The organism is Aliiroseovarius sp. B-4, assembly GCF_056857795.1.
Map to the genome: position 1 here is coordinate 456,021 of NZ_JBSXNV010000039.1, position 57,054 is coordinate 513,074.

Annotated in this window: 55 protein-coding genes, 1 tRNA gene and 1 riboswitch (2 of these 57 running past the window's edge); of the genes, 30 read left to right on the top strand and 26 right to left on the bottom strand. The window is 58.9% G+C overall.

What is annotated here, in order from left to right:
- The 4 genes from gltB to queG all read left to right on the top strand — a co-directional run.
- On the top strand, positions 1–430 hold the 3' portion of the coding sequence (gene gltB / locus AC13C8_RS13205; protein WP_482847729.1) for a glutamate synthase large subunit. 4,109 nt of this gene lie to the left of the window's left edge; only the last 430 of its 4,539 coding nucleotides appear in the window; its start codon lies off the left edge, out of view; its stop codon occupies positions 428–430.
- A 117-nt stretch (positions 431–547) separates the two neighbouring features.
- Positions 548–1,288 carry a monofunctional biosynthetic peptidoglycan transglycosylase gene (mtgA, locus tag AC13C8_RS13210; RefSeq protein WP_091427872.1) on the top strand — a complete coding sequence of 247 codons (741 nt, stop codon included), beginning with the start codon at positions 548–550 and terminating at the stop codon, positions 1,286–1,288.
- Positions 1,289–1,342: 54 nt separating this feature from the next.
- Positions 1,343–2,008 (top strand): FtsZ-binding protein FzlA, encoded by a 666-nt coding sequence (fzlA, locus tag AC13C8_RS13215; protein WP_091427874.1) that lies wholly within the window; start codon positions 1,343–1,345, stop codon positions 2,006–2,008.
- The gene (gene queG / locus AC13C8_RS13220; RefSeq protein WP_482847730.1) at positions 2,005–3,042 is read left to right on the top strand and encodes a tRNA epoxyqueuosine(34) reductase QueG; all 1,038 of its coding nucleotides are present in this window, start codon (positions 2,005–2,007) and stop codon (positions 3,040–3,042) included. Before fzlA ends, queG begins: the two co-directional genes overlap by 4 nt.
- Here the strand turns inward: queG and AC13C8_RS13225 are convergent.
- Positions 3,039–3,479 (bottom strand): hypothetical protein, encoded by a 441-nt coding sequence (locus AC13C8_RS13225; protein ID WP_091427878.1) that lies wholly within the window; start codon positions 3,477–3,479, stop codon positions 3,039–3,041. The genes queG and AC13C8_RS13225 overlap by 4 nt on opposite strands.
- 65 nt (positions 3,480–3,544) lie before the next feature.
- Positions 3,545–4,411, bottom strand: coding sequence for a branched-chain amino acid aminotransferase (locus AC13C8_RS13230; RefSeq protein ID WP_482847732.1), 867 nt, complete (start codon positions 4,409–4,411; stop codon positions 3,545–3,547).
- Between the two features lie 177 nt (positions 4,412–4,588).
- Between AC13C8_RS13230 and AC13C8_RS13235 the strand changes: the two genes are divergently transcribed.
- Genes AC13C8_RS13235 through dxs form a run of 6 tightly spaced genes read left to right on the top strand, consistent with a single transcriptional unit; the run spans position 4,589 to position 9,820 of the window.
- A complete protein-coding gene (locus AC13C8_RS13235) occupies positions 4,589–5,095 on the top strand; it encodes a MarR family winged helix-turn-helix transcriptional regulator (RefSeq protein ID WP_482847733.1) in 507 nt (168 codons plus the stop codon).
- Positions 5,088–5,789: a response regulator gene (locus AC13C8_RS13240; RefSeq protein WP_091427884.1), complete on the top strand. Its 702-nt coding sequence runs from the start codon at positions 5,088–5,090 to the stop codon at positions 5,787–5,789. The genes AC13C8_RS13235 and AC13C8_RS13240 overlap by 8 nt, the downstream gene beginning before the upstream one ends.
- 58 nt (positions 5,790–5,847) lie before the next feature.
- Entirely contained in the window at positions 5,848–6,783 is a 936-nt protein-coding gene (locus tag AC13C8_RS13245; RefSeq protein ID WP_482847734.1) for a histone deacetylase family protein, read from the top strand.
- Positions 6,780–7,022 (top strand): exodeoxyribonuclease VII small subunit, encoded by a 243-nt coding sequence (locus AC13C8_RS13250; RefSeq protein ID WP_482847735.1) that lies wholly within the window; start codon positions 6,780–6,782, stop codon positions 7,020–7,022. The genes AC13C8_RS13245 and AC13C8_RS13250 overlap by 4 nt, the downstream gene beginning before the upstream one ends.
- Positions 7,023–7,877: a polyprenyl synthetase family protein gene (locus AC13C8_RS13255; RefSeq protein ID WP_482847736.1), complete on the top strand. Its 855-nt coding sequence runs from the start codon at positions 7,023–7,025 to the stop codon at positions 7,875–7,877.
- Between the two features lie 14 nt (positions 7,878–7,891).
- The gene (gene dxs, locus AC13C8_RS13260) at positions 7,892–9,820 is read left to right on the top strand and encodes a 1-deoxy-D-xylulose-5-phosphate synthase (protein ID WP_482847738.1); all 1,929 of its coding nucleotides are present in this window, start codon (positions 7,892–7,894) and stop codon (positions 9,818–9,820) included.
- Here the strand turns inward: dxs and AC13C8_RS13265 are convergent.
- Positions 9,817–10,650 (bottom strand): SDR family oxidoreductase, encoded by an 834-nt coding sequence (locus AC13C8_RS13265; protein ID WP_482847740.1) that lies wholly within the window; start codon positions 10,648–10,650, stop codon positions 9,817–9,819. The two genes, dxs and AC13C8_RS13265, sit on opposite strands and share 4 nt — an antisense overlap.
- Before the next feature lie 95 nt (positions 10,651–10,745).
- Here AC13C8_RS13265 and ade point away from each other — a divergent pair, with 95 nt between their 5' ends.
- The 4 genes from ade to AC13C8_RS13285 all read left to right on the top strand — a co-directional run bounded on the left by ade (position 10,746) and on the right by AC13C8_RS13285 (position 15,423).
- Positions 10,746–12,551, top strand: coding sequence for an adenine deaminase (gene ade / locus AC13C8_RS13270; protein WP_482847742.1), 1,806 nt, complete (start codon positions 10,746–10,748; stop codon positions 12,549–12,551).
- Positions 12,551–14,035 carry an AMP nucleosidase gene (locus AC13C8_RS13275; RefSeq protein WP_482847744.1) on the top strand — a complete coding sequence of 495 codons (1,485 nt, stop codon included), beginning with the start codon at positions 12,551–12,553 and terminating at the stop codon, positions 14,033–14,035. The genes ade and AC13C8_RS13275 overlap by 1 nt, the downstream gene beginning before the upstream one ends.
- A gap of 139 nt (positions 14,036–14,174) precedes the next feature.
- Positions 14,175–14,462, top strand: coding sequence for an HU family DNA-binding protein (locus tag AC13C8_RS13280; RefSeq protein WP_091427903.1), 288 nt, complete (start codon positions 14,175–14,177; stop codon positions 14,460–14,462).
- 85 nt (positions 14,463–14,547) lie between these two features.
- Positions 14,548–15,423 carry a DMT family transporter gene (locus tag AC13C8_RS13285; protein ID WP_482847746.1) on the top strand — a complete coding sequence of 292 codons (876 nt, stop codon included), beginning with the start codon at positions 14,548–14,550 and terminating at the stop codon, positions 15,421–15,423.
- A 568-nt stretch (positions 15,424–15,991) separates the two neighbouring features.
- Here AC13C8_RS13285 and aroC read toward each other — a convergent pair.
- Positions 15,992–17,098 carry a chorismate synthase gene (gene aroC, locus AC13C8_RS13290; RefSeq protein ID WP_482847747.1) on the bottom strand — a complete coding sequence of 369 codons (1,107 nt, stop codon included), beginning with the start codon at positions 17,096–17,098 and terminating at the stop codon, positions 15,992–15,994.
- 63 nt (positions 17,099–17,161) lie between these two features.
- Entirely contained in the window at positions 17,162–18,118 is a 957-nt protein-coding gene (locus AC13C8_RS13295; RefSeq protein WP_091427912.1) for a DMT family transporter, read from the bottom strand.
- Positions 18,119–18,214: 96 nt separating this feature from the next.
- A riboswitch (TPP riboswitch) is annotated at positions 18,215–18,320 on the top strand.
- A gap of 36 nt (positions 18,321–18,356) precedes the next feature.
- On the opposite strand from AC13C8_RS13295, the gene AC13C8_RS13300 reads away from it, so the two are divergent.
- From AC13C8_RS13300 to AC13C8_RS13310, 3 genes are read left to right on the top strand one after another with little or no spacing between them, the layout of a single operon-like run.
- The gene (locus tag AC13C8_RS13300; RefSeq protein WP_482847748.1) at positions 18,357–19,352 is read left to right on the top strand and encodes a thiamine ABC transporter substrate-binding protein; all 996 of its coding nucleotides are present in this window, start codon (positions 18,357–18,359) and stop codon (positions 19,350–19,352) included.
- The gene (locus AC13C8_RS13305) at positions 19,353–20,921 is read left to right on the top strand and encodes a thiamine/thiamine pyrophosphate ABC transporter permease ThiP (protein WP_482847749.1); all 1,569 of its coding nucleotides are present in this window, start codon (positions 19,353–19,355) and stop codon (positions 20,919–20,921) included.
- Complete coding sequence (locus AC13C8_RS13310; RefSeq protein ID WP_482847751.1) at positions 20,908–21,600, top strand: thiamine ABC transporter ATP-binding protein; 693 nt, start codon at positions 20,908–20,910, stop codon at positions 21,598–21,600. Before AC13C8_RS13305 ends, AC13C8_RS13310 begins: the two co-directional genes overlap by 14 nt.
- Before the next feature lie 69 nt (positions 21,601–21,669).
- Here the strand turns inward: AC13C8_RS13310 and AC13C8_RS13315 are convergent, their stop codons facing one another.
- The 7 genes from AC13C8_RS13315 to dapF all read right to left on the bottom strand — a co-directional run bounded on the left by AC13C8_RS13315 (position 21,670) and on the right by dapF (position 27,658).
- Positions 21,670–22,467, bottom strand: coding sequence for a cytochrome c1 (locus AC13C8_RS13315; protein ID WP_482847753.1), 798 nt, complete (start codon positions 22,465–22,467; stop codon positions 21,670–21,672).
- 14 nt (positions 22,468–22,481) lie between these two features.
- Complete coding sequence (petB, locus tag AC13C8_RS13320; RefSeq protein WP_482847755.1) at positions 22,482–23,795, bottom strand: cytochrome b; 1,314 nt, start codon at positions 23,793–23,795, stop codon at positions 22,482–22,484.
- An 11-nt stretch (positions 23,796–23,806) separates the two neighbouring features.
- Positions 23,807–24,370 carry a ubiquinol-cytochrome c reductase iron-sulfur subunit gene (gene petA, locus AC13C8_RS13325; RefSeq protein ID WP_482847757.1) on the bottom strand — a complete coding sequence of 188 codons (564 nt, stop codon included), beginning with the start codon at positions 24,368–24,370 and terminating at the stop codon, positions 23,807–23,809.
- A 218-nt stretch (positions 24,371–24,588) separates the two neighbouring features.
- Positions 24,589–25,191 carry a glutathione S-transferase gene (locus AC13C8_RS13330; protein ID WP_091427925.1) on the bottom strand — a complete coding sequence of 201 codons (603 nt, stop codon included), beginning with the start codon at positions 25,189–25,191 and terminating at the stop codon, positions 24,589–24,591.
- A gap of 3 nt (positions 25,192–25,194) precedes the next feature.
- Entirely contained in the window at positions 25,195–25,473 is a 279-nt protein-coding gene (locus AC13C8_RS13335) for a hypothetical protein (RefSeq protein ID WP_091427927.1), read from the bottom strand.
- Between the two features lie 84 nt (positions 25,474–25,557).
- On the bottom strand, positions 25,558–26,820 hold the full coding sequence (gene mtaB / locus AC13C8_RS13340) for a tRNA (N(6)-L-threonylcarbamoyladenosine(37)-C(2))-methylthiotransferase MtaB (protein ID WP_482847759.1): 1,263 nt from the start codon (positions 26,818–26,820) through the stop codon (positions 25,558–25,560).
- 1 nt (position 26,821) lies between these two features.
- On the bottom strand, positions 26,822–27,658 hold the full coding sequence (dapF, locus tag AC13C8_RS13345) for a diaminopimelate epimerase (protein ID WP_482847760.1): 837 nt from the start codon (positions 27,656–27,658) through the stop codon (positions 26,822–26,824).
- Between the two features lie 110 nt (positions 27,659–27,768).
- Here dapF and AC13C8_RS13350 point away from each other — a divergent pair.
- Positions 27,769–27,844 (top strand) — tRNA-Lys (locus AC13C8_RS13350).
- A gap of 81 nt (positions 27,845–27,925) precedes the next feature.
- Here the strand turns inward: AC13C8_RS13350 and AC13C8_RS13355 are convergent.
- The 4 genes from AC13C8_RS13355 to AC13C8_RS13370 are packed head-to-tail and all read right to left on the bottom strand — an operon-like array spanning position 27,926 to position 33,385.
- Complete coding sequence (locus tag AC13C8_RS13355; RefSeq protein WP_482847762.1) at positions 27,926–31,015, bottom strand: efflux RND transporter permease subunit; 3,090 nt, start codon at positions 31,013–31,015, stop codon at positions 27,926–27,928.
- Positions 31,012–32,370: an efflux RND transporter periplasmic adaptor subunit gene (locus AC13C8_RS13360; RefSeq protein WP_482847763.1), complete on the bottom strand. Its 1,359-nt coding sequence runs from the start codon at positions 32,368–32,370 to the stop codon at positions 31,012–31,014. Before AC13C8_RS13360 ends, AC13C8_RS13355 begins: the two co-directional genes overlap by 4 nt.
- Entirely contained in the window at positions 32,367–32,975 is a 609-nt protein-coding gene (locus AC13C8_RS13365; protein WP_482847765.1) for a TetR/AcrR family transcriptional regulator, read from the bottom strand. The genes AC13C8_RS13360 and AC13C8_RS13365 overlap by 4 nt, the downstream gene beginning before the upstream one ends.
- Positions 32,972–33,385 carry a hypothetical protein gene (locus AC13C8_RS13370; RefSeq protein ID WP_091427938.1) on the bottom strand — a complete coding sequence of 138 codons (414 nt, stop codon included), beginning with the start codon at positions 33,383–33,385 and terminating at the stop codon, positions 32,972–32,974. Before AC13C8_RS13370 ends, AC13C8_RS13365 begins: the two co-directional genes overlap by 4 nt.
- Before the next feature lie 221 nt (positions 33,386–33,606).
- Here AC13C8_RS13370 and AC13C8_RS13375 point away from each other — a divergent pair, with 221 nt between their 5' ends.
- The 11 genes from AC13C8_RS13375 to AC13C8_RS13425 all read left to right on the top strand — a co-directional run bounded on the left by AC13C8_RS13375 (position 33,607) and on the right by AC13C8_RS13425 (position 44,639).
- Positions 33,607–35,163 (top strand): ABC transporter substrate-binding protein, encoded by a 1,557-nt coding sequence (locus tag AC13C8_RS13375; RefSeq protein ID WP_091427940.1) that lies wholly within the window; start codon positions 33,607–33,609, stop codon positions 35,161–35,163.
- 133 nt (positions 35,164–35,296) lie between these two features.
- Positions 35,297–36,277: an ABC transporter permease gene (locus AC13C8_RS13380; RefSeq protein ID WP_482847767.1), complete on the top strand. Its 981-nt coding sequence runs from the start codon at positions 35,297–35,299 to the stop codon at positions 36,275–36,277.
- Positions 36,274–37,224, top strand: coding sequence for an ABC transporter permease (locus tag AC13C8_RS13385; RefSeq protein WP_482847768.1), 951 nt, complete (start codon positions 36,274–36,276; stop codon positions 37,222–37,224). Before AC13C8_RS13380 ends, AC13C8_RS13385 begins: the two co-directional genes overlap by 4 nt.
- A 4-nt stretch (positions 37,225–37,228) precedes the next feature.
- Positions 37,229–38,224: an ABC transporter ATP-binding protein gene (locus AC13C8_RS13390; RefSeq protein WP_482847770.1), complete on the top strand. Its 996-nt coding sequence runs from the start codon at positions 37,229–37,231 to the stop codon at positions 38,222–38,224.
- The gene (locus tag AC13C8_RS13395) at positions 38,221–39,267 is read left to right on the top strand and encodes an ABC transporter ATP-binding protein (RefSeq protein ID WP_091427946.1); all 1,047 of its coding nucleotides are present in this window, start codon (positions 38,221–38,223) and stop codon (positions 39,265–39,267) included. The genes AC13C8_RS13390 and AC13C8_RS13395 overlap by 4 nt, the downstream gene beginning before the upstream one ends.
- A gap of 15 nt (positions 39,268–39,282) precedes the next feature.
- Positions 39,283–40,233 carry a LysR family transcriptional regulator gene (locus AC13C8_RS13400; RefSeq protein ID WP_091427948.1) on the top strand — a complete coding sequence of 317 codons (951 nt, stop codon included), beginning with the start codon at positions 39,283–39,285 and terminating at the stop codon, positions 40,231–40,233.
- 146 nt (positions 40,234–40,379) lie between these two features.
- Positions 40,380–40,646 carry a spike base protein, RCAP_Rcc01079 family gene (locus AC13C8_RS13405; protein ID WP_091431934.1) on the top strand — a complete coding sequence of 89 codons (267 nt, stop codon included), beginning with the start codon at positions 40,380–40,382 and terminating at the stop codon, positions 40,644–40,646.
- Positions 40,647–40,795: 149 nt separating this feature from the next.
- Positions 40,796–41,458, top strand: coding sequence for a hypothetical protein (locus AC13C8_RS13410; protein WP_143064269.1), 663 nt, complete (start codon positions 40,796–40,798; stop codon positions 41,456–41,458).
- Positions 41,455–41,847, top strand: coding sequence for a hypothetical protein (locus tag AC13C8_RS13415; protein WP_091427951.1), 393 nt, complete (start codon positions 41,455–41,457; stop codon positions 41,845–41,847). The genes AC13C8_RS13410 and AC13C8_RS13415 overlap by 4 nt, the downstream gene beginning before the upstream one ends.
- Positions 41,848–42,002: 155 nt before the next feature.
- Positions 42,003–42,647, top strand: coding sequence for a sugar transferase (locus AC13C8_RS13420; protein WP_482847772.1), 645 nt, complete (start codon positions 42,003–42,005; stop codon positions 42,645–42,647).
- A gap of 33 nt (positions 42,648–42,680) precedes the next feature.
- A complete protein-coding gene (locus AC13C8_RS13425) occupies positions 42,681–44,639 on the top strand; it encodes a Wzz/FepE/Etk N-terminal domain-containing protein (RefSeq protein ID WP_482847773.1) in 1,959 nt (652 codons plus the stop codon).
- Here AC13C8_RS13425 and AC13C8_RS13430 read toward each other — a convergent pair.
- The 10 genes from AC13C8_RS13430 to AC13C8_RS13475 form a co-directional block, all read right to left on the bottom strand.
- A complete protein-coding gene (locus tag AC13C8_RS13430; RefSeq protein ID WP_482847775.1) occupies positions 44,636–46,003 on the bottom strand; it encodes a polysaccharide biosynthesis/export family protein in 1,368 nt (455 codons plus the stop codon). The genes AC13C8_RS13425 and AC13C8_RS13430 overlap by 4 nt on opposite strands.
- 105 nt (positions 46,004–46,108) lie before the next feature.
- A complete protein-coding gene (locus tag AC13C8_RS13435; RefSeq protein ID WP_482847777.1) occupies positions 46,109–47,317 on the bottom strand; it encodes a glycosyltransferase family 4 protein in 1,209 nt (402 codons plus the stop codon).
- Positions 47,314–48,396 (bottom strand): EpsG family protein, encoded by a 1,083-nt coding sequence (locus AC13C8_RS13440; RefSeq protein WP_482847778.1) that lies wholly within the window; start codon positions 48,394–48,396, stop codon positions 47,314–47,316. The genes AC13C8_RS13435 and AC13C8_RS13440 overlap by 4 nt, the downstream gene beginning before the upstream one ends.
- Entirely contained in the window at positions 48,393–49,211 is an 819-nt protein-coding gene (locus AC13C8_RS13445; protein WP_091427959.1) for a hypothetical protein, read from the bottom strand. Before AC13C8_RS13445 ends, AC13C8_RS13440 begins: the two co-directional genes overlap by 4 nt.
- On the bottom strand, positions 49,189–49,857 hold the full coding sequence (locus AC13C8_RS13450) for an HAD family hydrolase (protein WP_091427961.1): 669 nt from the start codon (positions 49,855–49,857) through the stop codon (positions 49,189–49,191). Before AC13C8_RS13450 ends, AC13C8_RS13445 begins: the two co-directional genes overlap by 23 nt.
- Positions 49,854–51,095: a glycosyltransferase gene (locus tag AC13C8_RS13455; protein ID WP_482847780.1), complete on the bottom strand. Its 1,242-nt coding sequence runs from the start codon at positions 51,093–51,095 to the stop codon at positions 49,854–49,856. Before AC13C8_RS13455 ends, AC13C8_RS13450 begins: the two co-directional genes overlap by 4 nt.
- A complete protein-coding gene (locus AC13C8_RS13460) occupies positions 51,092–52,225 on the bottom strand; it encodes a glycosyltransferase (RefSeq protein ID WP_482847781.1) in 1,134 nt (377 codons plus the stop codon). The genes AC13C8_RS13455 and AC13C8_RS13460 overlap by 4 nt, the downstream gene beginning before the upstream one ends.
- The gene (locus AC13C8_RS13465; RefSeq protein WP_482847782.1) at positions 52,222–54,024 is read right to left on the bottom strand and encodes an ABC transporter ATP-binding protein; all 1,803 of its coding nucleotides are present in this window, start codon (positions 54,022–54,024) and stop codon (positions 52,222–52,224) included. The genes AC13C8_RS13460 and AC13C8_RS13465 overlap by 4 nt, the downstream gene beginning before the upstream one ends.
- Complete coding sequence (gene tviB, locus AC13C8_RS13470) at positions 54,021–55,301, bottom strand: Vi polysaccharide biosynthesis UDP-N-acetylglucosamine C-6 dehydrogenase TviB (RefSeq protein WP_482847783.1); 1,281 nt, start codon at positions 55,299–55,301, stop codon at positions 54,021–54,023. The genes AC13C8_RS13465 and tviB overlap by 4 nt, the downstream gene beginning before the upstream one ends.
- A 144-nt stretch (positions 55,302–55,445) precedes the next feature.
- Entirely contained in the window at positions 55,446–56,465 is a 1,020-nt protein-coding gene (locus tag AC13C8_RS13475; protein WP_091427971.1) for an NAD-dependent epimerase/dehydratase family protein, read from the bottom strand.
- Positions 56,466–56,619: 154 nt separating this feature from the next.
- On the opposite strand from AC13C8_RS13475, the gene ilvD reads away from it, so the two are divergent.
- Positions 56,620–57,054, top strand: partial view of a dihydroxy-acid dehydratase gene (ilvD, locus tag AC13C8_RS13480; protein ID WP_091427972.1) — the beginning only. It continues 1,401 nt past the right edge of the window; only the first 435 of its 1,836 coding nucleotides appear in the window; the start codon lies at positions 56,620–56,622; its stop codon lies beyond the right edge, outside the window.

Here is a 57,054-nt window from a genome sequence, read left to right on the forward strand (position 1 = left end):
CGCCGGGCGGGCAGGTGAGCGGTTCGCAGTACGCAACTCGGGCGCCCATGTGGTGATCGAAGGCTGCGGCTCGAACGGGTGTGAATACATGACCGGCGGGGTTGCCGTCATCCTTGGCTCTATCGGGTCCAACTTTGGCGCGGGCATGACGGGTGGCATGGCCTATCTTTATGACCCGGATGGCGTTGCGCAGAAATACATGAACATGGAAAGCCTTGTGACCAACCTGGTCACGGTCGACCATTGGGAAGCGCAACTGAAATCGCTGGTCGAACGCCATGCGGAAGAAACCCGCAGCCAGTTGGCAACGGAAATCTTGCGCCACTGGGATCTTGAGATCGGGAACTTCGTTCAGGTCTGCCCAATTGAGATGCTGGAACGGCTTCCGGCGCCGCTGAGCATCGAAGCGAATGCTATTCCCGCCCAATAGCGCCGAAGTGACGACAGTGGAAACGTAAACGTCCGCCTCTCTGGCGGACGTTTTCATGTGTCACCACCACCCATCGCGTATCTTGACCGGGTCGTCGCATCATGGTCTGAAAGATACGTGGCACGAGCAGCAAGAAAAAAGCCGACAGGCAAAAAAAAGGCGCCAAAGAAAAAGCGCATAAAGCTTCATCCAATCGAATGGATCAGGCTTTGGATCAAACGTGTTTTTCTAGCCTTCATTTGTTTCTTCGCCGCTGGCATCGTGGGCTATGCCTTTATCAACCCGCCGACCACGCCACACATTGTAAGCGAAAAAATGCGCTTGGGTTGGGCGGATCGCCAATGGGTCGATCTGGACGAGGTCGCGCCTGTCATGGCGCGGTCCGTCGTGGCCGCCGAAGATGCGAATTTTTGCGGACATTGGGGGTTCGACATGCGCGCCATTCGGGCCGCGATTGACGATGGTGGATCACGCGGGGCATCGACCCTGACACAGCAGGTCGTGAAGAATGTCTATCTGTGGCACGGTCGCTCGTGGCCGCGCAAAGCGCTTGAGGCGGCCATTACACCCTTCGTCGAACTGGTCTGGACCAAGCGGCGGATTATCGAGGTCTATTTGAACGTCGCCGAGTTTGACGAAGGCGTCTTTGGCGTGGAAGCTGCCGCGCGTCATTACTTTGGCGTCGGGCCGGAAAAACTGACCGCCGTGCAGGCGGCGCGACTGGCTGCCCTTCTGCCCAATCCCAAGGAGCGGTCAGCCTCGCGTCCATCGGCATTTGTACGCAAACGGGCGCAATCCATTGTCGATGGGGCGGCTACGATCCGCGCGGATGGGCGGTCCTCGTGTTTCGAGGATTGATCCCGTGACGCAAACGCGGCAATACGGACAAAAGAAAGATCGCTGGCACACACCATGAACCGACTATTCCACGTCCCCCTGTCCCCGTTCTGCCGCAAGGTGCGCCTGTCGCTTGCCGAGAAAAAGATCGAGGTTGAACTGGTTGAGGAAAAGTATTGGGAGCGGGGCAAAGACTTTCTGCTTCGCAACCCGGCAGGCAAGGTGCCGATCCTGAAGATGGACGGCAAGCTGCTCAGTGAAAGCGGCCCGATCTGCGAGTATATCGAAGAACGCCACCCCGACCCGGCACTTCTGCCGTCCGATCCCGAAGGTCGCTATGAAGTGCGCCGGTTGGTCAGTTGGTTTGATGACAAGTTCCACAACGAAGTGACGTCGAACCTTCTGTATGAACGGGTCAACAAGAAGGTGATGGGCGCGGGCTATCCCGAAAGCCGCAACATCAAGGCGGGTGCCAAGGCGATAAAGTTTCACCTCGATTACATGGGTTGGCTGTTGGAACAACGCCGTTGGCTGGCGGGCAATACGATGACGCTGGCCGATTTTGCAGCGGCAGCGCATCTTTCATCGCTGGATTACATCAGCGATGTGGACTGGAACCGTAACGAGAATGTGCGTGAATGGTATGCCAAGATCAAATCGCGCCCGGCTTTCCGGTCGATCCTGGCCGACCAGATACCGGGCTTTCCGCAGCCACCACACTATTCGGACCTTGATTTTTGACCGCCGAGATACGGCAGGCCATTATCGACAAAGCCCTTGAAGAAGGTTTCGCACAAGCAGGGTTCTGCCGCCCTGACAGCGTGCCCCAGATTGCCGATCGGTTGGATACCTTCGTCGCCGAGGGGCGGCATGGCGATATGCTATGGATGGGCGAACGGATGCATTGGCGCGGCAATCCCGCCGCCCTTTGGCCCGAGGCACGCACCGTCATTATGTTGGCCGAACCCTACACGCCGTCTCACGATCCGATGGATGTGATCGGACAGTCTGACCGCGCGGCGATCAGCGTTTATGCGCAAAACAAGGACTACCACGACATCGTCAAGAAGCGGCTGAAGCGGGTAGGTCGCTGGATGATCGACAGCTTTGGAGGTGAGATCAAAGTGTTCGTGGATACCGCCCCGGTGATGGAGAAACCGCTGGCCGCTGCGGCGGGGCTGGGGTGGCAGGGTAAACACACCAATCTTTTGTCGCGCGAACTGGGCAACTGGTTCTTTCTGGGTGCGATCTTCACCACGCTGGACCTGCCAACGGACGAACCGGCGCGAGAGAAATGCGGGTCTTGCACTGCCTGTCTTGATGTTTGCCCGACTGATGCCTTTCCCGCACCGTTTCAACTGGATGCCCGCCGCTGCATTTCCTATCTGACGATCGAGCACAAAGGGCCGGTGGACGAACCGCTGCGGTCGCAGCTGGGTAATCGTATCTATGGCTGCGACGATTGCCTTGCCGCCTGCCCGTGGAACAAGTTCGCGGTCGAGGCGTCCGAGATGCGCTATGCCGCGCGCGAGGATCTGGTGGTGCCAAAACTGGCGGATCTGGTTGGGTTCGACGACGCGGGCTTCCGGGCGCATTTCTCCGGCAGTCCGATCAAGCGGATCGGTTTGTCTCGGTTCTTGCGGAATGTGCTGTATGCGATTGGCAACTCGGGGAAGTCGTCCTTGCTGCCCCACGCACAGGCCCATGCGGACAGCGACGATCCGGTTGTCGCGGATGCTGCACGCTGGGCGGTTGGCAAACTGTCAGGGGCCTAATCCTCGGGCGTGGCCGGTGCTGCGTTATTTGTCAGCATGTGATATGCGGCGATAGCGGCATTCACCCCTTTGACGGCCTTGTCTTTTGGATAGGGGCCGATGCGTGATGCACCGACTTCGTATATGATTGTCGTCGCATCTTCCGTGCTGTCGGTCACGATCACGCGCAAGTCGACCTGCTTTACGTCAAAGGCGCGCACCAGAGATTGCGCGAATGCCTTGCCGGAGTCGCGGTTGTCGGTCATGCCCCATTTGACCCGGGCGATCACCTCGGACGGTTGTCCGGGGTCGTTGTCGATCAACGCCGCCTTGGTGATGCCAAGCGGGCGCAATGTCGGATCTTTGGTGTAAGAATACCACCCCAATGCCACCACGCTGGGCAAGGCGATCACGCCGATGATCCCCGCCAGCAATCTGACCCCGCGTCGCGCAAACATGCCCGGCTCCTACCCCGCTTTGCGGGCAGGATAGGACGGGCAGGTTCATGAAGTGTTAAAGGGTCTTAGCTGCGCACCAATTTTTCATAGCTTTCCGCAATATCGCGGGTCAGGGCGCCAACTTCGAACTTATGGTCGCCGATCTGACCCACCGGAGTTACTTCGGCTGCTGAACCGGTCAGCCAACATTGTTCGAAGCCTTCCATCTCTTCCGGCATGATATGGCGTTCGTGAACGGTGATGCCACGGCTTTTCAGCATGCCGATCACAGTCTGACGTGTCAGCCCGTTCAGGATCGCATCGGGCAGCGGCGTGTGCACCTCGCCATCCTTCACGAAAAACACGTTGGCACCGGTCGCTTCAGCCACATAGCCGCGATAATCCATAAACAACGCGTCCGAGCAACCTTTGGCTTCGGCAGCGTGCTTGGACATGGTGCATATCATGTAAAGACCGGCGGCCTTGGCAGCGGTCGGAATGGTTTCGGGCGATGGGCGTTTCCACTTCGCGATGTCCAGCTTCGCGCCCTGCATCTTGGCGTCGCCGTAATAATCGCCCCAGGCCCAGGCTGCCACCGCCATCCGCACCGGGTTGCGCGCGGATGAGACACCCATGTCTTCACCTGCGCCACGCCATGCCACCACACGCACATAGGCATTGGTCAGGTTGTTCGCCGCAACCACGGCCTGTTTCGCGGCTTCGATCTCGTCGACAGAATAGGGGATGGGCATGTCCATCATCTCGCCCGATTTCAGCAGCCGTTCCGAGTGTTTGCGCGACAGGAAAATCTTGCCGTCATACAGGCGCTCACCCTCGAACACAGAGGACGCATAGTGCAGCGCGTGGGTCAGAATATGAACATTCGCGTCACGCCATTCGACCAACTGGTCGTCCATCCAGATCTTACCGTCACGGTCATCATATCCGCTCATGTTCCAGTCCTTTCCAGTCTGTCGCCCTTGGGCATATTTGCAAAAGTTGCGCAGATTAGGTCCATATTGGATATTAAATTACGCAAAATCAGCATTTCGCTAACAATTGATTCTTGGAAAGTCAACAACACTGACATAAAACTAGGACCTGTAACATGAATTGTGATGAGGCCGACAATGGCGGATATGCAGACACCGGGTGGGCAGACGCTTCTGTTCTTGACGGATGAGCAATTGCGCAAAGGCATCGAGGCGATGTTCTTCGCCTATCGCGGGTTCACCGCAGACCCGGACCGCATTCTTGATGAATATCGACTGGGGCGAGCCCACCACCGGGCGCTTCACTTCATCAGCCGGGCGCCGGGCACCACCGTGAACAACCTGTTGTCCATTCTGGGTGTGACCAAGCAATCGCTTAATCGAGTGCTGCGCACCTTGATTGATGACGGGCTGGTCGAAAGCCGTGTGGGCACGCGCGACAAACGCGAACGCCATCTGTTCCTGACCGAAAGCGGCGCTGCGCTAGAGCAGGATTTGTCCACCGCGCAACGCGAACGAATGCGGCAGGCCTATCGCGAGGCCGGGCCAGAGGCGGTTCAGGGCTTTCGCACGGTGCTGGAGGCAATGATGGACCCAGAATTACGGCATCACTTTAACCGGGCCAGGGATAGCGTCGATGAGTGACATGACCGAAGCGCATCTGTTGATCGTTGACGACGACGAACGCATTCGCAGGCTGTTGCAGAAATATCTGATCCGACAGGGGTTCTGGGTAAGCGCCGCAAGGGATGCAACCCACGCACGCCGGTTGCTGGAAGGTCTGGATTTCGATCTGATCGTAATGGATGTGATGATGCCAGGCGAAGATGGGATTGGCCTGACCCGGTCGCTGCGCGAGACGTTGACGACGCCCATCCTGCTTCTGACAGCCAAAGGCGATACCGAGGATCGGATCAAGGGGTTGGAGGCCGGTGCGGATGACTATCTGGCGAAACCCTTTGAGCCGAAAGAACTGCTGCTGCGCATCAACGCGATCCTGCGCCGAATGCCGGTCGTTGCAGATGAGGTCATGCCAAAGGTGCTTAACCTCGGTGACAAGCATTATGACACCGAGCGCGGTGAGCTTTGGTTCGGCGAAGAGCTGGTGCGGCTGACAGCAACCGAAGCGCAATTGATGCGGATTTTTTCAGCGACGCCCGGTGATGCAGTCAGTCGGACATCACTGGTCGAACAGTTGGGCCGTGATCAGGGGCAAGCGCAGGAACGTGCCGTAGACGTGCAGATCACGCGGTTGCGGCGCAAGCTGGAAACCGATCCCAAACAGCCACGCTATCTGCAAACAGTGCGCGGCGCGGGCTATATGCTTGCGCCTGATTGATCGTTGCAACGGTGCGCATCGTCTTGTTGATCGGTTCGGATTGTCCTAGCGTCGCGCCATGACAACTCTGCTTTACACGCACCCGGTTTGCCACGAACACGTAACACCGCCGGGACATCCCGAACAGGTCGCGCGGCTTGAGGCCATCGAAGCTGCGCTGTCCGCGCCCGATTTCGCCGCGCTTGACCGTCGCAATGCCCCGATGGGCACCTTGGATCACGTGCGCCTTGGGCATTCGCGCCGGTATTTCGAGAAACTCGATGACGCCGCACCGGTCGAAGGCTGGGCGCAACTGGATGGCGACACCTTCATGGCGCCCGGATCGTTGGAGGCCGCGTTTCGGGCGGTTGGCGCGAATGTGGCGGCAATAGACACTGTTTTGGCAGGCGAGGCACAGAATGCCTTTGTCGCCTGTCGACCGCCCGGCCACCATGCCGAAAAGGCGACCCCGATGGGGTTTTGCCTGTTCTCGACCGTGGCCATTGCGGCGCGCTATGCGGCGGAACATCATGGGCTTGACCGGATCGCCGTGTTGGATTTCGACGTGCACCACGGAAACGGCACGCAGGACGTGTTGTGGCATGAAAGCCGGGTACGCTTTGTGTCGTCGCACCAGATGCCACTTTACCCGGGATCGGGCGGGCTGCACCAAAAGGGCGCGTTCGGGCAGATTGTCAACATCCCCCTGAAAGAGGCGACCGGCGGCGAGGTGATGCAAGAGGCGTGGGAAGGTGTGTTTTCCGATGTGTTAGAGCCTTACAAGCCGCAACTGGTGTTGGTCTCGGCAGGGTTCGACGCCCATCGCCGCGACCCGTTGGCCGGGCTTCAGTGGGAAACCGAGGACTTCGTATGGATGGCGCATAGGATCTGTGATCTGGCAGATAAATGCTGCGATGGTCGGGTGGTATCGTCGCTTGAGGGCGGCTATGATCTTCAAGCCCTTGGCGACAGTGTCGGGGCTTACGTAAACGTTATGATGGAGCGAGGCGCATGAGCGACAAACCCGTAGGCGAGATGAGTTTTGAGGAAGCGATGCGCGCGCTGGAAGCCGTGGTGGGTCAATTGGAGCGTGGCGACGTGGCGCTTGAGGATTCGATCAAGCTCTATGAGCGCGGCGCCGAGTTAAAGGCGCGGTGCGAGAAGAAGCTCAAGGAAGCCGAAGAAAAGGTCGCCGCCATCACGCTTGACCCAAACGGGTCCCCAACAGGCACAACCCCGGTCGAAGGGCTGTAGATGTTCCAGGCACGGCTGACGGAAACAAGCGGGCTGGCGCGGGCTTGTCTGCATGGCGCGATTCGTGATGACGGCGCGCTGGCGGATGCGATGCGGTATGCAACAGCAGGCGGCAAGGGGATGCGCGGATTTCTGGTGATGGAAAGCGCGCGGCTGCACGGAGTGAACGATACAAGGTCCGTCTGGCCCGCCGCCGCGATCGAGGCCGTTCATGCCTATTCGCTCGTCCATGACGATTTGCCCTGCATGGATGACGACGATTTGCGACGCGGTCTGCCCACTGTTCACAAGAAATGGGACGAGGCGACGGCGGTTCTGGTGGGTGACGCGTTGCAAACCCTGGCTTTCGAGTTGCTGACCCATGACGCCGTTGGCGCGGCGCGTGTTTCATTGATTTCGACCCTTGCGCAAGCGGCGGGGCAGTCAGGCATGGTGCGCGGGCAGGCGCTGGACATTGCGGCGGAAACGGCACCCATGCCGTTGGGTTTGGACGAGATTATCACGTTGCAAGCCGGAAAGACCGGCGCGCTGATCCAGTGGTCTGCCGAAGCCGGGGCAATCCTGGCAAGCGCCGATCCCAAGCCTATGCGCGACTATGCCACCGCGTTGGGCCTGGCGTTCCAGATTGCAGATGACATTCTGGATGTTGAAGGAGATGCGCGGACAGTGGGTAAGGCGGTTGGCAAGGATGCAGGCGCGGGCAAGGCGACATTCGTATCTCTGCTTGGCCTTCAGGCGGCAAAAACCCGCGCAGCCGAGCTTGTGGATCAGGCCTGTGATGCCCTTGCCCCGTTCGGCGCGGATGCCGAAACCTTGCGGGACGCCGCCCGTTTCGTTATCCAGCGCGACAGATAGGCAGCGGGGCGCAGATGGCCGATATACCCAAGACACCCATTCTTGATCGCGTAACGGTTCCGGCCGATATGAAATCCTTGTCTGATCCAGAACTGTATGCGTTGGCGAAAGAGGTGCGGGCCGAGACGATTTCTGCCGTATCGGAAACCGGCGGTCATCTGGGTGCGGGGCTGGGTGTGGTTGAGCTGACCGTGGCGCTGCACGCTGTCTTTGACACACCACGCGACCGGATTATCTGGGACGTGGGCCACCAATGTTATCCGCACAAGATTTTGACGGGTCGCCGCGACCGCATTCGCACCTTGCGTTGCGAAGGTGGGTTGTCGGGCTTCACCAAACGCTCGGAAAGCCCGTTCGACCCGTTCGGGGCCGGGCACAGCTCCACGTCGATCTCGGCGGCGCTGGGCTTTGCCGTCGCGCGCGATCTGGGTGGTGCGCCGGAGCATGGCATCGGGGATGCGGTTGCCGTGATTGGTGACGGGGCCATGTCTGCGGGGATGGCTTTTGAAGCCATGAACAACGCCGGCCATCTGGATCGCCGCCTGTTCGTGATCCTGAACGACAACGAAATGTCGATTGCGCCCCCCGTAGGCGCGATGTCCAGCTATCTGAGCCGCCTTTATGCGGGCGAACCGTTTCAAGAACTGAAAGCCGCTGCCAAGGGTGCGGTCAGCCTGTTGCCTGAACCGTTTCAGGAAGGCGCGCGCCGGGCAAAAGAGATGGTCAAATCCATGACCGTCGGCGGCACATTGTTCGAGGAACTGGGTTTTTCCTATGTCGGGCCGATCGACGGGCATGACATGGAAAGCCTTTTGTCGATCCTGCGCACCGTGCATGATCGCGCCACTGGACCGATGTTGATCCATGTGATCACCAAAAAGGGAAAGGGCTATGCACCCGCTGAGGCGGCGCGCGATCGCGGTCACGCCACCGCTAAGTTTGACGTTGCTAGTGGAAAACAACACAAGGCCCCGTCAAACGCACCCAGTTACACTTCGGTGTTTGGTAAGACGCTGGTCGATCTGGCAGGCAAGGACGACAAGGTCTGTGCGGTGACAGCGGCGATGCCGGATGGCACCGGGTTGAACCTGATGGCAGAACGCTATCCGTCGCGGTGCTTTGACGTCGGCATTGCCGAACAGCATGGCGTGACCTTCTCGGCGGCGCTGGCCGCTGGCGGGATGAAACCTTTCTGCGCGATGTATTCGACCTTCCTGCAGCGCGGATATGATCAGGTTGTGCATGACGTGGCGGTGCAACGCCTGCCTGTGCGCTTTGCCATAGACCGCGCTGGTTTGGTTGGGGCCGATGGCGCGACTCATGCAGGCGCATTCGATATCGGATACATGTCTAACCTGCCCGGAATGGTCGTCATGGCCGCTGCGGATGAAGCTGAGTTGATGCATATGGTCACCACTGCCCATTCCATCAATGACGGCCCCTGCGCCTTTCGTTACCCGCGCGGCGAAGGGGTCGGGGTTGAACTGCCGGAGCAGGGCGAGGTGTTGGAAATCGGTAAGGGCCGGATGATCCGCGAAGGCTCGCGCGTGGCAATTCTGTCTTTCGGCACACGCCTGTCCGAGGTCGAAAAAGCCGCCGAAGCCCTGACTGCCCGGGGCATCAGTCCGACAATCGCGGATGCCCGTTTTGCCAAACCACTGGATCGCGAATTGATCCTGAAGCTCGCCGCCGACCACGAGGCGCTGATCACCATTGAAGAGGGTGCAATCGGCGGCTTTGGCAGCCATGTCGCGCAACTGCTGGCCGAGGAAGGCGTGTTCGACACGGGTTTGAAGTTCCGGTCGATGGTTCTGCCCGACACGTTCATCGACCACGCGTCACCTGCGCGGATGTATGAAGAGGCGAAGCTGTCCGCCAAGGACATCGAGGCCAAGGTGCTGGATGTGTTGGGCATCGCACAGATCGGTGAAAAGCGGGCCTAACCTTCGGCTTTCAGCAGCGCCGCCAGCCCGTCCCGATAGGTCGGATAGAGCAGTTTCACGCTCAGTTCACCCTTGATCCGATCGTTTCGCACCCGCTTGCTTTCGGCATAGAAGCTGCGCGCCATTGGTGTCATATCGGCAGTTTCAAAATCCTCGGCAGGCGGGTGGGGCACGCCCAGCAAGTCGGCGGCGTGGGCCAGAACGTCCTCTGGCGGCGCGGCAAGGTCATCGCAGACGTTGTATATGCGCCCCGGATTAGGGGCGGCGATGGATGCCGCCAGAACCTGCGCGATGTCATCGACATGGATGCGCGAGAACACCTGATTTTTCTTGATGATCCGCCGCGCTGTGCCGCGCCGCACCTTGACAAAGGGCCCGCGACCGGGGCCATAGATGCCAGCCAGCCGGAAGATATGCAGGGGCAAACCGGTCTCGACGGCGATCTCTTGCCACGCCGCTTCGGCCTCGACCCGCTGCTGGCCGCGTTTGGTGGATGGTGCAAGGGGCGTTTCTTCGTCCACCCATCCCCCCTGATGGTCGCCATAAACGCCGGTGGTCGACAGATACCCGACCCATTGAAGCTGCGGAGCAATTTGGGCGATTTCGTCTCTAACCTGCCGCAAAACGGGATCTCCATCGGTATCTGGTCCGGCTGAAATCAGCAGATGCGTGGCGCGCGACAGGGGGACAGATATATCGGTGCCCGGCCATTGGATCACTCCGTCGCCTGCCTCGCGTGAGGTGCCAATGATGATAAACTCGTCCCGCAACAGGCGTGCCAGCGCGCGGGCCGAGTATCCGAACCCGAAGATAAACAGTGTCTTTTCCATGCGCGCAGTATCGTCGTGGCGACGGGATTGAAAAGTGCAAAAGTCAAAGCGTTTTTGGGGGTTGCGCTAACATCGGAATTTAGAACAATGGGTCAATGGAAAATCCAAGTCTCAAACCATGGTCTGACTGCGCCCGCCACCTCGTTGCCGTGGCAGCGGGGCGTGAATCCGCCGATCTGGTGATCCGGGGTGGGCGGGTCGTGAATGTTCACACGCGTGAGGTTCTGGACGGTTGGCAGGTCGCCATTGCGGATGGGCGCTTTGCCTATGTTGGCCCGGATGCGGGGCATTGCATCGGCGAGCAGACCGAAGTGATCGACGCCGATGGTCAATATCTGATCCCCGGCCTGTGTGATGCGCATATGCATATCGAAAGCGGCATGTTGACGCCCGCCGAATTTGCGCGTGCCGTGATCCCGCATGGGACGACCACCATGTTCACCGATCCGCATGAAATCGCGAATGTGATGGGGCTTGAGGGCGTCAAGTTGATGCATGACGAAGCGCTGATGCAGCCCATCAACATTTTCACCCAGATGCCCTCATGCGCGCCATCTGCGCCTGGATTAGAGACAACTGGTTACGAGATCACTCCCGACGATGTGGCCGAGGCGATGGAATGGCCCGGCATCATCGGGCTGGGAGAGATGATGAATTTCCCCGGCGTGGTGAATGGCGACGCAAAGATGCTGGCAGAGATTGCAGCGACGCAGAACGCAGGCAAGACCGTGGGCGGGCATTACGCCAGCCCCGATCTTGGCCCGGCCTTCCATGCGTATGCCGCCGGCGGGCCGGCTGATGATCACGAAGGCACCTGCGAGGCCGACGCGATTGCGCGTGTGCGGCAGGGGATGCGGTCAATGATGCGGCTGGGGTCGGCGTGGTATGACGTTGAAACCCAGATCACGGCGATCACGGAAAAGGGCTTGGACTCGCGCAACTTCATCCTCTGCACCGATGATTGCCACTCGGGCACTTTGGTCAATGATGGCCATATGAACCGCGTTGTGCGACACGCGATTTCCTGTGGCTGTGATCCGCTGATCGCGTTGCAGATGGCGACGATCAACACGGCCACCCATTTCGGGTTAGAGCGTGAACTAGGCTCTATTGCACCCGGACGACGGGCTGATGTGATCCTGACCGATGATCTGACCACCCTGCCGATCAACCGGGTGATCGCGCGCGGCGTGATGGTGGCCGAGAGCGGAGAAGTCACGGTTGATTGCCCCCATCTGGACTGGCCGCAATACGCCCGCAAGACCGTGCATCTGGGCCGCGTGCTTGAAGCTGTGGATTTCGAGATTGCCGCCCCGGAGGGCGCGAATTCTGTCCGTGCCAAGGTGATTGGAGTTGTCGAGAATCAGGCGCCGACCAAGGCGTTGACCCGCGATCTTGGTGTGGTCGACGGTTTGGTGGAAACAGACGAAGCGCAGGATGTATGCCAGATCGCGCTGGTCGAACGACACCGTGCAACAGGTGAGGTTGTGAACGGGCTGGTGTCGGGTTTTGGCTACACGGGGCGGATGGCGATCGCCTCGACCGTGGCGCATGACAGCCACCACATGATTGTGGTCGGAACCAGTCGCGAGGATATGGCGCTGGCCGCGAACCGTCTGGGCGAGGTGGGTGGCGGCATCACCGTCTTCAAGGATGGCGAGGAACTGGCGTTGGTAGAGCTTCCCGTGGCAGGTCTGATGTCGGACGCCCCTGCGCGCGACGTTGCGGCGAAAGCCGATGCGATGGTCGCGGCGATGGCCGCTTGCGGTTGCTCGCTGAACAATGCCTATATGCAGCATTCGTTGCTGGCGCTTGTTGTCATACCTGAGTTACGTATTTCCGATCTGGGTCTGGTGGACGTAACCCGGTTTGAATTGACCAATTTGATTGAGGATCATTGATGCTTTCGAATGGAACCTCCATCCCCGTGATTACGCCCCCAGACGGGGCGCTTGAGACTTTCATGGATGCCAAAGCTGCTGTTCAGCGTTTGAAAGAGCTATATGCAGAAGCCTGCGCCTTCCTGTGTGAGACCTTTGAGCAATCGGTATCGGGCGATCAGCCTGACACGCGCTATCGCGCCTTCTATCCTCAGATCAGCTTGACGACGACCAGCCATGCGCAGATCGATACACGGCTGAGCTTTGGGCATGTCCCGGCACCGGGCACTTACAGCACGTCGATCACCCGGCCCGACCTGTTTGAAAGTTACCTGACCCAGCAGGTGTCGCTGCTTTTGGAGCATCACGGCGTGCCGGTTCAGGTGGGGTGGTCCAACACGCCCATTCCAGTGCATTTCGCCGTGGCAAATGATCCCAACATCTCGGTGCCGCAGGAAGGTGCGATGCGGTTTCCGCTGCGCGATGTGTTCGATGTGCCGGACCTGTCCAGCACCAATGATGACATCGTGAACGGCGTCGCCCAAATGAGTGAAGACGGTGCGTCGCCACTGGCACCCTTTACCGCCCAACGTGTGGATTATTCGCTGGCCCGGCTGTCGCACTATACTGCGACAAAGCCCGAGGATTTCCAGAACCACGTTCTGTTTACGAACTACCAATTCTATGTTGAGGAGTTTGAGGCCTATGCCCGCCAGATGCTGGCTGACCCTTCCGGCGGATACACGTCTTTCGTTGGGCCGGGTTATCAGAAGATCACTGCACCCGATCAGGAACTGGCCACTCCGGAAAAGCTGCCCCAGATGCCGTCATATCACCTGAAGCGGGCTGATGGGTCGGGTATTACTCTGGTGAATATCGGTGTCGGGCCGTCCAATGCGAAAACCGCGACCGATCACATCGCCGTTCTGCGCCCCCATGCGTGGTTGATGGTTGGCCATTGCGCCGGTCTGCGCAACAGCCAGCGTCTGGGTGATTTCGTCCTGGCCCACGCCTATCTGCGCGAGGACAAGGTTCTGGACGATGATCTGCCCATCTGGGTGCCGATCCCGCCGCTGGCGGAAATCCAGATCGCGTTGGAGCAGTCCGTGGCCAAAGTGACCGAGCTGGAAGGGTACGAGCTGAAACGCATCATGCGGACCGGCACCGTGGCGTCCTTGGACAATCGCAACTGGGAATTGCGTGACCAGTCCGGGCCGGTGCAACGGCTGAGCCAGTCCCGTGCCATTGCGCTGGACATGGAAAGTGCGACCATCGCCGCCAACGGTTTTCGGTTTCGCGTTCCCTATGGCACGCTGCTGTGTGTTTCTGACAAACCACTGCATGGCGAGTTGAAATTGCCGGGTATGGCGTCTGATTTCTATAAGTCCCAGGTGGCGCGTCACCTGCTGATTGGTATCCAAGCGATGGAGACTTTACGCGACATGCCGATCGAGCGAATCCACAGCCGGAAGCTCAGAAGTTTCGAAGAGACAGCTTTCCTTTAGGGAAAGAAGTGCGATTTCGGGTAAAAAACCGCTATTTATTGGGGAAATCTGCACAACAAATCGTTGTGTCCCCCCTCTACATACAGTTAAATGCGCCCAATGAAGCCCAATCAATGGGTAAATGTGAGGAGTGTATTATATGTCGAAACCTATGACGAAGACCCAACTGGTCGCTGCCTTGGCCGAAGAAATGGGCTCGGACAAGAAATCGGCGTCGAGCGCGCTGGACGGTATCATCAACATCATCACCAAGGAAGTTTCTGGTGGTGGCGCTGTGACCCTGCCGGGCGTTGGCAAGATTTACTGCCGCGAACGTCCCGCCCGCATGGTGCGCAACCCCGCCACTGGCGAGCAGATCCACAAGGATGCTGACAAGGTCGTTAAAATGACCATCGCGAAGGCTCTGAAAGACAGCGTGAACGGCTGATCTTGGTGCCTTCGGGGCTTGTCCCCGGACACGAATTCGGAAAGGGTCGCCCAAGTGGCGGCCCTTTTCTTTTGCCGGAGGTGATATGGATCTGCGCGCGATCTTTATGGGGCTTGCCTTTGCCCTGATGTGGAGCTCTGCTTTCACATCTGCCCGCATCATTGTGGCGGACGCCCCGCCGCTGTTCTCATTGGCATTGCGGTTTCTGATCTCCGGGCTGCTAGGCGTGGTCATCGCACGCGCCCTTGGGCAAAACTGGAGGCTGACACATAATCAATGGCGGGCCGTGATCATCTTTGGCGTCTGCCAGAATGCGCTATATCTGGGCCTTAACTTTGTTGCCATGCAGTGGATCGAAGCTGGGTTGGCGTCAATCATCGCATCGACCATGCCCCTGATGGTGGCCTTGGCGGGGTGGATCCTGATGGGTGACAGGATGCGCCCGCTGGCGATGGTCGGACTGTTGGCCGGGATCATTGGTGTCGCCCTGATCATGGGGTCGCGTTTGTCTGGCGGCGTTGACGTGACCGGCGTGGTGCTTTGCTTTATCGCCGCGGCTGCCCTGACCGCCGCCACCTTGGCGGTGCGCACTGCGTCTTCCGGTGGCAATCTGATGATGATCGTCGGATTGCAAATGTTCGTGGGGTCCGCAGTGTTGGCCATTGCGGCGCTTTTCTTCGAAGACCCCAGCTTCGAACCCAGCCTGCGTCTTGGTCTTGCGTTCACCTATACTGTCCTTGTGCCCGGTGTGCTGGCCACTTGGGTCTGGTTCGCGCTGGTGGGTCGGATTGGAGCAGTGAAAGCGGCAACCTTCCATTTCCTCAACCCGTTCTTTGGCGTCGCAATTGCCTGGCTCTTGCTGGGTGAAGCGCTGACCGCCGCCGATTTCATCGGTGTTGCCATCATCACTTTCGGTATCCTTGCGGTGCAGCTTTCGAAACAAAATCCCGCACAGACGTGAAGACGATGAGGTCATCGTTTGATGACACGGATCCCGATTGATCACGTTGTTTTGTCGGTTTTGTCCATCGCGCTGGCAATCACGCCTTGGCCAGACGGTTTGACCTCTGGTTCAGCTTTTGAGCTTTGCCATCGGACGGAGCGAAGGCAAGGCAACCTTCGCGCCGGGCGTCTCTAACATCATTCCGGTATTCAGATACGGGGCGCGGGCGACCATTCTGCGCAGACCAACGCTGGTGCGCCGCCTCGGCTTGCACGCACGCAGCACAGCCATGTGTGATCAGTGCTCTGAAGCCGGAAACCCCGCTTATCAAACGACCAATTGCTTATCGAGGTGGATAGGGCCCAGTTCAGAAATTCAGCCGTGGCGATTTTTTTGTTTCGGGCCGATCGACATTCATTGTTCGGAAAGATGATCAGGAACGAGATCGAATCGTTACGAGCACCGCGATGAACGACATGAAGGCACCCATGGACACTGAACGGCTTGCGGTCAACGATCTGGGTTTCTTCTGGCAGAAAATATCCCCGCCGGAGGCCTCGGATCTGCCGGGCGAAGCCCGGCATCCCTATCCAATCTTGCCACGCGGACCGTCCCCCATCTGTGCGCGATGCAGCATGACATGATCAAGCATGACGCAGGCGGCCATGGCTTCACCCACGGGCACTGCGCGGATGCCGACGCAGGGGTCATGGCGACCCTTGGTGACAACCTCGATGGGTTCCCCTGTTTTGGTGATCGACTGGCGTGGCGTCAGGATCGAGCTGGTGGGCTTCACCGCGAAGCGCACCACGATGTCCTGACCGCTGGAAATGCCGCCCAGAATGCCACCGGCGTGGTTCGAACTGAACAGAGGACCATCGTTACCCATCGAAATCTCATCCGCGTTCTCGGTGCCCCTCAGCCCTGCTGCCGCCATACCCTCACCGATCTCGACGCCTTTTACAGCGTTGATCGACATCATCGCGGCGGTCAGATCAGTGTCCAGTTTGGCATAAATCGGTGCACCCAACCCGGCCGGTGCGCCGCGCACCACGACTTCAATCGCCGCACCGACACTGTCATGTTCCCTGGTGCGCAGGTGGTGCAGGTAGTCCTCCCATTCCTGCACTGCGGCATTGTCCGGCAGCCAGAACGGGTTTTGGTCAATCGCATCCCAATCGAACTTCGTGCGATCCAGATGCAGCGCGCCCATCTGGGTCATGTAACCTTTGATCTGAAGCCCCGGCAACAGCGCCTTCAGCGCCTCGCGCGCTACGCCTCCGGCGGCCACGCGAGCTGCTGTTTCGCGTGCAGACGAACGCCCACCTCCGCGCGGATCGCGAATGCCGTATTTCTGCCAATAGGTGATATCGGCATGACCGGGGCGGAACGTCTTCTCGATCTCGCCATAATCCTTCGAGCGCTGGTCGGTGTTTTCGATCATCAGCTGGATGGGCGTGCCGGTGGTCTTGCCATCATACACCCCCGACAGAATACGCACCTGATCAGGTTCGTTGCGTTGGGTTGTGTGTTTGTTTTGGCCCGGACGTCGTTTGTCGAGCCAGACTTGAAGCATTTCGGCGTCCAGCGGAATATTTGGCGGGCAGCCGTCCACTGTGGCACCCAAGGCAGGGCCGTGGCTTTCGCCCCAGGTTGTGACGCGGAAGATGTGACCAAAGCTGTTCATCGACATGGGGGCGCTCCTTCGTTGTCAGGGTGATAACGAAGCCCTTGGCGAAAGGGAAGCATGTCGAGCTTAGCTTTTCGGTCTGCGGTGTTTTGGTTTGGGTCCGGGTCCGGTGTCATAGCGCGGGTTGGGATCGCGCAGCAACGGGTTGCGAGCCGAAACCGAAGGGCGGCTTTCGCGCCACACGATAAAGACCCCCGACGCAATGATGACCGATGCGCCCACACCTACCCATGCGTCAGGTAATTCCCCGAAGAACAGGACGCCGAACAGGGTGGCCCACAGGATTTGACTATACTGACTTGGGGCAACCACTGCGGCCGGGGCAATCCGATAGGCGGCGATGATCATCATCTGCGCCAGGACAGACAGAACGCCAACCCCAGCCACCATGCCCAGCTCGACCACCTCCATCGGTTGATACACGAATGGCAGCACAACGGCCATGAACAGGATCGAAGACAGCATCGGATACAGGATCATCACCGCTGTCCGCTCTTCCCCACCGATCTTGCGCATAATGACCGAGCCAAGGCTGGAACAGAATGCAGCGATCAGCGCGCAGATATGCCCCCATGAGATCTGTATGACGCCGGGCCTGAGCACGATCAGAACGCCGACCAGCCCGACAACGACAGCCGCCCAGCGCTGGGCCCGCACGGTTTCGCCCAGCAACATGGCCGACATCGCTGTGATCAGCAGAGGCGTTGCAAACAGAAGGGCATAGACCTCGGCCAGTGGCAGAACGGTGAAGGCATAGAATGCGGTCGACATTGCAATAAGAGTTGTCACCGAGCGCAGAAGAATAAGCCACGGGTGGTTCGGACGGAAATTGTCGACCTGTCGGTCGGCCAGCATCATGACCGACATCGGCACGAAGGCAAACAGCATCGCAAAGAAGATGATCTGGAACACCGAGAAGTTGACGCCGAGCGCCTTGATGATCGCATCGTGAGTGGCAAAGACGGCGAAGGCGGCAAAAGCAAAGCCCAGCCCTTTCACGGGCGATTGAGTGGCGTCCGACATGTTCGGCTCCGGTTTGGCGGGTGTTAGCGTTCACATTGCCGATCATCGCCACGAGGTCAAGGGGGCTTGCCAAGCGACATCAAACCGGTCAGGAATGGCGACACCTCGGGGGGCCGGACTGAACCGGCTGAGATGCAAATCATGCGGACCCGTTGAACCTGAACCGGCTAGAACCGGCGGAGGGAAGGTAATTTGGACACCCCAAATGCCACTCCGTCCGGCGCATTTGGAGGATGCCATGAAACAGACCCTTTCATTTGTCGCAGGACTTGCACTGACGGCCACGTCGGCCACAGCGGCCAACGCGGAAACGCCCATGCTTCAAGTCTATGCGCCTGACTACTTTGCTTCGGAATGGGGCCCTGGTCCGGGGATCGAGCAAGGATTCGAAGCGCGGTGCAACTGCGACCTGCAATTCATCACCGGCGACGTGTTGCCCCGTATCCTGTTGGAAGGCGAACGCACAGGCGCTGATGTGGTGATCGGCCTGAACACGGATGTGACTGCACGGGCGCGTGAATCGGGCTTGTTTGCGCCGCATGGGCAGGACACCAGCGGTCTTACGATGCCTATCAATTGGACGGACGATATATTCCTGCCCTTCAACTACGGTTACACCGCGTTCATCTATGACAACACCAAGATGGAAACCCCCCCCGCGAGTTTCGAGGCGCTCTTGGACATGCCCGACGATGTGAAGATCGTTTTGCAGGACCCGCGCAGTTCGATTTCCGGTTTGGCGTTGCTGTTGTGGGTCAAGGCGATCTATGGCGATGATGCGCCCAGGGCGTGGGAACGCCTGGCCCCGAAGGTTTTGACCGTGACCAAAGGCTGGTCAGAATCTTACGGGATGTTCACGGATGGTGAGGCCGACATGGTGCTGTCCTACACGACCTCGCCCGCCTATCACATCATCGCCGAGGACGACATGTCCAAGTCTGCTGCAATTTTCGAAGAAGGTCATTATCTGTTTGTCGAGCTGGCCGCGAAGCTCAAAACCTCGGACCAACCAGAGCTGGCCAGTGCATTTATGGATTATGTGCTGAGCGAAGAATTCCAGAAGGCGATCCCGACCTCCAACTGGTCCTATCCGTCGAAACTGGACGCATCGCTGCTGCCAGAGAAGTTCGATCTGTTGGGTGTGCCGGGCAAGGCGATCTTCTACACGGAAGACGAAGCCGAAACCCTGCGCAAACCTGCGCTGGACGAATGGCTGACGGCGTTCTCGAAGTAGATGTTTTGGCCGGGCCGGATAGATCGCCCCCTGTGGGTGACGCATTGGCCCGGCCTTTTGGCCGTGCTGGTGCTGGTCGTGCTGGTGTTTGGGACGCTCGTTGCGGTGGCGCTGCGTGCCGAGGGTGGCCGTGGACTTGGACCATCGGATTGGGCGGCCATTCGGTTCACCCTGTGGCAAGCTACCCTGTCGGCAGGCGTCAGCGTTGCATTAGCTGTCCCGGTCGCGCGTGCGCTGGCCCGGCGTGACTTTCCGGGGCGGCGTGTGCTTGTCACCCTTCTGGGTGCACCCTTTATCCTGCCGATCATTGTCGCTGTCCTTGGTCTGATCGCGGTCTTTGGACGAAACGGGATCATCAGCGCGGCGCTGGGCGTTTTTGGGATCGAGCCGATCTCGGTCTATGGTTATCAAGGCGTCATTCTGGCCCATGTGTTCTTTAACCTTCCGCTCGCAACGCGGCTGATCCTGCAAGGCTGGCTGTCAATCCCCGCTGAGCGGTTTCGCGTTGCCGCGTCCTTGGGCATGAGTCCGCGCGACATTGCCCGCACCCTGGAACGCCCGATGTTACGCGAAGTGATCCCCGGTGCGTTTCTTGTGATTTTCCTGATCTGCCTGACCTCGTTTGCCGTCGCCTTGGCGCTGGGCGGAGGGCCACGGGCAACCACAGTTGAGCTTGCCATCTATGAGGCGTTCAAGTTCGATTTTGACCTTGGCCGGGCCGCGATGCTGGCCCTGATTCAGTTCGCAATGGGGCTTGGTGCCGCGCTGATTGCGTTCTGGATCGCCATTCCGGGCGACATGGGTGCCGGGTTGGATCGCGCGGTGCAGCGGTGGGACGATACGGCGGTTCAGCGGGTCATGGATATGGTGGCCGTGACACTGGCCAGCCTGTTTTTGCTTTTGCCCCTGTCGATGGTCATCATCGACGGCGTGCCCGGGATGCTCTCGCTGCCAATGTCGGTGTTTCAGGCGGCGTTCCGTTCCTTGCTTGTGGCCATCGCATCGGCGTTTCTGACCATGGCTCTGGCGCTGCCGATCGCGGCCCTTGTGGTGCAGCGGGGGGCCTGGTTGGCCGAGGGGCTGGGATATCTGACCATCGCGGCCTCGCCTTTGGTGGTGGGGACCGGGCTGTTTCTGATCCTGTTTCCTTTTGTGAAACCATCCGACCTTGCGCTGCCGGTCACGGCTGTTGTGAATGCGGCGATGAGCCTGCCGTTCGCCCTGCGTGCCCTTGTGCCCGCGCTTAGAAATGTAGAGAGGGATTACGGCACGTTGGCGGACGGGCTTGGGTTGCACGGGTTGACGCGCGTGCGCCTGTTGTGGGTGCCCCGATTGCGGCGGCCTATGGGGTTCGCGCTGGGTCTGGCGGCAGCGTTGTCGATGGGCGATCTTGGTGTCATCGCGATGTTTGCCGATCCGCAAGGGGTCACGCTGCCGTTGCAGCTTTACCGCCTGATGGGGTCTTACAGGATGGATGATGCGGCGGCGGCGGCCGTGCTTTTGCTGGGCTTGTCACTGTTCCTGTTCTGGGTTTTTGACCGTGGGGGTCGCTTGAATGCTGACGATTGAAAATGCCCGGACCGGGATGGGGGATTTCGCCCTGAGCGCCGACCTGAGCGTGGGTGACGGACGCCGCGTTGCGGTATTGGGACCATCCGGCGCGGGAAAATCGACCTTATTGGCGATGATCGCAGGGTTTCAGCCGCTGACAGAGGGTGTGATCAAATGGCAGGGGGTGGAGATGTCTGATGACCCGGCTGATCGTCCCATCAGCATCGTGTTTCAGGACAACAACCTGTTTCCCCATCTGACTGTGGCACAGAATGTCGGACTGGGGGTTAGACCGGATTTGCGGCTGACATCGGATGATCGGAAGCGGGTCGCGGCGGCTTTGGCGCGGGTCGGGCTTGCCGGCAAGGAGGCCCGGAAGCCAGCGCAGTTGTCAGGTGGACAGATCGCACGTGTGGCGTTGGCACGGGTGCTACTGCGTGACCGGCCGCTGTTACTGCTGGATGAACCGTTTGGGGCGCTTGGACCGGCGTTGCGCACCGAGATGCTGGAGCTTGTGGGCGAGTTGGTCGCCGAGACAAAAGCGACGCTGTTGATGGTCAGCCACAACCCCGAAGATGCCCGGCTTTTGTCGGATGAGGTTATTTTGGTTGAAGGTGGACAGGCTCACGCGCCAGTTCCGACGGCTCGGATCTTTGAGCATCCGCCCGATGCGTTGCGTGACTATCTTGGCGGGTGATAGCGCGATGTGTTCAAAAGTAAAAGGGCGCCCTAAGACGCCCTTTTTTATTCGCGGATTTTTGTGCGGTCACAAATCAAGCTGCTTGCCTTTATGCGGCGCCCAAAGCTTCTTGTTCGTGAGATACAGAAGCGATGTCAGCAGGACGAGCAGCAGGACCGCGACGAAGCCTGTTTGCTTGCGGCCCATCATCTTGGGTTCAGCCGTCCACATCAGGAACGCAGACACGTCTTTGGCCATGTCGCGGGCGGTGTTGGCGTGGCCATCATCGTAGTCGATCAGACCATCTTCCAGTTGCGGGGGCATCGACACCCAGCCGCCTTTGAAGGCGGTGTTGCCATAAAGGATGGAACCTGCGACCTCTTCCTCTTCTCCGTTAAAGCCCAAGAGGAAGCTGGCGATGTATTCAGCCCCGCCTATGCCGCGAAACAGCTGGTTCAGGCCGGTGCCCGCCGGGCCATGAAAACCTGCCCGTGCCTTCGCCATCAAGGACAAATCGGGGCCCATACCTTCACCGGACACCGCCGGGAAGAAATCCGCGGGAATGCGCGGGCGGTCATCTTCCAGCTCTTCGTCATAGATGGTGAAGTTCTCGGCGGCGTAGGCGCGCACTTCGTCCTCGGTATAGTTCGGACCGCCGGGGTCGGCCAGCGTGCGCAAGGGCACATATTTCAGCCCGTGGCAGGCCGAACAGACCTCGGTATAGACCTTCAGGCCGCGCCGCAGCTGTTCCTGGTCATATTTTCCGAAAGGACCTTCGAACGAGAAGGCGAAGTCTTCGATGTAGCTTTCACCTTCAGCTGCCAGCGCACCACCAGTGGCAAGCGCCAACGCGACGGCAGCGGATGTTGCGAGTTTCTTGATCATAGTATTCAATCCTCTCACTCGGCTGCGCCGGGATAGTGGGCTTTGAAGTCTTCCTCGATCGTGGCCGGCGGCGTGGTGGGTTTTTCGAACAGACCCAGAAGCGGCAGGATGACAAGGAAATATGCGAACCAGTAGGTGGAGCCAATCAACGAAATCCAGTCATGCGGGAATTCGGTGTCGCGTGCCCCGACCCACATCAGGACGATGAAGTCGATGACCAGCAGGCGGAACCACCACTTGAAGGCTGGACGATACTGACCCGAACGAACCGACGAGGTGTCGAGCCACGGGGCCAGTGCCATTACGAAGATCGCGCCGAACATCGCCAGCACACCGAAGAACTTCGCGTCGACGATACCGCCGGTCAGGAAGCTGACCGCTTGCACGGCCCACACGTCGGCAGTGAAGGCCCGCAGGATCGCGTAGAAGGGCAGGTAATACCATTCCGGGACGATTTCCGCGGGCGTCATTAGCGGGTTGGCTTCGATATAGTTGTCGGGGTGGCCCAGATAGTTGGGCATGAAGCCGACAACGGCGAAGAAGACGATCAGCACAATGCCCAGGCCAACAAGGTCTTTGATGACAAAGTAGGGCCAGAAGGGCAGGGTGTCTTTCTCGACTTCTTCTTTCGATCCTCGGCGCACTTCAACACCAGTCGGGTTGTTGTTGCCAGTGGTGTGGAATGCCCAAATGTGAACGGCGACCAGCGCGGCGATCACGAAGGGCAGAAGATAATGCAACGAGAAGAAGCGGTTCAGCGTGGCGTTGTCCACAGCAGGTCCACCCAGAAGCCATGTTTGCAGGCCTTCACCGACGAACGGGATCGCCCCGAACAGGCCGGTGATCACCGTGGCCCCCCAGAAAGACATCTGACCCCAAGGCAGAACATAACCCAAAAAGCCGGTCGCCATCATCATAAGGTATATCAGCATGCCAATGATCCACGTGACTTCGCGCGGCGCTTTGTAAGAGCCGTAGAACAGGCCGCGGAAGATGTGGATGTAGACCGCCACAAAGAAGAGTGATGCGCCGTTTGCGTGGACATATCGCAACATGTAACCACCATTCACGTTGCGCATGATGTGCTCGATGGATGCGAAGGCCATGTCGACATGTGGCGTGTAGTGCATCACCAGAATGACGCCGGTCACAATCTGAAGAACCAGACAGAAGGTCAGGACGATGCCCCAGATCCACCACCAGTTCAAGTTTTTCGGGGTCGGGATCATAAGGGTGTCATACAGCAGGCCAACGACGGGGAGTCGCTTGTTCAGCCATTTCTCGAACCCGGTCTTGGGTTCGTAATGATCATGAGGAATTCCGGACATGTAAGCCTCCCTTAGCCCAGCTTGATCGTCGTTTCGTCGATAAATTCGGCGACGGGAACGTGCAGGTTTTCGGGCGCGGGACCCTTACGGATACGACCAGATACGTCGTAGTGCGAACCGTGGCATGGGCAATACCAGCCACCGAAGTCACCGGCACCGTCACCCAAGGGCACACAGCCCAGGTGGGTGCAGACGCCAATCATGACCAACCATTCGCCATTTTCGTCCATGGTGCGGTTTGCGTCTTCCGCAGAAACCGTCGCGTCAACATTCGGATTTCGCGCAGACTTGTCGGGATAGTCAGCGGCGTCTTGTTCACGCGCCAGATCAATTTCCTCTTCCGTGCGCCGACGGACGAATACCGGCTTGCCCAGCCATTTGACGGTCAGCTGTGTTCCCGGCTCAACCCCCGAGATATCGACTCGGATCGAGCTGAGCGCTTTCACGTCGGCTGAGGGGTTCATTTGGTTAACGAGCGGCCAGACTGCGGCACCAGCCGTAACGGCTGCGGCACCACCAGTTGCGTAATAAAGGAAATCCCGGCGGGTTCCTTGGTGGTCGTCGGTTTGTGACAAGAGCGCATCTCCCTAGCTAGGTCGCAGAATTGCAACCGACACGACATTAGACCGCCTAGGAAAGCAGTCCGTTTTGCGGCTGTTTATCCAAGGAATTGCGCCCAGTCCAGAAGTCATTAGGGCGCAGGGGCGGCTTTTCAAGGTTATGTTGCCGCATGTTAGCGCGCGCAACCAGATAAATCCGAGAATTTGATGTTGCGATGCCGGGTTCAGGCGACTCAGGCGGGCATCGTGGCCCGAAAGCTGTCGCGGGCGGAGAATACAGCAAACCAGTCGTCCAAAGCGTCGCGACCTTTGCGCCATTCCCGCTCGGCATGCCGGAAATCAAGATAGCCCAAAGCACAGGCGACCGAAATCTGCCCCATATCGAGCGGACCTGACAAGTGGCTCATCCAACGGGTGTTAAGCGCATCCAGCGCGCCTTCGATCTTGCCCCACTGTGCATCCATCCAACCACCGAATTGCATGTCTTCGGGCCGGCATCGGTTCTCATATACCATAAGAACGCCTGCATCCATGATGGCGTCACCGGTTGCTTCAAGGACCAGGACATCCCAGATCCGGCTTTCAGGATAAAGCGCTCCGCCGCTCCGCGCGTCCAGATATCGCGTTACCACGCGGCTATCATAGAGCGTTGGCCCGTCACTGCGGATCAACGCAGGGATCTTTGACATGGGATTGGCCGCGGTCAGCTGCGGATTTGGGGCGGTGGGCGAGGACATGACCTCGACCAGTTCGACGTCGTCTTCTTGGCCGGTTTCGATGATGACCATTCGGGCCTTGCGCGCAAAGGGCGATGCGGGCGAGGTGATTAGCTGCATGGTTCAGACCTTTCGAAAGCGAATGCGCGTCAGACTGACCGCGTCGATCTCGATCCCCGGTCCGCTGTCGCCAAAGCGAATCACACGGCGCATACGCGCGGTTGCGTTCACCTGTTCATTGTCGCGGCGGGCCGTCACGCCTTCGGGGGCATCGTCCAATGCGTCTTCGTGGCGCTGATCGCGTCGCCCACGTTCAATTGAGCGGGCAAAGGCATAAGTGGCAACGGCAACAGTGCCATAGCGAATGGCAAAGGCCGCAATCGGGGCAAGCGGTAGGGGCATGTGATCCTCCTTCACATCAAATGTAGGTGCGAGGGGGCCTCATGTCCACGTTTTCACGCAAAACGGCAATCTATTGCTGTCCAATCAGACCACCAATTGTTGCCCGTCAATGCCGGTTGGCGTGGCCGTGACAATTGCGCTCTCGGCTTGAGGCGACCGGAATATTACCTCGGCAAATTGCTCGGTCCGGCCCATGGTCGGGTTTTCCATCAGGATACGGTGTTCCCGCCCTATCTGGGCGGACAGATGCCGTTTGGCCTGACCATCCCCGGCCGCGCGCAAACGCGCGGCACGATCCTTGATGATTGTGCCGTTGACCTGCGTCGGTATCTTTGCCGCCGGCGTGCCTTCGCGTTTTGAATAGGGGAAGACGTGCAGCCATGTCAGGTCGCACTCTGTCACCAGTTTCAGGCTGTTTTCGAAGTGGGCGTCGGTTTCGGTTGGGAAGCCTGCAATGATATCCGCGCCGAACGTGATGTCGGGGCGCAGGCGGCGGGCTTCTTCGCAAAAGGCAATCGCGTCGTCGCGCAGGTGACGACGCTTCATGCGTTTCAGGATCAGATCGTCGCCGTGCTGAAGACTGAGGTGCAAATGCGGCATCAAGCGTGGCTCGGACGCAATGGCCAACATCAGGTTCTCGTCTGCTTCAATCGAGTCGATAGAACTGATGCGCAGGCGCGGCAAGTCCGGAACCAGGCGCAGGACGCGCATGACCAGATCACCCAAACGTGGTTCCCCCGGTAGATCGGCCCCCCAACTGGTCAGGTCCACGCCGGTCAGAACGACCTCGTTGAACCCTTTGTCCACAAGACGCTTGATCTGGTTGACCACCACGCCCGCAGGCACGCTGCGCGAGTTACCCCGGCCATAGGGGATGATGCAGAAGGTGCAGCGGTGATCGCAGCCGTTCTGAACCTGCACATAGGCACGGCTTCGCGTGCCGAACCCGTCAATCAGATGGCTGGCGGTTTCGGTGACGGACATGATGTCATTGACCTGTACACGTTCCGTGTCGCCGATCAGGTCAGGGGCAAGACCCGCCCAAGTCGCAGGCGCCATCTTCTCGTGGTTGCCGATCACGGCGTCTACTTCATCCATTGCCGCAAAGGTTTCAGGCTCGGTCTGGGCCGCACAACCGGTGACGATCACTTTGGCGTCGGGGTTCTCGCGGCGCAGCTTGCGGATTTCCTGGCGCGCCTTGCGCACGGCCTCGGCGGTGACGGCGCAGGTGTTGACGACGACGGCACCTTCCACGCCTGCGTCGTCTGCCAATCGCTTCATGGCTTCGGTCTCATAGGCGTTCAGGCGACACCCAAGCGTCGCAAAGATGGGGGGATTGGCACCCATTCTACAGCCCTTTCAGAAAGGCAGGTGTCAACTGGCCTTTGAAAACAAATGCGGTGGGGCCGGTCATCCAAACCCCGTCTTCGCGCCAATCCAGCGTGAGCCAGCCGCCATCCAACTCCATCCGTACGCACTTGTCGGTAAGACCACGCCGGTGCGCGGCCACGGCGGTTGCGCAGGCACCGGACCCGCAGGCCAGGGTGATCCCCGTGCCACGCTCCCACACCCGCATTCGGATTTCGTCACGGGCGCGTATCTCGGCAAACTCGACATTGGTGGCGTCGGGAAAGAGCGGATCGTGTTCGATACGGGGGCCGATGCCCGCCACATCGGCTGCATCCGCGTCCTCGACAAAGAACACGCAATGGGGGTTTCCCATGCCGACCGCGACCGGATCGCCATCAAGCGGCAGGTGTGCGGTGTCGATGTCCCTGGACAACGGCACTTCGTCCCACGCCGTCTGCGGATGCCCCATGTTGAGCGATACCTGATCGCCGTCGATGCGCGCATGCAGCACGCCGCGCGCGGTTCGTATGGTCAGTCGCGATTGGCCGGTCAAGTCCATGATATACCGCGCGACACAGCGGGTTGCATTGCCGCACGCCCCGGCGCGACTGCCATCTGCATTCCAGAAATCAAGGTCGATATCGGCGGTGTCCGAACTTCTTATCTCGGCAAGTTGATCAAACCCGATCCCTCGGTTTCGGTCCCCCAACGCCACCGCCAGTGCACGCGTTACCACGGCACCTTTCCCCCGTGAATCAAGGATCACGAAGTCGTTGCCCGCACCATGCCACTTCATGAAGTCGAGCGCTTGTAATATTGTGCCATCAGAAGCCATGCTGCGCGATATAAGCCCTTGTGAAAACTTTTGCCAGAGATCGAACAGATTCCACGGAAAATGGGGTTGACCTGCCAAGCCCACAGCTATAGTCACCGCGCTCACAGAGTGGGCCGTTAGCTCAGTTGGTAGAGCAACTGACTTTTAATCAGTGGGTCGAAGGTTCGAATCCTTCACGGCTCACCACTTTTGTCAAAACATCACGGTGTTGCGGATTGGGTTGAAAAGCGCGGGTTTTCGTGTGGGGTCGGTAGGCGGGCATCGCATCTACCTCTTCGCCAAAGTGCTGAGACGTAGGTCGTCCAGAATGGCGTAGACGGCTGGCAGAACGAACAGCACGACGAGGCTGGCACTGAGCAGGCCGAAGACCAGACTGGCCACCAGCGGGATCAGGATTTGTGCCTGCAAGTTGGTTTCGGTCAGAATGGGGAGCAGACCGGCCGTCGTGGTGGTGGTGGTCAGGAAGATCGCGCGAAACCGGGCCCGCGCAGCCCGCGCGGCGGCTTGTGATACGTTGGCGACGTCTTCGTGTTCATGTTTGATGAAATCCACAAGCAGGATCGAATTGTTGACCACGACACCAGCCAGCGCGACGAAACCCAACATGCTGGGCATCGAGAAATCCAGCCCCATCGCCATATGTCCAAAGATTGCACCGGGCAGGGACAACGGGATCACCAGCATCACCACGACCGGTTCGATGTAGGAGCGGAACAGGAAACTCAGCAACAGGAACACACCCAGAAGTCCGATAACAAATCCCTTCAGCATGGATTGCTGCGTTTTTCCGGCCTCGGCATTCTGGCCTTCGATGTCCAGCGAAACAGTTGGGTGGCGTTGGAGGAAATCGGGCACGAATCGTGTCATGGTATCGCTGACAATGGCGTTGGCATTGGCAATGCGGGTGTCGATGGCACCTTGCACCGTGACAGTTCGGATCCCGTCTTCGCGGTTTATCCGGCTGTATCCCTGACCCGTTTCGACGTTGGCGACAACAGACAGCGGCACATAAGAACCATCGGTGCGCGTCACATTGAACTGGTCAAAAACATCACGGTTTCCACGTTCCAGCGTTCCAAACTGGGCCACGAGTTCGACCAGGCTGCCTGCAATCTGCATTTCGCTGATCGTGGTGCCCAGATAGGCCGCACGTAGTTGGTCGGCGACCATGGCTGCGGTAATCCCCATTGGCCCGGCTGCATCTTTCAGCGTGATGCGCAGTTCGCGTTTGCCGGGACGAAGGTCGTCAAGAACAGAGGTGACGCCCTCATACTGCCAAAGCCAGTCCTGCAACTCGACAGACGCCGTTTTCAGCGTCACCAGATCGTCGCCCTTCAGACGGAGATCAATGGCGATGCCTGCCGGGCCAATGGTGCTTTCATCGTATTTCAGGCTGATCACGTCAGGCACCGGCCCGACCGTATCGCGCCACAGTGCCATGATTTCGTCCGGGGAGCTGGCGCGTTCTGCCGAGGGCAGCAGGTCAACGCTGAGTGTCACAACATGCGCGCCTGTTTCGAATGCGTCCCGGTTCAGGCCATAATAGACGCTGACATGACGGATCAGGGTCGCACCGTCAGGTTGTTCAGGGGACAATGTGGTGTTGACATGCTCCAACCCCGCTTCGAGCTGCGAGACGACCCGTTCGGTGCGCGACAAGGGCGTTCCCTGAGGCAGCAGCACACGCGCAACAATGGTGTCACCATCAAGTTCAGGAAAGGCGGTGAACTTCAGGAAGCCGCCTGCCAACATGCTGGCTGCGATCAGCAGAACGGTAAGGCTGAGACCGGCGACCGCATAGCGCCAGCGAATGGTCAGATCGACAATTGGTCCAACCAGTTTTTCGCGCGCCCAGTCGACCGTCTTTTCCACGCGGGCGCGCAGACCTGTGTCGTGACCCGCGACCTCAAGACTGTGGATCAGGTGGTGAGGCAGGATCAGGAACGCCTCGATCAACGAGATCGAGAGGACGAACAGCATCACCACCGGCACGACACGCAACACGGCACCCAGATCGCCCGACAGAAAGGCGAGCGAGCCGAAGATCATCGCCGTCGTTCCAAACGAGGCCAGCACATTGGGAAACACCTGTGCAGCCCCTTCGACGGCGGCGTCCAGCGCGCTGCGGCCCTTTTCGCGCAGGCGGGCGATGTTCTCGGCAATGACAATGGCATCGTCCATCAGCAGGCCGATCACGATAAGCAGGCCAAGCGTGGTCATCAGGTTCAGGGAATAACCGACCAGCCCCATCAGAGCGACGCCCCCCATGAACGAAACCGGCAGGCCCATAGCGACCCAGAACGAGAAGCGGAACCCAAAGAACAGCCACAGCACAAGAAACACAAGCGCCAAACCCTGCACGCCGTTGACCACAACCAATGTCAGCCTGTCGCGTACGACGGATACCCCATCTGCGGTGATCTCCAACGTAACGCCGGGCGGAGCCTGCGCGCGCTCGGTATCCAGAAAGGCTTTTAGCGCGTCCATTGTGCGCAGACTGTCTTCTGCACGGGTTTTGGTGATGTCGAGAATGGCGGCGGGTTGTCCATCGAAAAGGATCACATCATCGTCCAGTGCGAAACCTTCCGATATGTCGGCGATGTCGCCCAGCCGCACTTGGCCGCCCTGCGCAGACGATCGGACGATCAGGGCAGCGAGTGCATCCGTGTCGCGCCGCTCCTCGGCGACGCGGATCAGCAGGGTTTCGGTCGTGGTCTCGATGCTGCCTGCGGGCAGGTCCAGGCTTCCAGCTTGTATCGCGCGGGCGACATCTGCGACCGAGACGCCAAATTGCTGAAGGGCGGCGGGGCGCAGGTTGACCTGTAACTCGCGTGTAGAAAAGCCGCGAATATCGACTTTGGGGATGCCACCCCACCGCAGCATGGCGGTCCGTGTCTGTTCGGCATAGTCTTTCAGATCGGTGCGGGAAACAGGTCCGGTGATGGCCACCGAGGCCACGAAATCGGTCAATCCCAGCGCCCTGATCGTTGGGGCCTCGGCCCGGTCCGGGAAATCGGAGATCGCGTCGATCTCGGATTTGATGTCGGCCACGAAGGTTTGAAAGTCATCACCTTCTCGCATGGTCACGACCGCACGGGCCGAATTCTCGCGGGCTTCGCAGGATTGCCGTTCGATACCCGTCACTGCGTTCATCGCATTCTCGATCCGTTCGCAGATGGCGGTTTCCACTTCCTCGGGGCGCGCGCCGGGATAGGGCACGCTGATCTCGACTTCGCTGGGCGTGGCGCGGGGAAATGTTTCGCGCAACAGCGTTGGACTGACGAACAGGCCAGCCGCGAGAAACAGGATCATCAGAAGGTTGGCGATGGTTGGGTGCGCCGCGAAGAAACGGATCATCGGGCTGCATCCTGGGCAAGCAGGCGATCCACGATTTCAGAATCCAGGTATTGATCCAAAAGCGCGCCGTCGATGGTTGGGATTGGTGGGTTGAGGACGACTTGGCTTCCTTCGGCGATGGTATCCGAGAACAGCGCGATATTACCTTGCACCAACTTGGGTTCGGCTGGAACGATGCGCAGCCTGCTTTCGTCATCGGCAATAAAAATCTGGCCGTCGTGCAAAGCGTCGCGGGGCAGCACAATGCCGGTGAGTGGTTGCGCACGCAGCACGATGTCGACGAACATGCCTTTGGTCAGTGGCGGTCGGTTTCCGTTTCCGGCCTGACCATAGGCATCGTCGATCTGCACGACGACACCGATCGTGCCGGTCTTGGGATCAATGCCGTCGCTGATCCGATCCACAGTGGCGGGCCAGGTCAGAACCTCATCGCCCAGACGCAGCCTGACGGTCGCCTTTAGTCCGAGGGCATGCAGGGTTTCGGTCAGCATCACCGGATCCACCGGCAGGGTTGTCGGCCCATTCGGTCGATTGAGGACGAGGTTTCGAAAATCGGTCATCGCGGCCTGCACCACCACTTCTGCCTGATCCACACCATCCAGGGTGGCGGCGGATTGACCTTTGTTCAGAAACTGGCCGACCTCGACGGAATGAGTGGCGACGCGGGCAAGAAAGGGCAGCGTCATTTCACTGCGCTTCAGGTTCAATTCGGCGGTGGCAAGGTTCGACCGATAAAGTGCGATCTGTTCGGTTTGCGCGGCGCGTTGTGTCGGTAGCAGGGCGAGCGTGCTTTCAATTCCCTGCACTTTCTGGCGTTGCGCGAGATGGGCAGTACGGATCGCGTCGCGGGCGGTTTGGGTCATGGTTCCCGCCCTGAACAACGTGTCGGCACGTTCCAGTTCCGCCGTCTTCAAGTCCAGGGCTTCAAGCTCGATTGTCAGGGCGGCGCGCTGGTTGGCTTCCGATACATCAAGCTCTGTCAGGCGCGCTTCGGCGGCCCTTATGTTGGCGTTCGCCTGTGCTATCGCCAGGTTGAAGTCCACGGGAGACAGGCGCAGCAGCACCGAACCCGCAGGCAGGATCTGCCCGTCGCGCAAGGCGGGATTGACGTATTCAACTGTGCCGCCGACTTCGGCAATCGCCTGATAAGTGCGGGCAGGGGTGACGACACCGAACCCGACAAGCGTCGGGGCGACTTCGCGCCGCTCCGCCGTGATCACCCGCACTGGGTTGGCGCGTTCGGAAAGATCATGGCGATCAGGTGGTGTACGGGTCGAGATGACATAGGCCAGGATGGCGACCCCGATCAACGCAAGCGGCAGGGTGATCAGGAGCAGTTTCAAACCAGGTCTCATGGCTGGTGTCCTTCTCGATCAAACAGGGATAATTGCAGGTTCAGAAGTCGCTCGCCCTCGTCCAGCAGATGGCCGGTGTCGCGGGTCAGGATCAGGCGCAACACAAGACTTTGGATGAGGCCGACCAGAAGCGTCGCGCTGTCTTCTGGCCGCAGCCTGTCGCGCAACTGTCCCGCGGCGCGAAGTTCTTCGCAGCATGCGATTAATGTATCGCGAAACCCAAACATCGCGGCCAAAATGCGTTGTCGGGTTTCAGTCAGTCGTCCGGTGGGATCGCGTGTGACCATGATTTCTGGCAGCGCGGGGTATTCCGCGACCAAGTGCAGATGCGACATAATCATGCGTCGCAACCGGTCGGAAGGCGTTCCGTTTTGTGTTTTGCCGATTTCGTCGTTCCGGGTGATCCGCTTGCAGATGATATCTGCGACCGCCCCCCAGATGTCTTCTTTTTTGGGGAAGTGTTTGTAGATGGCTGGTTGAGTCAGGCCAAGCCGCTTGGCGATCCGTCCTGTTGTCACATGGTCCGGCCCGACTTCGAACGCCAGATCAAGGGTGGCGGTCAGGATTTCTGCCTTGCGATTGTCGGTGGACTTACGTTTCATCATACTCGCTTGACCTTCTTGCCGCGCATCGTCACCGCGATGATTGTCCAGAACAGGAACCGGAACGAGAGTGCACCGACAGTGCGCATTTCGAACGCATTGCCGCGAATGATGGTGGTGGCGAATATCAGAATGACAATCGCTGTTGCGGTCGAGATCGCGATTGCAAGCCAGCTTGCCCAGATCTTGTTCAGCCACAAACCAAATGCCGCAATGATATAGACAAAGCCCGCCAGGAAGTTAAACCAGACCACAAACGGGATGTAGTCACCCGCCATTTCGCGTGCCTGGACCGGGCCAAACAGCACGTTGCCGCCGGAAAACACCGTCAGGACGCCAAAAGCCATTGCAAGCGCCGCAATGGCTTTGGGCCATACATGTAGGGACGTGGACTTTGAAGGTCGGGTATCCATCAGCCGATTTCCCGGTTAGGTTATAGGTATATAACTACGCGCTCTGCACCGGAGTTTCAATACCGAACCAATGTGGAGGTCCTGAAATGCGAAAAAGCCTTTGTGCATGTTGAGTGTCAACGGCTTCATGCGTTCCCTGCATCGGCTATTCGTTATCGGCATTTGCGCTAGTGACCACCCTGACGATAGCGTTTCGGTCACAAACACAGGGGAGTAACTCAATGACGAAATTTGTCAGAAGCCTGACGGCTGCGGCCGTCGTGGCGACAATGGCGTCGGCAGCTTTTGCCGAAAACACCGTTCGTGTCGCATATGACGCCGACCCGGTTTCACTGGACCCGCACGAGCAGCTTTCGGGCGGCACGTTGCAGTTGTCGCACATGGTCTTTGACCCGCTGGTGCGCTGGACCCAGGATCTTCAGTTCGAACCGCGTCTGGCCGAAAGTTGGGAGCAGATCGACGACACCACCATGCGCTTCAAGCTGAAAAGCGGTGTGAAGTTCCATTCGGGTAACATGCTGACTGCGAAGGACGTGGATTGGACTTTTGATCGCCTGAAGCAAAGTGACGACTTCAAAGGTATTTTCGCTCAGTTTACAGATGTTGAAGTCATCGACGACATGACCTTCGACCTCAAAACCTCGGCACCGTATCCGTTGGTGCTTCACACCGCGACATACATTTTCCCGATGGACAGCGCGTTCTATACCGGCGAAACCGATGACGGCAAAGACAAGTCAGAGATCGTCAAGCATGGCGACAGCTTCGCGTCACGCAACGTATCAGGCACCGGACCCTATATTGTGTCCGAGCGTGAGCAGGGTGTGAAGGTCGTGTTCGACCGTTTTGCGGATTACTGGGACACGGACAGCAAAGGCAACGTGGACAAGATTGTCCTGACGCCGATCAAGGAAGACCCGACCCGCGTGGCCGCTCTTCTGTCAGGTGATGTCGACTTCATTGCGCCAGTCCCTCCGACCGATCTTCAGCGCGTTGCGGATGCTGAAGGCGTTGACCTGATCACCATGCCGGGGACCCGGATCATCACGTTCCAAATGAATCAGGAGCGGGTCGAGGCGTTCAAGGACGTGCGGGTGCGTCAGGCCATCGACTATGCTGTGAATAACGCCGGTATCGTTGACCGTATCATGCGTGGCTTCGGCACTGTGGGTGCGCAGGCGAGCCCTGCTGGTTATCTGGGTCATGACCCGGCACTGACCCCGCGTTTTGACGTGGAAAAAGCCAAGGCGCTGATGGCTGAGGCCGGCTATGCCGATGGGTTCTCGATCACCATGATGGCACCGAACAACCGCTATGTGAACGACGACAAGATTGCACAGGCTGTGGCGTCGATGCTGTCACAGATCAACATCAAGGTTGACCTTCAGACCATGCCGAAGGCGCAATACTGGCCCAAATTCGACGAACGTGCTGCTGATATGATGATGATCGGCTGGCACGCGGACACGGAAGATTCTGCAAACTTCCACCAGTTCCTGACCGCCTGCCCGGACGAAACAACCGGCAACGGCCAGTATAACTCGGGCAACTATTGCAACGAGGAAGCCGATGCTCTGATGAACGCATCGAACACGGAAACCGACCAGGCGAAGCGCGCAGAAATGCTGACCAAGCTGGAAGGTATCCTGTACGAAGAAGCCGCATTCATTCCACTGCACTGGCAGAACCTTGCTTGGGGTTCCAAGTCGGGCATGAATTCGGGTGAAATCGTGAACGCACTGAACTTCCCGTATTTCGGCGATCTGGTTGTCGAATAAGTGAAACTGCAACCGGGCTGGCGCGCGTCGCTGGCCCGGTTTGCCACGTGGTTCCACGTCGCTGCGCTGGCACATCGCTGTTGGCACCTGATGGAAACGACGCGCCACAACCCTAATCGAATAAGGTGTTGAGATGTTTGCCTATCTCGTGAAGCGAGTTTTTCAGGCGATTGCCGTGATGTTCGTTATCTCGCTTATCGCTTTCGCCATTCAGGGCAATCTGGGCGACCCCCTGCGTGAGCTGGTCGGTCAGTCCGTTTCCGAAGAGGTGCGTCAGCAACTCAGGGACGAATTGGGTCTGAATGACAGCTTTCTGACTCAGTATCTTCGCTTTGCAGGCAACGCGCTTCAGGGCGATCTTGGCACATCCTATTTTTTCAAAGAGCCTGCGCTTGATGTGATCATGAAGAAACTGCCAGCCACACTTGAGTTGGTTCTGGGCGCCACAATCATCATTGTCGGGCTGTCCATACCATTGGGTGTTTACACCGCCATCAAGCCCGAATCGATCCTGAGCCGCATCATCATGGGGCTGTCGATTGTCGGCATCTCGATCCCCGTCTTCCTGACCGCCATTCTGATGATTTTTGTCTTTTCGGTGAACTATGGTTGGTTCCCATCCTTCGGCCGAGGCGATGTCGTGCATGTCTGGGGATATTGGTCGACCAATTTCGCGACTGCCGATGGGTGGATGCATATCATCCTGCCTTCGATCGCACTTGCCTCGATCATGTTGCCGCTGTTCGTCCGCCTGATCCGGGCCGAGATGATGGAAGTGCTGCAATCAGAATATGTCAAATATGCTGTCGCCAAGGGCATCCGGCCATGGCGCATCTATTTCGTTCACGCCTTGAAGAACACGCTGTTGCCAGTGATCACCGTGGGCGGTGTGCAGATCGGCACCATGGTGGCCTATACCATCCTGACCGAGACGGTTTTCCAGTGGCCGGGCATGGGCTTCATGTTCCTTGAGGCGGTGAACCGCGTCGATACTCCGCTGATCGTGGCATACCTGATCGTGGTTGGTTTTATCTTCGTCGTGACCAACACGATCGTTGACCTGATCTATGGATTGGTGAACCCAACCGTGAACCTTGCAAGGATGGGCGCATGAGCACCGAGACCGTTACACCCCGGGCAGATCCTTCACGCTGGTCGAAGATCGTCAATTCCAACATGGGCTACAGCTTTCGGCGCAACCCGGTGGCCGTGGTCAGCCTGATTATCTTCGCGCTGATTGCCGGGGCAGCTTTCCTGTCGCCGCTGATTGCGCCCTATGATCCCTATGATCCGGCGCAGATCGACATCATGAACTCGGAATATCCACCAGTCTGGATCAACGGTGCCCTGCCGGAGTTCGTTTTGGGCACCGACGATCAAGGTCGAGATCTTTGGTCGACGATCCTTTACGGCACGCGCTTGTCATTGCTCATTGGTATTTGCGCCGTGGCCTTGCAGGCGTTCCTGGGCATAACGATCGGCTTGCTTGCCGGCTATATCGGCGGGCGTCTGGACAATTTGCTGATGCGTCTGGCCGATATTCAGTTGTCGTTCTCGACGCTGATGGTTGCGATCATCTTTCTTGCAGTTACGCAGGCAATGTTCGGGTCCGAGACGTTTAACCAATATGCCGTTTTCTTCCTGATCGCGGTGATTGGCGTGGCCGAATGGCCGCAATATGCACGGACCGTGCGGGCCACGGTGCTGGCCGAAAAGAAAAAGGAATATGTCGACAGCGCCCGCGTGTTGGGGTTTGGCCCGGTGCGGATCATGGTGCGGCACATCCTGCCGAACTCTCTGTCGCCGATATTCGTGATCTCGACCGTGCAGGTGGCCAACGCGATCATCTCGGAAGCCTCGCTGAGCTTTCTTGGCTTGGGTATGCCGCCCAGCCAGCCTTCGCTTGGGTCGCTGATCTCGTCCGGGTTCGACTACATCTTCTCGGGCAGTTGGTGGATCACGGTAATCCCCGGTGTCGTGCTGGTCATTCTGGTGCTGGTGATCAATCTGCTGGGCGACTGGATGCGCGATGTCCTGAACCCGAAACTCTATAAGGGGTAAGGCAATGTCTTTGCTTTCTGTGCGCGACCTGACCGTCAAGTTCGCCATGCGCGATGAAACCGTGACCGCGTTGAACGGCATTTCCTTCGACATCGCGAAGGGTGAACGTCTGGGCATCGTCGGTGAAAGCGGGGCGGGAAAGTCGATCACCGGCTTTTCGCTGATGAACCTGATCAGTCGCCCCGGTTACGTCGATCGCGGCGAGATCTTACTGGACGGTGAAGACGTCGTGAAGATGAGCGACAAGCGTCTGCGCGAGTTGCGCGGCGACAAAATGGCGATGATCTTTCAGGATCCGATGGTGACACTGAACCCGGTTCTGACCATTGGTCAGCAGATGATCGAAACCCTGCTTGCCCATCGCAAGCTGAGCCGGGAAGAGGCCCGCCAGATCGCCATCGTCAAGCTGCGTGAAGTCTATATTCCTTCGCCAGAAGAGCGGCTGGACCAATATCCGCACGAATTGTCTGGTGGGATGCGTCAGCGGATCATCATCGCCATTGCGCTTCTGCTGGACCCGGAGTTGATCATCGCGGACGAGCCGACAACCGCGCTGGATGTGACCATTCAGGCCGATATCATGGAACTGCTGCTGGAACTGTGTCAGTCCAACAAGGTGGGTCTGATCCTGATTACCCATGACCTTGGTGTCGTCAGCCAGATGACCGAGCGGACACTGGTCATGTATGCAGGGCAGATCATCGAAGCCGGGCGCACCCGCGAGATCATCAACGATCCGCAGCACCCCTATACGCAAGGTTTGATCAACGCTTTGCCGCAGCAAACCTTGCCGGGGCAAAAGCTGCGACAGATTCCAGGTAACATGCCATCTTTGACAAACATTCCGGCGGGCTGTCCTTTCAACCCACGTTGCGAATACGCAACCGATCTGTGTCGCACCAAGGTGCCAGAGATCATCCAATACGGTGAGGTTCAGGTGGCTTGTCACGAGGTTGAAAGGCTGCACGCCGAAGGCGCGCGGCAGGAGCAGAACGCATGAAAGACATGAACGTTCAGACCCCTCTGGTCGAAATCAAAGGCTTGGAAAAGAGGTTCGATCTTGATCAAGGCTTTCTTGAAACCCTAAAGTTTCGTAACGGTCGCATTACCCGAGAAACGCGTGCCGTCCATGCCGTAAACAACGTGACGCTGGATGTGAACCGCGGCGAGGCGTTGTGCGTTGTCGGGGAAAGTGGCTGTGGCAAATCGACCGTTGCCCGTCTGGTGGCGGGGCTTCTGACCCCAACCAGCGGCGAAATCCATTATGACGGATCGCGCATCGACAACCGCTCGCGTGCAGAAATGCAGCCGTTGCGCAAGAAGATCCAAATGATCTTTCAAAACCCCTACGCGTCGCTGAACCCGCGCATGACCATCCGGCAGGCGTTGGAAGAGCCTGTGAAACATCACTTCCCTTCGTTTTCTGCGGCGGAAGTGCGGGACAAGGTAACAGAGGTGATGATGTCCGTCGGGGTCGATCCCAGCTGGGCCAAGCGGTACCCGCACGAATTTTCAGGCGGGCAGCGGCAGCGGATCGCGATCGCTCGCGCCTTGACGGTCGACCCGGAGTTCATCATCGCGGATGAACCGATCAGCGCGCTGGACGTGTCGATTCAGGCACAGGTGTTGAACTTGATGCTGGAGGCCAAGGAAAGCCGTGGCCTGACCTACTTGTTCATCACCCACGATCTGAGCGTGGTCGAACACTTCGGAACGCGTGTGGCGGTGCTGTATCTTGGAGCGGTGTGCGAAGTTGCCGACACCGCCACACTGTTCTCGAACCCCAAACACCCCTATACTCGGGCCTTGTTGTCCGCAGTTCCGCAATTGAAGGATGACCGGCCAAACCACATCCGCCTGAAGGGCGAGATCCCGACGCCGATCAACATGCCGCAAGGTTGTCCCTTCCAAAGTCGCTGCGCATTTGCGAATAACAGGTGCATAAGTGAAAAGCCGAAAGCCATTCACCAACCTGACGGCAGCCTTGTGGCCTGCCACGCTGTCGAGGAAAACCGGTTGGACGAGGATGTGATCGGCGCCTGATACGGACCCGCGTCATTGGATATAATCTGGCTTAGAGACTTTGAAGCGTTGGTTGCGTGCAAGAATTTCTCGCGCGCCGCGGAAGAGCGCAACGTAAGTCAGCCGGCTTTCTCGCGGCGTATCAGAGCGTTGGAGAACGAGATCGGCGTGCGCCTGATCAATCGCGAAACCCTACCTCTGGCATTGACTCCGGCGGGCGAGGTCTTTCTGTCGCAAGCCCGCATCATGTTGCGCACATATGAAGAAACCATCGAACGTTGTCAGACGATAGATGCTGCAAGCGAGAATGTTATTCGGTTCGCGACCTCGCAATCACTTTACATGACGCATTACAAAAACCTGATCGCCCCGCTGGCCAGCAAAGGCGGCGTGGAGACCGACCTGAACTCGACTTCGTGGGCGGCGGATCAGTTTGTCAGTGCGCTTCAGCAAAGCTATTGCGATGTGATCCTGACCTATTGGCACCCGTCAATGCAGTTTCTGGGGCCGCTTGAGGTTGCGAATTTCGAGCATCTGACCTTATCGGCGGATCGGTTTGTGCCGGTGTCCCGCACCAGACCCGGTGGCGGACCGGAGTTTCAGTTCAAGACCGGCAGCAAAGATGCGATGCCGCTGTTATCCTACGGGGCCGTGTCGGCGTTGCGCGCGGTGCAGGATTTCGTGCTTGAGCAAGCCATCACCCCGCAAAAGATGCTGATTGTGAACCAGAACGCGCTGGCCAACAGTGTGAAAGCGATGATCCTTGAAGGATTTGGCATGGGGTGGCTTCCGCTGAGTTTGTGCAAGACCGAGCTGGCGGAAGGTCGGCTTGCCATCGTTGAAGAACGGTTGGCGACCGATCTGGAAGTGCGCGTCTATCGCGACCCGAAAAACAACAAGGGCACGCTGCACGAACTATGGGCGCAATTGCTGCAAGAACAACGTTCACGGCTACACCGACGCCCCAGACGCGGCGCAACTCTGTAGCTGTTTTGGTTAACAGATTGTAGCTGTCTCGTGCGGGCGCGTTAGACGGTCTCAACCCTGTCTTCATAGGACTCTGACGAATTGCTGCCGCCGTCGATCTGTTCGGCTTGGTGGTGTGCATGGTGCCAAACTGTCAGGAGCATATGATGACAAACCCCTTCGAGAACCGTTCGCTTTCCCTGCGTGGGCCTGCAACTGATATGGCGCCGGTCACGCCGTCTGATGCCAGAGATCTGATCAACGTCGCTGTCGCGCTGTATGTTGAAACCGGTGGGGCCGTCGCTTTTACGTCGGTGGCCGGATATGATCGCGTGGTCATGGTCGGGGATAACGCAATTCTTCCCGTTGGGGTCAGTCGCGTCATGGCCACTGGTACGACGGCCGCTGGTATCCATGCCTTTGTGCTCGTCTGATGATGGGGTTGGGATATGATATTCCGGCGCTTGCGTTACGTCGAAGACCATCGACCACGCCCGCGCCGTTTTCGCCGGAGTCGCTGTCTCCGTCTGTATTCTTTGATCCGTCGCAGATGTCTTCCTTGTTTCAGGATATTGCTGGCACCATGGCTGTTTCGGCAGACAATCAACCGGTCGGGCTTTGGCAGGATTTGTCAGCGAATGGTCAGAATCTTGGCCAAGAGGTCAGCGCCGCCCGCCCGACATATCGGACCGATGGCAGCTTCCACTGGGTCGAGGCTGATGGGGTGGATGACGGGTTGAAGACGGCGCCTGTTTTCGATGTTCGGAACCCCGTCACGATGGTGTTGGGGTATCAGATGCTGTCAACCTCGGGCACCGCGCGCGTGAACATTGCCGAGATCAGCCAGACCAGCACAAACGGCATGTCGGTTGGGGTGCGACCAAACATTGATCGGTTGCAGTATTACAGCCGCATGTCGCAACAGGGCGTGCCCGCCAGCAATGTGGCATCCCCGACCGTTTGGGGAAACCACGAGAAACATGTGGTCACACTACAAGCCACGTCAGGCCATGTGACTGTGCGGTTGGATGGCGTGCCGGTCATTGATACGGCGCAGAACCTTGCACAGCAGTCGATTTCGGCGCAACCGCTTCGCATTGGGCTTGGTCTGGTGACGGCAAGCATTCCGGGAGCGTTTCGGCTGTTCGGTTTACAGGTCTGGACGTCAAGCGCCACGCAACCCAATGCGACACAGATTGACGAATTGGAAGCGTGGCTCGCCGCCAAGATGGGAGTATCTCTATGACCATTCGTATTACCATTGCCTGTCCAGAGGGCATGATGTCCGAAGCCAATCAGTTTGCGCTCTGCGTTGGGAACTCGCCCGCCGATGCACAGACATTCGGTTCGGCGACGTGGGAAGACGGGACGGGGGAGCGTTATGCGCTGGCCTCGCTTTTGGCCGGGGCACAGTTTCCACAGGTGGCGGGCGCACCGCTTCTCGCACCGGCTTATGCACCGGATGCAGATATTGCCGAGGCAGGGATTGCTCAGGCAGCGCTGCGCATATGGTCGCCCATGTCACAAGGCAGTTTTCCAGAAATTGGGCCAGATCGTCTTGTCGCAGTCATTGGGCTTGAAGCTGGGCTGGCCATTCCTCTCCTTGGTTTGTCACCCGTTCCAATCGAGGACTAAACTTGGCCTTCTGTCTACTTTGTCTGGGCAGAAAAGCTGCGTAGCCTGCGCGGCCATCAAAATACTTTGCAGTTTAGACAAATCATGATAGCAACCTAAAGATGAAAAGAATTTAGGTTAATGCAACCATGAGGTAGTTCATGCAGCAATACGGCATGACACCGGATCAAACTTTGGATCTGGATCCGAGGCCCACACGCGCCGCTGCGCTGACGCCGCTTGGTTTTGCAATCGGTAAACGTGTTTTCGATGTCTTTTTCTGCCTGCTGTTAGTGCCAATTCTCGGCGCAACCAGCTTGCTTTTGCTGCTTCTGAACTATGCCTTCAATCCGGGGCCGTTGCTGTTCATGCAGCCCCGGATGGGGCGCGACTGCACCCCCTTCATAGCGTATAAATTCCGCACAATGACGCCGTCGACGCAAAGGCGTCGCGCGAATGATCCCCTTGAAAACGAGCGTATCACCAGCCTCGGCGCCGCATTGCGACAAAGCCGTCTGGATGAGTTGCCCCAGATCATCAATGTCCTGCGAGGCGAGATGAGTCTGATCGGTCCCCGGCCCGATTGCTATGATCATGCCGTCACCTTTCTGCAAGATGTGCCTGGCTACAAAGAGCGTCACGTGGTTCTGCCGGGGATCAGTGGCTTTGCGCAGACAGAGCTTGGCTATGTCGAAGGCACTGAAGCCACGATCAAGAAGGTGGAGGCCGATCTTCACTATATCGCCAATCGTGGTTTCCGGCTGGAAGCATGGATTTTCTGGCGGACACTCGTGACGGTGATCAGCCGTTCGGGGCGTTAATTTCGTGTTTGCATACCGATCAAGGGGCTATGAATGAATATTCGGCAGGAGTTTCCGGACGCCTATGGTTCGACGGCTCGGGATGACGCGGAGAGGCCCACAGATCTGGACCTTCTGCGTGTCGGACAGGCGTTGTGGCGGGGCCGTCGGGTGATTGCCCTGCTGGGCATCGTTGGGCTGGTGCTGGGCGCAGTCTACGGATTTGGAGTTGCGCGCCCCAAATACGCGGCAACGGCTTTACTGGTTATGACGCCGTCGTCCGATCCGGTCATTTCTGGCGATGTCTCATCGCAACCCGTGTCGCAAGACCTGTCGGACATGAACACGCAACTTCACATCATTCAGTCGCGTGGCCTGGTGCACAAGCTGGTTGATGAACTGGCCTTGACGAGCGATCCGGAATTCAACCCGGCGCTGCGGTCCGGCTGGTCCGTCTTTCCCACGGCTGGTTCTGTGAAATCGGCGGCAGAAGACCCTGAAACCATCGAACGGGTGATCGGGACTGTGCAGGGCGCGCTGTCGGCCTATGTGCAGAGAAACACACGTATTTTTGCGATCACAGTGCGTTCGGAAGATCGCTTGAAGGCCGCCAGAATGGCCAACGCGCTTTCGGCCATTTATTTGAAAGATCAAATTGATGCGAAGTTCCAAGCGGCAGATGATGCGGTCGGGTGGCTGTCGGACCGTGTCGGTGTCTTGCGGCAGGAACTGACGGCGCGCGAAGCGGCCGTTGCGCAACTCAGCACGCGGATGGATTTGACCTCGGTCGAGGGGCTGGCCATCCTGAACGCGCGCTTGAAGGACGCGCGCGCGCGGCTGCAGGACGTGCAACAGCGTGCGGATCAAACCGAAGATCGTCGCGACGGTGATCAGCAGAGGTTGGCTCTTCAGAAATCAGCGTTGGAAAAATCCATTGCCGAGCTTGCGCTGGCGGTTAAGACCCAAAGTGCCGATGCAAACGCGCTGCAACAGTCGGAACGTGAAGTCCAGGCGACACGTGTACTTTATGAAACCTTATTGGCGCGTTTGAAACAGGCGAGTGCCTTGCGCGGGTTGCAGCAGGCGGACGCGCGGGTTCTGTCTGCGGCGTCGGCGGGCACATATCAATCCCCGCAAAAGGGGTTGATCATGCTGGCCGGGGCGATGATCGGTATTGTCCTTGCGGGTGCCTATGTCTTGTCGAAGCAGTTTGTGCATGCTGGGTTTCGCACCTCGGATGAGTTGGAAAAGGCAACCGGGAAACCTGTTTTGGGACAAGTTCCCGTCATTCCCGTTGCGAACCGCAGCGCGTTGGTGCCGTTTCTGTCGAACCACCCTACAGCCGCAGCGGTTGAAGCCGTCCGAAACCTGCGCACGTCGCTTTTGATGTCAAACATCGACCAACCTCCGCAGGTTGTGCTGGTCGCTTCGGCTGTGCCGGGCGAGGGTAAGACAACGCATGCGGTGGCCCTGACACAAAACCTTGCCGGTTTGGGCAAGCGTGTGCTGTTGATCGAAGGGGACATCCGCCGCCGCACTTTGGAGCAATATGTGCCCGGCCCGTCGGAGCTTGGGATCATGTCGGTGCTGGCCGGTGATCTTTTGTTGTCAGATGCAGTGCAACACGTACCGGGGCTGGGTGCGGATGTTTTGTTCGGTGAAAGAACACGGTCGAGCGCCGCAGATCTGTTCGCGTCGCGCCGATTTGAAATCCTGATGCGGGACGCGCGGGCGGCTTATGACATGATCGTCATTGACAGCCCTCCGGTGTTGGTGGTTCCAGACGCGCGTGTGATTGCCCGCCAAGCGGATGCGGTTCTTTTCACCGTGGGGTGGAACAAGACGACCCGTCGGCAGGTTGCCGAAGGTTTGCGGCAGTTTGAGAGGGTGAATCGCGAAGTCACGGGTTTGGTGCTGTCTCAGGTCAAACCCGAAGACATGGTGCGCTATGGGTATGCGGCAACCAATCCCGCATATACGACTTATGGCGAAGAGTATTACGGCCCGACCTAAGGCACGCTGCTGTCGCCGTTGACGGATTTGTTGATCAGGATCGGGAAGGCTTGTTCGAAGGCGCGTGACCATTTGGTGATCGGCTGTTCTTCGATAAAGACGATATCGTTTGGACGCATTTGCATCCGCGTGGCCAGCGTGATGTTGACCACATTCGTGGCATCCAGATGCCAAGCCGTGACCTTGGTATCATCAGTTCCCGTTCCTGGACGGATCACATAAATCTGCGCCGGATCGCCGGTTCTGGTATTAAACCCGCCCTCATCATACAGCACATCAGCCAAACTGGCTTGCCGCCCATAAGGCAGGGCGACCCGGCCTTGCTGGGCTACTTCGCCTGCCAGATAGACATAGTCGCGCGTTTCGGCGTCAAGTTCGCGGCGGGTCGAGAAGTTGGCGCGTCGTTCGTCCAGTGCGTCGCGTTGCACCGACATTTCGGCCTTCAACTCGGTCAAAGCCTGGAGGCGCGCGCCGCGTTTCAGGCCAATCGCCGTGATCTGCGCCTCGTAAAAGGCCAGCGCCCGGTCGAGGTTATAGCTTTCATCCACATAGATCGCATCGCCCGGCAAAAGCGTCAGGTTGCGCGCCTCGGCATTGGACGGAACGGCTGAGGCGGGCATTTGATAAAGTGTTCCATCGCGGTAAAGACGTATCGCCGTTGCTTCCTTGTCATCTGCAATGACCCCACCTGCCTGTGCCAGCGCATCGCCAAGCCGCAAGGGTTTCAACGTCAGGGGCACCAAGCCTGCGCGGGCAACCTTTCCACCAACGGCCACATGTTGCGAGTTGAATTCGGCGATCTCAAGGCTGAAGGCGGGGTCGATGTTCTTGGCCACAAGGGCTTGGAAAACGGCGTCTTCGGCGTCTTCCAGCGTGTTTCCTGCAACCTTGATCTGCCCAATGTCGGGCAGCGCGATCATCCCGTTGTCGCGCACGGTAAAGCCTTTTCGCTGGGTTTGTGCGCTGAGAAGCCCGCCCAGTTCCTCAATCGTGCTGGTGGTACTTTTGGTCACGAGCATCACAACATCGCCAATGCCAATCCTGTAGCGTTGCGGAGCGATCTGGTCCGGCAGTTTGGTGGCTATGCTTTCGCGCGATTGTGTGGGGCCGTCCGGAATGTCTGGCAGGGTTGCCGCGCCACGCAGGCTTGCGCCACCGGCTTCCGCGTAAAACGCGTCTGGCAGGCTTAGGGGAACATAGGGTGCGCTGTTGGCCTGCTTTACCGAACTTGCGGTGATGGGCATTACCTTCACGTCCAGCCCGGCGGCCTGTGTTTGCACGGTAGGGCTGTTATAGGTCACACCGCAGCCGGCCAAGACAAGGCTGGTGCCAAGAAAAAGAGCGCGCAATCCGCTGTGATGCATATTGTCCTCCGTCCGTCCAACCCTGCCGCCTATCGGTTTTCGGCGTAAGGGTTGGCATGTTGGGTTAACTCATATCAAAATTGCAAACTGAGAAAATAAAAATACCTAGGGTTGTTGGATGTGAAGATGCTTCGGGTCGCGTGTGTTGCTGAATTGCGGCGTGTTATGGGGGCTGGGGCGAAGTCGCGCGTCCGCCGTGGTAGCCTGGCCGGGCACGAGGTCGGAAATCGCGGACAAGTAGCTGTCGACCACGATCGCCTGGTCATATTCCCGCAACATCTTGTCGCGCCCGGCACCGCCCATCATGACACGGGTATTGGTGGGCATGTCTGCAAATGCCACCAGTCTTTGGCGCAGGCTTTCGATATCGCGTGGCACACACAGCATGCCGGTGATCCCGTCATCCACCACATGTCGGCAGCCCGGCACATCGGTGGCAATCAGGGGCCGGGCCATGCTGGCGGCTTCCAGCAGCGTGCGCGGTGCGCCTTCGCGGTAGGATGGCAGGACCACACTGTCGGCCAGCGCGATAAAGGGGCGCACGTCGTCATGTTCGCCCAGATGTTCGATGACACCTGCCTGGACCCAACGCGAAAGATCGTCTGCGCCCAGTGCCGATCGGTTCGCTGCACCCACCTGGCCAAGAATCTGGAACCGGACATCATTGCGGATAGTCCTGATCTGGCGCGCGGCCTCGACATATTCCAGCACGCCCTTGTCGCGCAGAAGACGCGAGATCATCAGGAACACCGTGCCTTTTCTGGCAGGTAAAGGCATTGGGGAAAAGTGCTTCAAGTCTACACCGGAGCCGGGCACAAGACGTGCCTGACCAGGTGCGATCAGTCGCCGTTGGACAAACAGGTCACGGTCATCCGGGTTTTGAAAGAACAGGATTGGCAGCCCCCGGAAGGCAAAACGATACAGCGTCTCGACCACCATTCTGAGCGCGCCACCTGACAGGAAACCGGTCCCCAAGCCAGAAACATTAGGCAGAAACGGGATCGCCATCCGTTTCGCCGCCACCGCGCCGAAGATATTGTTCTTTACTGTGTAACCGAGGATGACGTCAGGTCTGAGCGTAGCAAAGTGTGAGGCAAATCGGTTGACCAACCTGGCGTCTTGCCGGGGCGACAATCCTTGCACATCCATGTGCAGCTCGACCACCCGACACCCCATGGCACGCAGGGCTGGTGCTGCGTCGTCCAGCGGTGCCAGAATGGTGACGTGATGACCTTTGCTCAGCAAAGCCTCGATCACCGGGCGGCGGAAATTCAGGGCGTTCCACGCGGCGTTGACGGTCAGAAGTACTCTCATGGAAAACCTCGGTTCGGCAATTGATAAATGCCGGGCATTGAAAACAGCCAGCTGTCATAGGGCAGGTAGCAATAGCGGAAATGGGCGGAATAGATGGTCCAAACCGACAGCATCCCCAACAGCACGACATAAGGCGCGACGGACAGGATTGTCCCTGTTGGGCCAAGGCGCAGTGACGGGATGCGCGCCAGTATCATGGCCTGTAGGGGGATCAGGAAATAGCCGATGCGGTCCGCAATCACACTGGACAGGCCGATCAGCGGTACGGTCGCCAGCATCATCAGCGCACCCAGCACCATGATCCTGTGATCCCCCGGAAAGCGCGCGCGCCAAGCCGGGCGCAGCACGAGGAAAAACAACCCCCCAGTCAGCGCCAGCAGCGCGGCACGATACAGCGCGCCAGAGGCGTCCACCCCCGTGTTGACATAACGCGACAACGCAAGCTGCGCGCCATCGCCGGTTGCCAGAAGATAAACACCCGGCCCCGCCAGCACCAAGGCTGCAAGCAACCGCGCCCTGACCCGATCGCGCCCAGCCAGAGGAGCCAACAGCACGAACACGCCCGCGCTGGAGTGAAAGCCGGTGGCAATCAGCGTGTGGAGGGTGAACCGCGCCGTGCGCCCATTGCTGAACGCGGCAAAAGCTGCGCACATCACCCCGATAGACGCCGCCTGCCGAATGCCGGACATCGGCATGTTGAGGATCAGCACCGGGTAGAGAAGGATCAGAAAACCCAACCGGTCAGGTTGTCGACGCGCCAATGCATGCACGCCCGCAAAGAAGATCAGCGCCGCGGCCACATTCAGCCACGGATAACCCAGACCCAGCCTACCGATCAGTTGGACCAGCGCCCACCACAACGGCTCGCGCTGGGCCAGGGCATCGGCGAAACCAAGGTCCAGTTGAATCAGGAAGTGACGGTAGTAGCCATTCCAGTCGCAGCCGACCTCGAGCCGGAACGCAACGAACAGGAACAGGGCGGCAAGCACGACGGGATAGATCTGGTCGCGCAAGCGGGAATGGTGTGCCAGCACGAGGCGCAGCAGGATCAGCGCAAGGAACAGGACGACATAGGTCACGGCTGCATGGCGCCCTGAACACCCGTGGGCAACCTGCTGCGCGCAACATAGACGAGCTGCACAACCACGCCCCAAAGCAGGCAGACCAGCGGGGCAGCTTCATTGGTCAGCACGGACAGAAGAAGAATGAGCGGCAGAACAGCGATATGGGTTTTCAGGTGATAGCTGCGAGCTTTGCGTTCTGGCAGCGAAAGTCGCCCTTTGGCATCCATGTAGGTCAGGAACCGTGGCAGGGTGAACAGCAGAAGCGCGGTGGCGAAAACCGTCAGAATGGCCGTTGTGTCACCTTTGACAATCAGTGCAGGCAGAATGGGCAGCGCGAACCTGAACAGGGAAAGCTGTATGAATGTATAGAACTTCAACTCGACCGCGCGCAGGGTGTTGTGAGCGATCAGCGTAGCGGCCAACGCTGCCACGGCAGTCCAGTAAAGGCCCGAGGTGACGACCCCCAATACGAAGGCCGCAGCCAGCCCAACACCCAGCCGTATGACCACGAAAGCGAAGATGAAACCAGCGGAACTGGCGACCTCTACCCGTCGCCGGGGAGTCGGATCATGACGCAACCCAATCGTGTCATTGGCCAGATAGCCCAGTTCATAGATGCAGATGAATGTGGCATAGCCCAACAGATAACTGGTGATTGCAGCCCCTGCAGACAGATCGCCAAGCAGTGCCAGAAGGATCATTCCTGACACCCACGCCGTCAGGGCATTGACGATGAAGTCGCGCGGCCAGTGATAGCGAGAGACGAACGCATATCCAAACGGCAGCAGCAGGATCAGGTGGCGCAGCCTAGTGGCACAGAATTTCGGCATCCCACTTCCTCATCCATTTGCGGGGAGTGCGTGAGGCAACCAACACAGCGGGGTATGCCACTGCGACCAGATCACGGTCCGACCGGTTGTCGGTGATCACCGCAAACTGCACATGGTCAAGCGAGTGATTCAGATATGCCTCGATCGCTTTGCGTTTTTGTCCGGTCAGATCACGGAACAACCGGCCTGTCAGGCACCCATCCTGAACATCCGGCTGCGATGCGATGCAGGGTAGTTCAAGTTTCCGTGCAATTTCTTCAATCACAGGCGCAAGGGCGTTTGACACCAGGACAGGCTGCCAACCCGAAGCGCGCATTTGCGCCACACGGGCATGGGCGGCGGGTATGGCGTGGGTGGGAAGATGATCCGCGACATATCGCGTCGCCGAGGCTTGCAGTGAAGTCAGGGTTTCACCCCGCAGGCTGGCCAGAACAAGCGCACGGTGGGCGTCAAACCGGCTCAGTTTGGCAAATAGGATCAATCCCTGTTGCAGCATTGATCGGCGGCGCGTCAGAGCCTTCATCATCGCAAACCGCCACCGATGCCCGCGGCGCGCGTGGTGAAACGTCACCAGTCCGGCAGTGGTGTTGGTATCATACAATGTGCCGCAGACGTCTACCGCAAGGGTCCGGTCGGTGTGAGTCATGCGGCCTTCCTTTCGATGCCGAACGACCGATAGAGCGCGTCGTAGACATCACATGCCCGTTCAAGCGAAAACCGGGCGGCGGCATGGGCGCGAATGACGGCGCGTGGGGCAAATGGAGCCGACGCGATGGTGCGTGCGGCGTGTTCAATCGCAGGGGTGTCGTGATGGGCAAGCACCAGACCGAACCGGCGATCCGGCAAGATGTCGTTGATATCGCCAATCCCGGTGTTGCTGATCACCGGCAGGCCGCAGGACAAATATTCACCGACCTTGGTGGCCGAAACGCCAAGGCTGGACTTGCTGGCAATGCGGAAGGACAGGCCGATATCCGCAGCGTTCAGAAGCGCAGGCACCTCGTCATGCGGAACATGGCGGCAGGTCAGATGCGCCGGGTTCAGCGTGACACCATAGCTTTGGGCAGCCTGGACATGCTGTTGCACATCGAGGTCCCCGACCAACAAAAGCCGCCCCCGCATCCGCTGCGCTTGAAGGGCGGCCAGCAGGCGATAGGTCGTGCCCATCTGATAGAGCGGCCCAGCGGATCCAAGATGCACCAGCACAACATCTTTTGCCGAATACCCCAGCGCCAGCCGCGTGCTTGCCCGCAGGGTCTTGTCGGGTCGGAACCGGGTCTGATCGACGCTACAGGGAATGACGCTTGTGACCGACCCCGCCGACGGGCGGCGTGTTGCGACGACGGCTTTCGCGTCGTGGGTCAAGGCGATAATCGCGCTTGCGTCGCTGATTGCCTTTGTTTCCAGTTTGCGAAAGTGACGGGAAATGCTGTGGCCCAGCGGTCCTTGCCAGATGCCTGCCTCGCAGCGTTCGTCCACCCAGAACCCGCGCATGTCGAACACAAAGGGCAGGCCGCGCCGCTTGCAGACTGGCAGGACCGCCCCCAAGGGCATATAGCTGCGGCAATGGATCAGGTCGGGCTGAAAGGCGTCGACCAGCTTGTCCAGACGGCTTTGCATCAACGCCGGCATGGCGAAGCGCTCCAGCTTCCCCGCCAGCGGCAAGGTGCGGCGCAGGATTGGGCTGTGCAAGATCCCGGCGCGTTTCAGCCTTGGTGCGATCTTGGTGTCAAAAACGTCCTGCCTTGTGGGATGCTCGACCGACAGGCAGGCGATGCGATGACCGCGGGCCGCCAGGCCTTCAAGATAGGGTAGCACCTGCGCGGTGCCGATATGATCGGACAGGCCGTTATTGGTGACGAAGATCGAACGGGTGGCGCTCATATGTGCCTCATTGACTTTGATAACTTGGGTTCAGGAAGAAGGGACAGGAACCTGACAGCCGCGACACCCGGTCGGAAGTCCAGAGCGCGTTTGCGCGCGGCGTCAGGGTCGTGCGGCACCCGCAGGGCGGCACCCATTGCGGCAGCCATGGCGGCGGTATCCCCTACAGTAACCAGGGTGCCAACGTCGGGGGTGTTCAGGATTTCGGCTGGGCCGTGGGGGCAATCGGTGGCGACAACGGGAAGGCCGTGCGACAACGCCTCGACAATCACATTCGCGAACCCTTCGCTGCGTGAACTGAGCGCGAACACATCGGCGGTCGCATAATGGGACCCGGTATGCGGCGTGAACCCCGGCATCGCCACCCGTTCGGTCAGGCCCAGCGACTGCACCATCCCAGACAGCACCGCACGATCAGGCCCATCGCCAAGAATGACAAGTTCGCCGTCGCAGCCTTTGTCCAGCAGCAGGCGGAAGGCACGCAGAAGGGTCGGAAAACCTTTCTGCCAGCGCAAAGAGCCAACGGCCAATATCCGATGCTTTGCCTGTGCGGGCCAGACGGCGTGTCCTGTGTCTGGTTCGGGACGCATGACCGGGTTGTGGATGACCTTGACCCGGCCGACCGGCAGACGCCCCAATTGCTCCAGATCGCGGGCAGACCCCGCCGAGACTGAGACATTGGCCCGCGCCCGAAGATAGGTTGCGCGGATACTTGCCCGCAACACAAGCCGGTGCAGCACGCCTTTGCCCGCGTATTGATTCGACAGCGTCGCGTGATCGGTGGTGATGATCGGCACCCCCGTTCCGCGCGCCGCCCAGACCGCGATGCTGGTCAGGGGCCACATCGCCGGGACCAGCGCCGTTGGTTGGTTTTCGCACAGCCAACGGCGCAATGGCGTGGCGACCTCCCGTAGGCGGTCGGTTTTCAGGTCAGTGATGGGAAGGCGCGCGCGCTGGGCGTCGGCCATCAACGCGCCACCTGCGTTGGCAAGGATGATATGTGGCGCATAGCCAAACTGCGCAAGCTCGGTGGCCAGCGTCAGCATCACACGTTCCGCCCCGCCGCCCCGCAGGTCAGGCAACACGAAGGCCAGTGTATTGTCAGATTGCAGCGGATAAGCGTGCTTCATGCCGCCACCCCCGCCAAGGCACGAAACCCGTCATTCTGCGCGATCAGCTGGGCATAGCTTCCCTGGGCCACGATGCACCCACGTTCCAGCACCACGATCTGATCGCAGCCCTCGACGGTCGAGATACGGTGGGCGATCATCACGATGGTTTTCTGCCCCTGAAGCCCGGTAATCGCCCTCATCACTTCGCGTTCTGTCGAGGTGTCGAGCGCGCTTGTCGCCTCGTCAAACACCAGAATGTCGGGGTTGTGATACAAAGCGCGCGCGATGCCGATGCGCTGGCGTTGTCCACCGGACAGTCGCACGCCGCTTTCGCCAACGGCGGTGTCATAACCGGCAGGCAGTTGCGTATCCACAAAGTGATCCAGTTGCGCCATCCGGGCACACTCAACGATGCGCTGCATGTCGATCTGCGCGCGTGGCGTGCCAAGGGCGATGTTCTCTGCAATGCTGGTGTCGGCCAGAAAGATCGACTGTGGCACATAGCCGATTGCGGCCTGCCAGTCTTTGACATTCGCCGTGGTGATCGGAGTGCCATCGACACCAATCTGCCCGGCTTGCGGGGTCAGAAGACCCAGAAGCAGGTCGACCAAAGTCGTTTTGCCTGCCCCGGTGCCGCCGACGATGCCAAAGGACGCGCCCGCCGGGATGGTCAGGGACACATCACTCAGGCTGCGCGTGGCGTCGTCATGGGAATAGCTGACGTTCGTCACCTCCAGCGCCTTGGTCAGGTGCATTGGCGGCACCGCCCGCGTATCGGGGCAAACATCCGACAAGGCTTGCATGTCGCTGAACAGAACATCAACCGCACCTGCACCGAACCGAAACTCGACCATCGCGCGGTAAATGCCCTGCACGGACGGCAACATCCGGTAGCCTGCAAAGGCATAGACGCCAAGCTTTGGCAAGATAGCGGCGGTGCTGGCATTGGGGCCAACGGCTGCCAGCAGGGCGACGCAGAGAAGCAACATGCCGCCGAAGCCGATCGCTTCGACCAGATATTTCGGGACTTGGCCCAAGACGAGGTTGGCGGCTTGCATTCGCGACACCTCGATAGATGGGGTGCGGAAATGGCGGATATAGGAGTCTTCTTTCCCCAGGATGCGGATGTCCTTGATGCCGCCCAAGGCCTCGCGTGTGATCGTATAGCGGGCTTCGTCCGCGACCACGCGGCGGGCGCTGTTGCGGGTGACAAGGTGCCGAATTGCCAGGAAGATCAGCGTATAGGCCGTGCCCAGAGTGGCGATCGCGGTGAAGGCGATGATTGGGTCCATCAAGATCAGAAAGCCCAGCATCGACAAAAGCGTCACAACGGATGTGGTCAGCCGCAGCACCGGAGCCAGCGCGAACATGGTGACTTGTTCGACCTCGGACAGGATGTTTTTCGCCATCTCGCCTGTGTGGCGGTTCAGAAAGAACGCATATGGCTGGCGCAGGTAACGCTCGATTAACCGCGTGCCAAGGCTGTGGCGGCGCATCTGGACGAACCGTGTCATCGCGTATTCGCCCGCGCTTCGGATCAGCGCGCCGCTGACAAGGAAGGCGAAGGTGATGAGGGCAAGCACCAGAAGGAAGCCAAGATGGTCCGTAAATCCACCCCAGCGATAGGCGGCAGATAGATAGGCGTTCGTCTGCACAAGACCGGGATCGGACAGTGCCAGAAAGAACGGAAAGACCGAAGCTACGCCGATCACCTCGAACACCGCCATAAGTAGTGCAAGGCTGAATACCAAAGCACCGCGTCTGCGTTCGCGGGGGGTCAGAAGGGACCAGATCTTACCGAGCGTTCGTGTCTTCACAGCCGCAAGTCCGCCATTTCTCGCGGCAGCGCGGATTTGATGTCATAGATCACCGAGAGGTTCTTGGCGTAGCGGTTGATCCAGCCCGGCGGACGGTCCAGATAGGTGCGATGCGGCACCGCCAGCATGACCCCGTCATAGCGATGCACCTGCGGCGTGTCGGTCAGGTCGATCCCGTATTCGGCACGGGCAGTGATGGGGTCGGCCAGCGGGTCGTGAATGTCCACCCGAACGCCATAATCACGCAGTTCTTCCAGAATATCGACGATGCGCGTGTTGCGCAGATCGGGGCAGTTTTCCTTGAAGGTCAGGCCAAGGATCAGAACCCGTGACCGCGCCACGTTTATCCCCTTGCGCATCATCGACTTTATCATTTGTCCGGCGACATATGCGCCCATGCCGTCATTGATCCGGCGGCCCGACAGGATCACCTGCGGGTGATAGCCCATCTCTTCCGCCTTATGGGTCAGGTAGTAGGGATCGACGCCGATGCAGTGTCCGCCGACAAGGCCGGGTCGAAAGGGCAGGAAGTTCCACTTGGTGCCCGCCGCTTCCAGCACGGCACCGGTGTCGATGCCGAGCCTGTTGAAGATGATCGCAAGTTCGTTCACCAGACCGATGTTCAGATCGCGCTGGGTGTTTTCGATCACCTTCGCGGCCTCGGCGACGCGGATGCTTTCGGCCTTGAAGGTGCCCGCCGTGATGATCTGGGCATACAGCGCGTCGATGCGGTCAGCGGCTTCGGGTGTCGAGCCGGACGTGACCTTCACAATCGACGGCAGCCGGTGGGCCCGGTCGCCGGGGTTGATCCGCTCGGGGCTGTAGCCGACAAAGAAATCGCGGTTGAAGGTCAGGCCCGACGCCGCTTCGAGGATCGGCACGCAGACTTCCTCGGTCGCGCCGGGATAGACGGTGCTTTCATAAATCACGATATCGCCTTGCGACAATGCGCGCGCCACGGTTTGGCTGGCGCGCCGCAACGGCGTCAGGTCGGGGCGGTTATGGGCGTCGATGGGGGTGGGGACAGTCACGATGAAGACAGTCGCCGCCCTCAGGTCATCCGGGTCGCTGGTAAAGCGCAGGTGGCGGGCATGGGTCAGGTCGTCGGCTGTCACTTCATCCGTGCGGTCCTTGCCGGATTGCAATTCAGCGATGCGGGTCGGGTCGATGTCGAACCCGATGACCAGGCGCGTTTTGCCGAACTCGACCGCAAGCGGCAGGCCGACATAGCCCAGCCCGATCACTGCGATCTGCCCAAGATCTGGAAAGTCCTTCATAACCGAACGCGTCCGCTAACAATCCGCAACACAACCATTGCGAGTGTAACATTGCGTAAACATCCGTTAAAAGAAAGTTAAAATTCAACCTAAAGAGGCAAAAGGCGCGACCCTTTTCTGTTTCAACCCCAAAAACACGGGGGATCAGGCTTTGTAGTAGTCCAGATACCACGCGACGAAGCTATTCACCCCATCGCGGAAATCGGTTTCCGGGCGATAGCCGGTCAGGCGTTTCAAAAGGGTCGCGTCCGCCCAGGTGGCGGGGACATCGCCCATCTGCATCTCCATGTAATTGCGCTGGGCTTTCTTGCCGATCGCATCCTCGATGGCATCCACAAAATCCAAAAGACGCACCTTGTCCGAGTTTCCGAGATTCACCACGCGATAAGGCGCGGCAGGTGACAGGCTGTCGCCGTCTTCGATATCATCCGGGCTGGCGGGGCGAACAGGGACTGCGTCGATCAACAGGCGGATGCCGCGCACCAGATCCTCGACATAAGTGAAGTCGCGGAACATCTCGCCATTGTTGTAGATGTCGATGGGGGTGCCGTCGATGATGCCTTTGGTGAACTTGAACAACGCCATGTCGGGGCGTCCCCAAGGGCCATAGACGGTGAAGAAGCGGAACATCGTTGTGGGCAAGCCCCACAGATGTGCATAGCTGTGCGCCATGCTTTCATTTGCCTTCTTGGTGGCAGCATAGATGGTCAGCTGGGTGTCGGCTTTCTCGGTTTCAGTGAATGGCATGTCGGTGTTTGCGCCATAAACCGAACTGGTCGAAGCCATCAGCAGATGGTCGACCTTGTGCCGCCGTGCGGCCTCCATCACGTTGAAGGTGCCGATCACGTTGCTGTCCAGATAGGCGCGGGGGTTCTCAAGGCTGTAGCGCACACCAGCTTGGGCGGCGAGGTGGACGATCACGTCAGGCGCGAAGTCGTCCGTCACCTCGTCCAGCAGCGCCTGATCTTCCAGCATCCCTTCGGTCATCGTGAAATTCGGATCTTGCAACAGCATCTGGTGACGGCGCAGTTTCAGCGTCACATCGTAGTAATCCGTCATCCCATCATAGCCGTGCACGCGAAAGCCCTCGGCCAGCAGCAGTTTGGACAGGTGATAGCCGATGAACCCGGCCGACCCGGTGACCAAAACTTTGCGTTGCGCCATGGGGATATGCCTTTCAGGGTGCGGTTTGGTCGCTTCTAACGCGGGGATCGGGCAACGCCAAGCCTGATCATGCGGGCTTAATCTGCGCTGGTGTCATCGCGCGTGGAATGATAATCCGCTGTGAGATACAATTTCCAGACAAGGTGGGGACCGCATGCCTGCTTATCGTTCCAGAACTTCGACCCATGGCCGCAATATGGCCGGTGCCCGTGGCCTTTGGCGCGCGACCGGCATGACCGATGATGATTTCGGCAAGCCGATCATCGCCATTGTGAACAGCTTCACGCAGTTTGTGCCGGGTCACGTCCACCTGAAAGATTTGGGCCAGATGGTCGCGCGCGAGGTTGAAGCCGCAGGCGGTGTTGCCAAGGAATTCAACACCATCGCTGTCGATGACGGGATCGCGATGGGCCATGATGGGATGCTGTATTCGCTGCCGTCGCGCGAAGTGATCGCCGATAGCGTCGAATATATGGTTAACGCGCATTGTGCGGATGCGATGGTTTGCATTTCGAACTGCGACAAGATCACGCCCGGTATGTTGATGGCCGCCATGCGTCTGAACATCCCCGTAATTTTCGTGTCCGGC

Bases quoted from the DNA above. Each gene is read 5' to 3' on its own strand.
- fzlA (WP_091427874.1), top strand. From the start codon at position 1,343: ATGAACCGACTATTCCACGTCCCCCTGTCCCCGTTCTGCCGCAAGGTG.
- AC13C8_RS13455 (WP_482847780.1), bottom strand. From the start codon at position 51,095: ATGAGCGCCACCCGTTCGATCTTCGTCACCAATAACGGCCTGTCCGAT.
- AC13C8_RS13230 (WP_482847732.1), bottom strand. From the start codon at position 4,411: ATGAGCGGATATGATGACCGTGACGGTAAGATCTGGATGGACGACCAG.
- AC13C8_RS13305 (WP_482847749.1), top strand. From the start codon at position 19,353: ATGTTTTGGCCGGGCCGGATAGATCGCCCCCTGTGGGTGACGCATTGG.
- AC13C8_RS13275 (WP_482847744.1), top strand. From the start codon at position 12,551: ATGCTTTCGAATGGAACCTCCATCCCCGTGATTACGCCCCCAGACGGG.
- AC13C8_RS13425 (WP_482847773.1), top strand. From the start codon at position 42,681: ATGAATATTCGGCAGGAGTTTCCGGACGCCTATGGTTCGACGGCTCGG.
- AC13C8_RS13390 (WP_482847770.1), top strand. From the start codon at position 37,229: ATGTCTTTGCTTTCTGTGCGCGACCTGACCGTCAAGTTCGCCATGCGC.
- AC13C8_RS13415 (WP_091427951.1), top strand. From the start codon at position 41,455: ATGACCATTCGTATTACCATTGCCTGTCCAGAGGGCATGATGTCCGAA.
- AC13C8_RS13310 (WP_482847751.1), top strand. From the start codon at position 20,908: ATGCTGACGATTGAAAATGCCCGGACCGGGATGGGGGATTTCGCCCTG.
- dxs (WP_482847738.1), top strand. From the start codon at position 7,892: ATGGCCGATATACCCAAGACACCCATTCTTGATCGCGTAACGGTTCCG.
- AC13C8_RS13405 (WP_091431934.1), top strand. From the start codon at position 40,380: ATGACAAACCCCTTCGAGAACCGTTCGCTTTCCCTGCGTGGGCCTGCA.
- AC13C8_RS13250 (WP_482847735.1), top strand. From the start codon at position 6,780: ATGAGCGACAAACCCGTAGGCGAGATGAGTTTTGAGGAAGCGATGCGC.
- AC13C8_RS13300 (WP_482847748.1), top strand. From the start codon at position 18,357: ATGAAACAGACCCTTTCATTTGTCGCAGGACTTGCACTGACGGCCACG.
- AC13C8_RS13445 (WP_091427959.1), bottom strand. From the start codon at position 49,211: ATGCCGAAATTCTGTGCCACTAGGCTGCGCCACCTGATCCTGCTGCTG.
- AC13C8_RS13295 (WP_091427912.1), bottom strand. From the start codon at position 18,118: ATGTCGGACGCCACTCAATCGCCCGTGAAAGGGCTGGGCTTTGCTTTT.
- AC13C8_RS13475 (WP_091427971.1), bottom strand. From the start codon at position 56,465: ATGGCGCAACGCAAAGTTTTGGTCACCGGGTCGGCCGGGTTCATCGGC.
- AC13C8_RS13430 (WP_482847775.1), bottom strand. From the start codon at position 46,003: ATGCATCACAGCGGATTGCGCGCTCTTTTTCTTGGCACCAGCCTTGTC.
- AC13C8_RS13335 (WP_091427927.1), bottom strand. From the start codon at position 25,473: ATGCCCCTACCGCTTGCCCCGATTGCGGCCTTTGCCATTCGCTATGGC.
- AC13C8_RS13330 (WP_091427925.1), bottom strand. From the start codon at position 25,191: ATGCAGCTAATCACCTCGCCCGCATCGCCCTTTGCGCGCAAGGCCCGA.
- AC13C8_RS13245 (WP_482847734.1), top strand. From the start codon at position 5,848: ATGACAACTCTGCTTTACACGCACCCGGTTTGCCACGAACACGTAACA.
- AC13C8_RS13385 (WP_482847768.1), top strand. From the start codon at position 36,274: ATGAGCACCGAGACCGTTACACCCCGGGCAGATCCTTCACGCTGGTCG.
- tviB (WP_482847783.1), bottom strand. From the start codon at position 55,301: ATGAAGGACTTTCCAGATCTTGGGCAGATCGCAGTGATCGGGCTGGGC.
- AC13C8_RS13365 (WP_482847765.1), bottom strand. From the start codon at position 32,975: ATGATGAAACGTAAGTCCACCGACAATCGCAAGGCAGAAATCCTGACC.
- aroC (WP_482847747.1), bottom strand. From the start codon at position 17,098: ATGTCGATGAACAGCTTTGGTCACATCTTCCGCGTCACAACCTGGGGC.
- AC13C8_RS13280 (WP_091427903.1), top strand. From the start codon at position 14,175: ATGTCGAAACCTATGACGAAGACCCAACTGGTCGCTGCCTTGGCCGAA.
- ade (WP_482847742.1), top strand. From the start codon at position 10,746: ATGGAAAATCCAAGTCTCAAACCATGGTCTGACTGCGCCCGCCACCTC.
- AC13C8_RS13370 (WP_091427938.1), bottom strand. From the start codon at position 33,385: ATGGATACCCGACCTTCAAAGTCCACGTCCCTACATGTATGGCCCAAA.
- AC13C8_RS13315 (WP_482847753.1), bottom strand. From the start codon at position 22,467: ATGATCAAGAAACTCGCAACATCCGCTGCCGTCGCGTTGGCGCTTGCC.
- AC13C8_RS13225 (WP_091427878.1), bottom strand. From the start codon at position 3,479: ATGTTTGCGCGACGCGGGGTCAGATTGCTGGCGGGGATCATCGGCGTG.
- AC13C8_RS13420 (WP_482847772.1), top strand. From the start codon at position 42,003: ATGACACCGGATCAAACTTTGGATCTGGATCCGAGGCCCACACGCGCC.
- dapF (WP_482847760.1), bottom strand. From the start codon at position 27,658: ATGGCTTCTGATGGCACAATATTACAAGCGCTCGACTTCATGAAGTGG.
- AC13C8_RS13410 (WP_143064269.1), top strand. From the start codon at position 40,796: ATGGCTGTTTCGGCAGACAATCAACCGGTCGGGCTTTGGCAGGATTTG.
- AC13C8_RS13240 (WP_091427884.1), top strand. From the start codon at position 5,088: ATGAGTGACATGACCGAAGCGCATCTGTTGATCGTTGACGACGACGAA.
- AC13C8_RS13235 (WP_482847733.1), top strand. From the start codon at position 4,589: ATGGCGGATATGCAGACACCGGGTGGGCAGACGCTTCTGTTCTTGACG.
- petB (WP_482847755.1), bottom strand. From the start codon at position 23,795: ATGTCCGGAATTCCTCATGATCATTACGAACCCAAGACCGGGTTCGAG.
- AC13C8_RS13355 (WP_482847762.1), bottom strand. From the start codon at position 31,015: ATGATCCGTTTCTTCGCGGCGCACCCAACCATCGCCAACCTTCTGATG.
- AC13C8_RS13265 (WP_482847740.1), bottom strand. From the start codon at position 10,650: ATGGAAAAGACACTGTTTATCTTCGGGTTCGGATACTCGGCCCGCGCG.
- AC13C8_RS13380 (WP_482847767.1), top strand. From the start codon at position 35,297: ATGTTTGCCTATCTCGTGAAGCGAGTTTTTCAGGCGATTGCCGTGATG.
- mtaB (WP_482847759.1), bottom strand. From the start codon at position 26,820: ATGGGTGCCAATCCCCCCATCTTTGCGACGCTTGGGTGTCGCCTGAAC.
- AC13C8_RS13360 (WP_482847763.1), bottom strand. From the start codon at position 32,370: ATGAGACCTGGTTTGAAACTGCTCCTGATCACCCTGCCGCTTGCGTTG.
- AC13C8_RS13255 (WP_482847736.1), top strand. From the start codon at position 7,023: ATGTTCCAGGCACGGCTGACGGAAACAAGCGGGCTGGCGCGGGCTTGT.
- AC13C8_RS13460 (WP_482847781.1), bottom strand. From the start codon at position 52,225: ATGAAGCACGCTTATCCGCTGCAATCTGACAATACACTGGCCTTCGTG.
- AC13C8_RS13450 (WP_091427961.1), bottom strand. From the start codon at position 49,857: ATGACTCACACCGACCGGACCCTTGCGGTAGACGTCTGCGGCACATTG.
- AC13C8_RS13435 (WP_482847777.1), bottom strand. From the start codon at position 47,317: ATGAGAGTACTTCTGACCGTCAACGCCGCGTGGAACGCCCTGAATTTC.
- AC13C8_RS13395 (WP_091427946.1), top strand. From the start codon at position 38,221: ATGAAAGACATGAACGTTCAGACCCCTCTGGTCGAAATCAAAGGCTTG.
- AC13C8_RS13285 (WP_482847746.1), top strand. From the start codon at position 14,548: ATGGATCTGCGCGCGATCTTTATGGGGCTTGCCTTTGCCCTGATGTGG.
- AC13C8_RS13375 (WP_091427940.1), top strand. From the start codon at position 33,607: ATGACGAAATTTGTCAGAAGCCTGACGGCTGCGGCCGTCGTGGCGACA.